The organism is Parafrankia irregularis (assembly GCF_001536285.1).
Classification (GTDB): domain Bacteria; phylum Actinomycetota; class Actinomycetes; order Frankiales; family Frankiaceae; genus Parafrankia; species Parafrankia irregularis.
Genome location: NZ_FAOZ01000010.1, coordinates 1 through 57,671 on the forward strand (window position 1 = coordinate 1; position 57,671 = coordinate 57,671).

Below are 57,671 nucleotides of genomic sequence, written 5' to 3' on the forward strand. Positions count from 1 at the left end.
AAACTCAGCTCTTCCGCCAGGCCCCGCGAGATCTCCTCCCGCTCCGCCATCGACAACCGCAACGGTGACCGCGGCTGTGGTGGCCGCGGCCGGACCCCACCCACCGCCAGCATCCACAACCGAGCCGCCGACGAACTCACTCCCGCTCTCCCCGCCGCCACCGTGATGCTGTCTCCCGCCCCATACGCATCCCAGAACTTTCCACGCACATCCCACCCCAACGGTCGCCGACCAGCCGGCATCCCACACCCCCATCCAGACAGGTGTGCAATGACCGACTGAGACCACCTCGTCGGAACGACCAAAATCCTTCATTCTTGCGACTCGCCAACCGGGCCACCGGGCTCTCGGAGGTCCGGCCGCGTTCGTGGAGTGCGAGCCTCCCCGGCCGCCGATCAGCGATCCTGATTGACGCCAATCCGTGGCAGGCTACGGACACAGCCACGTGCCGTTGCAGTATGGGAACGGTCAGGACGGCGAGCCCGCCACCTGCTCGGGCTCGGTGAACCGCTGCCAGTTCCACTGCACCACCGACTCGAAGGGGCCCGCGAACACCGGCTCGACACCGCCGTTCTTCCAGCGTGCCTCCAGCAGCGGGCGGACGGCGGCCCCGACCGTCGCCGGGTCGGCGTCGAGGTAGGCCACGGTGACCCGGTGCGTCTGGTCCACCTGGTGCGAGGTCTGGTAGCCGGGTGCGGTGCCGTACAGGTAGACCCCGGCCACCCCGGGCACGGACAGCAGGCCGTCCACCCCGGCCCCGCGGAACTCGCTGTCGTACTCCTCGGCACGCGCCGGGTCGAGTCGCTCCACGACGAGGTAGACCCCCAGGTTCGGGCGCCACGGGACGGCGTGGTCGGAGATGAGGGTGCGCTCCGCCGCACGTGGTTCGAGCAGCTTGTACGCCCCGAGCATCAGGAACGGGCTGGGCTCGATGAACTTTCCGGTCTCGTTCAGCTTCTTGTTGAGAGCCTGGAACTCGACGAGATTCTGCTCGACCGGATCGGACAGCAGGTAGGAAACGAGGTTCTCGGCGTCGACCAGATGATCTGCCTGGGCGGCCCGCTGGGCGCGGCAGGCCGCCGTGGAATGCCACCGCTGCGCGTTGACGATCCCCGGGACCGTGAACTGCTCCGGCATGTGCCTGGTCGCATGCCATTCGAGGTACTCAGCCTCGGGAACACTCTTGGGAAGTCCAGTCAGTGCGATGAATCCAACCTTGACTCGGTTCAACGGAACACCTTCCGGGGCGACTCTGTCGGATGTGGTCTGATGGCTCAGGTCAGTCTTTTCAGCTCGGGTAGCCGGTCGGGCAGGCACAGGACGCCGTCCGCTGCCAGGCTTTCCATTTCGGCCGGGGTCAGCCCGAGCCCGGTGAGGATCTCCACCGCCTGGGAGCCCACCGGCCCGGGGCTGGCGCCCACGACGGGCGGGGTCTCCGACAGCCACTGGCCGATGCCGGGCCGCGGGACGTCCGCGCCGTTCGGGCCGCGCTCGAAATAGACCACGCCGCGGCCGTGCAGATAGCCGACCGCGTCGTCGATGGGCACGTGGTGGTGCGCGCCGATGCCGGCGCCGACCAGCCGGCCGACCCAGTGCGCGGCCGGCTCGCCGGAGAACCGGGCGGCCAGCCGCGCGGCGAGTGCTCCGCCCGGGTCCCGCCAGGTCTCCACGTCCCCGCCCGGCTCCGCCGCGTCGTCCGGCTCGAGGACGTCGCCCGGCTCCGCGGTGGCCTCCAGGCCGACGGCACGCAGCAGCCCGTTGACGTCCCGTTGCCCGGCCGCGAGGAAGAACCAGCCGTCCTTCGCCTGGTAGAAGCGCGCCAGGGCGGTCGCGCCGTGTTCGTTGCGCAGCGCGTCCGGCCCGCCGCCGTCCGCCGACTGGGCCTCCGCCGCCAGATGGACCGCCTGGTGGAAGGTGGACCCCTGCACCAGGGACGCCCCGACCTGCTGGCCGGCGCCGTCACGCAGGCGGGCGAACAGGGCGACCGCCACCGCGTAGGCGCCGAGGATCCCGGTGTCCGCGTCGTTGACCGGGGTCGGCTGGTAGAGCGTCCAGCCGAAACGCGCGCCGTAGCGCCAGCTCATGCCGGTCGCCGCGTTGCACTGGTTCTCGTAGCCACGGCGGTGCGCCCACGGCCCGTGGTGGCCGTAGGCGGTGATGGAGCAGTGCACCAGGCCGGGGTTGAGCACGCTGGTTCGCGCGTGGTTGATGCCGTAGCGGGCCTGCGACTTCAGGGTGAAGTTGGTGACCAGCACGTCCGCGTCACGGATCAGGTCGGCCACGAGCCGGCCGCCCGGCCCGCTCCGCGCGTCCAGCAGGACCGTGCGCTTGCCGCGGTGGAGCTGGCCGACGATGCCGTCCGTCACCGCCGGCACCGGGTTACCGATCTTGATGACGTCCGCGCCGAAGTCGGCGAGCACCCGGGCCGCCGTCGGGCCGGCGACCGCCTGGCTGAGGTCGAGGACGGAGTGCCCCTCCAGCGGAAGATCCACTGGCCGCGGCCGCGGCGCACCGGTTCGCGGCGGCGACACCCCGGCCCCGGGCACGGCTGGCCCGTGGGCGACACGCTTCCCAGCCCAGTGCCATTCACGCAGCTCGCCGAGCACGGCATCGCGGTCCTGGTCGGGCAGGTGCCGGGGCCTCGGCGCGGCGGGGGCCCGGCCCAGGTCGAAACCGCGGCCCGGCAGCACCAGCGGCCCGGCGAGCGGATCGTCCAGGGTGACGACGGCTCCGGACAGGCGTGCGTGCTCGCTGGCGACCCACTGCGCGGGGGTTCGGACCATGGCCATCGGCGTCTCGGCCAAGGTCGCGACCTCGTCCCACCAGGCCGCCGGGCGGCTGCGGACCAGGTCGGCGAACATCGTCATCGCCCGCTCCCGGTGCTCCCGCGCGAAGCCGCGGGTGGCGACGTCGATCAGGCCCTGGCGCTCCCACTCCGGCGCGGCCCCGGCGGCGACGAGCAGCGGAATGACGAACTTCGCGTACGGCGACAGGTCGACCATGCCGCCGTCGGCGCACTCGTAGGTGAGGTCACGCAGCAGGTGGCCGTCGCCCATCAGCGGGTTCTCGTACACCCGCATGCCCAGCATCGTGCTGTAGGCCTCGGCGAACGCCTCCGCCAGCGGGACCGCGACCAGCTGCCCCCGGCCCGATTGTTCCCGGGCGATCAGCGCCATGACCACCGACACTGCGCCCATCAGCGCCCCGAAGTTGGATGCGGTGGTGATCGGGCTGAACAGCGGCGCGGCCGGGTCCTCGACCCGCACCCGCCGGCGGCCCGACGGATCCCAGTGCTCGCTCAGCGGCCGGTAGCCGGCCACCGCCGTCTGGATCACTCCCTCCCAGGCCGCGAGTGTGGCCTTCTCGTCATCGCCGGCGAAGCCGGGCAGCGAGCAGTAGACGAGCCGCTCGTTGGAGGCACGGGTGGCACCCGGGCCGAGGCCCAGGCGGTCCATCACCCCGGGCCGGAAGTTCTCGACGAGCACGTCGGCGCGGGCGACCAGGTCCAGCGCGACCGCCCGGTCGGACGTCCGCTTCAGGTCCAGCGTGATCCGCCGTTTGCTGCGGTTGACGTAGGCGTCGAGCGGACCGGGCTCGGCCGCGGTGCGCGGCGAGTCGACGTGCACGACGTCGGCGCCGGCCTCGGCCAGCAGCAGCGCGGCGACCGGGCCGGCGATCTGGTGGCCGAAGTCGACGACCCGGATGCCCTCGAGGCCGGCGGGGCCGGTCAGGCCGGGCACGTCAGTTGACCTCGCGGGTGCGGCCGGCCCAGTAGGGGGCACGCAGCCTGAACTTCTGCAGCTTCCCGGTCGCGGTGCGTTCGAGCGCCGGCCGAAGCTCCACGCTGGTCGGGCACTTGTAGTGCGCCATCCGGGAGCGACAGAACTCGATCAGCTCGGCGGGGGTGGCGCAGGCGTCGGGTCGCAGCACGACCAGGGCCTTGACCGTCTCCCCCCACTTCTCGTCCGGGACGCCGATCACCGCGGCCTCGGCGACGTCCGGGTGCTGGTAGAGGCAGTCCTCGACCTCGATCGAGGAGACGTTCTCACCGCCGGTGATGATGACGTCCTTCTTGCGGTCGGTGATCGCGAGCAGTGGGCCGTCGAACGTGCCCCCGTCGCCGGTGTGGAACCAGCCGTCCCGGATCGCCGCCGCGGTCTGCTCAGGCTGCTCCCAGTAACCGTCGAAGACATGGTTCGACCGGGCGAGGATCTCGCCGGAGGCATCGGTACGCAGCCGGACCCCCAGCGCAGGGGCGCCGGCCTGCGCCAGCAGCCGGGCACGCTCGGTGGTCGGCAGCTTCTCCCAGCCGCGCCGGGCCCGGTTGACGGTGAGCAGCGGCGCCGCCTCGGTCAGCCCGTAGATCTGGATGAACTCCCATCCGAGCTGTTCCTCCACCCGGGCGACCACCGCGCTGGGTGGCGGCGCCCCGGCGACCACGATCCGCACCCGGTCGCGGCCCGGGACCGGGCGGCCGGCGGCGACCCGCGCGGACGCGGCGTCGAGGATCGAGGCGACCACCGCCGGGGCGCCGCACATCAGCGTCACCCCGTCCCGCTCGACCCGGGTGAGGATGTCCTCCCCGTCGATCCTGCGGATCACGACGTGCGTGCCGCCCATGCCGGTCACCGCGTAGGGCATCCCCCAGCCGTTGACGTGGAACATCGGCAGGGTGTGCAGCAGGACGTCGTGCTCGGTGACGGTGGTGTGCCAGCCGAACGAGGCCGCGTTCAGCCAGCAGGTGCGGTGGGTGAGGCGGACGCCCTTCGGCCGGGCCGTGGTGCCGGACGTGTAGTTGATCGTGCAGACGGCGTCCTCGTCGAGCTCCCACTGCGCCCATGCGGCGGACGCGGCGGCATCGGTGGGGTCCGCCGGGGCGAACAGCTCCGCGTCGGACACCCCGTCCAGCACGAGCCGGTGGGCGACCTTCACATCGGCCAGCGCGTCGGCGTGGTCCGGGTCGACCAGAAGCAGCTCGGCGCCCGAGTGGCCGACGACGTAGGACACCTCCTCGGCACCCAGCCGGTAGTTCACCGGGACCAGTACCCGCCCGCTGCCCGAGACCCCGAAGAAGGCGGTCAGGAAGCGGCCCGAGTTGGGCGACACGATCGCCACCCGGCCGCCCACCGGCACCCCGAGCCGGGCCAGACCGGCCGCCACGCCACGGGCACGTGCCGCCAGCTCGGCATAGCTCAGCCGGCCCAGTGAACCCGCCTGGCCTGGCTCGTCGACCAGCGCCAGCGCACCCGGATACACCGTCTCAGCCCGGTCCAGAAAGTCTCTGACCGTGAGCGCGACCTTCATGGGCGTCCTCCCTCCACGCGACCGGGTTGACAGTACAGGTACTTCAACCTAGTGTAAATATGGCCATCCTGAATACAAGCTGTCACACTCTTGTGGATCTCTCCGTGAGAGGGCTTGGAGCATTCGGAAAAGGCTGGTTAATTCGCCCATCACGGCGTAGGAGTGATTCACGCGTCGTCGGCGGTTCAGTATTGGGTCGAGGGCAGGGGTTCTTCGTGGCAGAGCGGATTCCGCTGGTGGACTATCTGGTTCTGGGCGGCGAGCCGCAGCTGGTCGCCCAGGAGTGCGAGCAGTGTTCGGCACGCTTCTTCGACCGCCGCAACGCGTGCGCGTCGTGCGGCGCCGCGGCGTTCCGGGCCGTCACGGTCCCGCGAGAGGGAACCGTCCACACGTTCTCGATCGTGTCGATGGCTCCGCCCGGTGTCCCGGTGCCGTTCGTGGCGGCCGTCGTCGACTGCGGCGGAACCAGGGTGCGGGGCTGCCTCGTGAACGTCGAGCCGCGCCCGGAGAACGTGACGCTCGGCATGAAGGTGCGGCTGACCACCGTGCCCGTGGGCGCCGACAGCGCGGGGGTCGAGGCCGTCGGGTACGGCTTCGAACCGGTCTAGACAGCCCACGGGTCCCCTGAGCCACGGCACCGCCACCGCCACCGGCGCCGGGCTCGTCAAGAAGATCGAAAGGACCGCGCCATGGCCCAGGATGTCTGGATCCTCGGGATCTCGATGACCAGGTTCGGCAAGCACCCGGACAAGGACGGCATCGACCTCGCCGCCGAGGCCGCGGCAGCCGCGCTCGCCGACGCGGGCATCACCATGCGCGACGTCGGCGTGCTCGCCACCGGCAGCCTGACCGGTGGCAGCTCCAGCTTCGGCCAGCTGCTGCAGAAGCAGATCGGGCAGACGGGCATCCCGGTCTACAACGTCGCCAACGCCTGCGCCACCGGCGCGACCGCACTGCGGGTCGCCATCATGGCGATCAGGGCCGGCGAGACCGACGTCGGGATGGCCGTGGGTGTCGAGAAGCTAGCCGGCGCCGGCCTGCTCGGCGCGCCCGGGCAGGCATCGGCGGGCGACGGCACCTGGTCGCGCCGAGGCCGGTTCGGCGCCGTCGCGCCGCTGGAGGGCCGGGTCGGCACCGACAGCATGCCGGGAGTGTTCGCCCAGATCGGCCTGGAGTACGGGCACCGCTACGGGGGCGCGAGCTTCGAGCTGTTCGCGCGGATCGCCGAGAAGAACCACGCGCACTCGACCCTGAACCCGCTGGCCGCGTACAGCCGCCGCTTCACCCTCGACGAGATCATGAACGACGTCATGATCGCCTACCCGAACACCCGCCCGATGTGCTCGGCGAACTGTGACGGCGCCTCCGCGGCGGTCGTCGTCAGCGGCAGCCGGCTGCGCCGGATGTCCCCCGAGCAGCGCAGGCGCGCCGTGAAGGTCAGCGCGTCGGTGCTCACCAGCGACCCGTGGCAGGACGGCTGCCAGGTGCTCCCGGACGTCAACACCCTCACCCGCTCCGCCGCCGCCCAGGCCTACGAGCAGGCCGGCATCGGACCGCAGGAGCTGGACCTCGTCGAGCTGCACGACTGCTTCGCCACCGCCGAGCTGGTGCACTACGACAACCTGATGCTCTGCGCACCGGGCGAGGCGGTCGGCTTCTTCGAGTCGGGTGCCACCTGGCGCGACGGGCGGATCCCGGTGAACGTCAGCGGCGGCCTGCAGTCGAAGGGCCATCCCATCGCGGCCACCGGTATCGCCAACGTCTGGGAGATCTGCCATCACCTGCGCGGCGAGGCCGGCGACCGGCAGATCGCCGGTGCCCGCGTCGGGCTCGCCCATGTCATCGGGCTGGGCAGCGCCTGTGGCGTACACGTGCTGGAGAAAGCCGCCGCCTGATGCCGCCCGCCCAGGACGGGCCGGTGCCGCCCCCGGCACCCGTGCCCACGCCGCCACCACCGTCGGTGGCACCGGCGCCATCGCCAGCGCCACCGGGGGTCTCGACGGCGCCGCCGGCACTCGATGCGCCGGCACTCGATGCGCCGGCGCCATCCACGACCGGGAGCCTGCTCGTCATGGCGGCGGCCGCGGCGGCGTTCTCCATCGCGCAGACCGCCGTGGTGCCGGGGGTCGGCGTGCTGACCGACGCCCTGGGCACCACCGCGGCGAACGTCACGTGGGTGTTCAGCGCCTACCTGGTCGCGGCGGCGATCCTCACCCCCGTCATCGGCCGCCTGGGCGACATGTACGGCCGGCGGCGCCTCCTGGTCATCGCCCTAACCGTGTTCGCGGCGGGCAGTGTGCTGTCGGCGCTCGCGAGCGACATCTGGCTGCTGGTGGCGGCGAGGACGGTGCAGGGCGCCGGCGGCGGCATCTTCCCGCTCTGCTTCGGCATCATCGGCGAGGCCTTCCCCGAACGCCGCCGCCCGGGCGCTGTCGGGTTGATCGCCGCGATCGCCGGCATCGGCGCCGGCGCGGGCCTGCTCGCGGGTGGGCTGCTCCTCGATCACGCCAGCTGGCGTTGGATCTTCTGGCTCGGTGCGCTCATGTCCGCCGGCGCGGCGGCCGGCTCCCTGCGGCTGCCTCCGGACTCCGCGTCGTCCCGCTCCCCGGGCCGGGTGGATGTGCCCGGTGCGCTCCTGCTGTCCGCCGGGCTGACCGCCCCGCTCATCGCGCTGACGCAGACCTCCGTCTGGGGCTGGGGCAGTCCCCGGACTCTCGGGCTGATGGCGGCCGGGCTGGCCGTCCTCGCGCTGTTCGCGCTGTTCGAGCTGCGCACGGCCGATCCGCTCGTGGACATCCGGCTGCTGGTCCGGCCGATCGTCGCGGCCACGAACCTCGCCACCCTGTTGGTGGGCTGCTGCATGTTCGGCGCGTTCGTCCTGGTCCCGCAGATCGCGCAGGCACCGCGCTCGGCCGGCTACGGCTTCGGCCTGGACGCCACCGGAACAGGCCTGCTGCTGTTGCCCGCCTCCCTGGCGATGCTGATCACCGGTTCGTACGCGGGGCGGATCAGCGGGTGGCTCGGGCGGCGCGCTCCCCTGATGGCCGGGTTCCTCACCGCCGCCGGTGGCCTGGCCCTGCTCGCGGTGGACCACGGCGAGCGGGTGGTCGTCGCGGTGCTCACGACCGTGGTCTTCACCGGCGTCGGCCTCGGCATGTCGGTGGTTCCCACCATCATCATCGAGGACGTTCCGGCGCGGACCACAGGCCAGGCCACCGGGGTGAACGCGCTGGTGCGCTCGGTCGGCGCGGCGCTGGGCTCGCAGGTCGTCGCCGCCCTGCTCGCGTCGAGCACGAACGCGGGCCGCCCACTGCCCACCGACAGCGCGTTCACCCGGGCGTTCTGGATCGCCGCCGGTGCCGCCGTCTGCGCGTCCTGCGCCGCCGTGCTGATCCCCCGCGATGGCGGTCCTCAGGAAGAGCCGCGGCGTTCCAGGCTCAGACGCCCGCCGTGATGCTGATGGGTGACCCGGCGGGAACGTCGCGCAGTGTTGTCGGGTGCTCGACGTACCGACCGGCCGGTTCCGCGGAACCGCCCCGGTTCAGCGGAACCGCCCCGGTTCAGCGGAACGGCCCCGCAGCGGAACCGCCCCGTGCCGCCGCCCGATCCGACCGGCGGCGGCGCCGCGGGCACCGCGGGCAGGCCGGCCGGCGTCAGGGAGACCTACGAGCCGGGTCGGGAAGTTTTCGGGTGAGCAGGGTGGCCCGAACCCGGCCGCCGAGCTGGCCGGGCAGCTCGAGAAGCGGGATCCACCGGAAGTCGGATACCTCCTCCTCGTTCGGGGATGTGGCGACCGCCTGGTCCACCGCCACCAGGAATCGAAAATCGTAATGAGTGTGCTCGGGCTCCACTTTGATCGGATTCGCCGGTATCACGTGCGCGTGCAGGTCGACCGGCCGTTCGAGAACGGGGCTGACGCTCCCGCCGGAAATCCCCGCCTCCTCGGCAAGTTCCCGCATCGCCGTAGCCAGCAGTGAGTCGTCCTCCGGCTCGATGTGGCCACCGGGCAACAGCCAGCGCTCGAGCCGGCGATGCCGGATCTGCAGAACCCGCCGGTCGGGGGTGACCACGACCGCCCCACAGGTCACATGGCCGGGCGTGGTCGCCCTCGAGGCCAGCGGCGCCTCACTGCCACGCGCCGTCTCCAACAGCGCGGCGAACGCCTCCGTGTCCGTCGGGTACACGTCGAGATAGGCGCTGATCGTGTTGGCGATGTCGTCGTTGCTGACGGGCATCTCGTCCACTCCTGGTCGGCACATCACAGCAGGAACCAGGAGATGATTTCATGCCCGGCCGGCGACCCGTGAAAGCCCGGGAATCCGGCCGCGCACGTCGGTCAGATTCGCCAGGAAACGCTGCCGGGGGTGGCGTCGTCGAACCGGATGACATCGAAGTCCGTGGTGACGTCGAAGGCAAGCTGGACAGTTGTCGGATCATCGGAAAAAGGTTCCGAAGGTCCCGTTATCGCCGATTCCGTCCACAGCGGGGTCGCGATCGTGTTCTCCGGCCCCAGCGCGGAGAAGACATAGGGGTCGGGCCACACGTAGTTGCCACGCACCGCGACCGTCACGTCCACAAGCAGATACGTGCCGTTGTCGGGTGTCCGCTGGAACTCCTCGGTGGGCGCGGTGGACTGCCTGTGCACGTTGCCCACGGTCAGCTCGACGACGGTCGGCTGGTCGCAGCCCAGCACCTGATACCTGAGCACGACTGTCTCCCCCGCGGCGAGGACAGGGTCGTCCTCATCGGGTGAACGCCGTGCCGAGTCGGGTACCGCGCCGCCCGTTTCTCCATAGCAGGCATCCGATCCGGACACCTCCACACCCTGCATGTCCGAGCTTCCGAAAAGATCGTCCCCTGTGAGGTCGACCCCGCAGTAGAGCGTGAGTGCGCTCAGCGCGACGGCGGCAGCGCTCAGCACGGTGACGACGATGAGCAACCAGCCGTGCCAGCGGGCCGGGCCCGGCGCCGGTGGCTGTGGCGGATACCAGCCGTACGGCGGCCACGGGCCCGGCGGCGGTGCCGGTGAGGGCGACGCCGGTGACGCCGGCATCGCCGCGACCGGCCCCGGAGCTGGTGGTGCCGCAGGTGGCGGCGGTGGCGCCATGGGCGGTGTCGGCGGAACCGGTGACGGCGGAACCAGCGCCCACGGATTCACCGGGCCGCCGGAGCCGCCGGAACCCTCCGGACCTGCCTGTTCCCGGCGCTTCCCTGCATCCTCGCCTGAATCCCCGCGCTCGTCCGCCACGCCCCGCCCCTCGGCCTGGAACCCGGATTCCCCGGGCCCCGAAACTAGATCGCCGAGATTATCAGGATAGATCGGCACAGATCCGTCAAGGTGGCTGGTCCGCTAATCGGGCAAACTGAGTGTTCCGTTCGCCACGGGAATCCGAACGTACGTTGGGTGAATGGCTGAGCGTCAGACCACGCGACGGTTCCCCGCCCCGCACCGGGCGACCGTGCTGCGCACGGAGCGTCTAACCCCGCACATGGTGCGGGTCGTCCTCGGCGGCCCCGGGCTAGCGCGCTTCTCCGCCGGTGACTTCACCGATCACTACGTCAAGCTGCTCTTCCCGGTGCCCGGGGTGACCTACCCGGAGCCGTTCGACATCCAGGCCGTGCGGGCCGAGATGCCGCGCGAGCACTGGCCCCGGACCAGGACCTACACCGTGCGCGCCTGGGACCCGGGCCGCCGCGAGCTGACCATCGACTTCGTCTGGCACGGTGACCGGGGCATCGCCGGGCCCTGGGCCGCCACCGTCGCCCCCGGCGCGGAGATCCTGTTCAACGGCCCGGGCGGCGCCTACTCCCCCGGCGCGGACGCGGACTGGCATCTGCTGGCGGGCGACGAGAGCGCCCTGCCGGCGATCGCCGCCTCGCTGGCCCGGGTGCCGGCCGGCGTGCCGGTGCATGCGTTCGTCGAGGTCGCCGGCTCGCAGGACGAGCTGAGCCTGGACGTACCGGACGGTGTCGAGGTCCGGTGGCTGCACCGCGGGGAACGGCCGGTCGGTGCGCTGCTGGTCGAGGCGGTCACCGCGCTGGAGCTGCCGGCGGGGACGGGGCAGGTGTTCGTCCACGGTGAGGCGGGCACGGTGAAGGCGCTGCGGCGGCTGCTGCGCGTCGAGCGCGGACTGCCGCCGGAGTGGCTGTCGATCTCCGGCTACTGGCGGGCCGGGCACGACGAGGATGGCTGGCAGTCCGGCAAGCGGGAGTGGAACGCCCAGGCCGAGGCCGAGGAACAGATCGCGCTCGCCACGCGCTGACGGGTCAGCACAAGGCCAGCGGCTCGGAACAGGGCCAGCGGCTCAGAACAGGGTCAGCGGCTGCGCCGGGATCGGTTCGGGCAGGGCGTCCAGCTCCGGCAGCCGGGCCCGGACGTCGTCGTGGAAACGCCGCGCGAGTCCGGGCGCGTCGGCGTTGTCCGGAGTGTGGATGAACATCGTCGGCGACCGGCCCTCGCGCAGCCAGCCGACGACGACGTCGACCCAGGGCCGCCAGCCCGCGACCGTCTGTTCGGTGTCGTCACGGCCCAGATAGCGGACGATCGGCCGGTCGGTCAGCGCGACGGACCGCGACGGTACCCGTGGCTTCTTGCTCCAGGCGTCCCGCTCGGCGTCGCTGGTCGGCGGGCTGGCGAAGAACGCCGTGGTGTCGAAGGGGATCCACTCGGCGCCCGCGGTACGCAGCGCCGCTTCGAGCAGGCTGGCCGCCCGGGGGCTGGCGAAGAACTCCGGGTGGCGGACCTCCACGGCGTACCGGTGGCCGTCGGGGAGCCGGCTCAGGAAACGGGCGAGCAGCGGCACGTCGACGGGACCGAAGGCGCCCGGCAGTTGGATCCACACCGCGTGCGCGCGGGTGCCCAGGGGCTCGATCGCGTCCAGGAAGCCACCCAGGGCCTCGTCGACGTCGGTCAGGCAGCGGTCATGGGTGATGATCTTCGGTAGTTTGGCCAGGAACCGGAAGTCCTCGCCGGTCTGGCGCGCCCAGGTTGCCACGGTCTCCCTGGTCGGGGTGGCGTAGAAGGTCGTGTTCCCCTCGACCGCGTCGCACCAGCTGGCGTAGGCGCGCAGGCGCTCGTTCGGCGGCAGCGGATGGGCCAGGAAGCGCCCCTGCCAGGACCGGTGGCTCCACATCGCGCATCCCACGGCAAGACGCATCCGAGTGAATCCCTCCTTGACGTCCTCCCCGGCCTGAAGGCGCACTGTATCCACCCGATTCTGGCGCGGTGACGCGGCGCCGCGCGGCCCGCGCGGTTCCGCGGAACCGCGCGGGCCGCGGCGATCGGTCAGGCCGCCGGCACGGGCTTCGCGCCGCGACGGCTGTTGATGCCGAAGGTGGTGATCGCGGCCACCGCCGCGGCCCCGGCGCACAGGGCGAACAGCTGCTGGTAGCCGTCCAGTGACGGGAGCTCCGCGGAGCCGACGGCGACCGTCCGCGCCGCGAGGATGCTGCCGCCGATGGCGCTGGCGAGCGAGCTGCCGATCGACCGGAACAGGGCGTTCAGGCCGTTCGCCGCCGCGATCTCGGTCGGCGGCGTGAAGGCGTTGATGAGCGACGGCATGGCCGCGTAGCCGATGCCCGTCCCGATCCCGACCACGGCGTTGCAGGCGATGATCTGCCACAGCTCGTCGGTGAACACGATGCGGGTGCACCAGCCGACGGCCACGATGACGGCTCCCAGCGCGAGGGTCTGCGCCCCGCCGCGCAGTGCCACCAGCCGGGCCGCGACCGGCGCGAGGAACAGCATGCCCAGGCCGCTCGGCAGCATCACGAGGCCGCCGACGACCATGGACGAGCCGAAGCCGTACCCGGCCTGCTCCGGTGCCTGCACGAACGACGCCGTCCCGATCATCGAGGCGAAGAGCGCGAAACCGAACAGCATCGAGGCGACATTCGTCATCAGCAGCGGGCGGCGCAGAAACGCGACCATGTCGACCAGGGGATCGTTGATCCGTCGCTCGACCACGCCCAGCGCCACCAGCAGCACCACGCCGAGCAGCAGCAGGCCGATGACCCAGGGCGAGCCCCAGCCCCAGTTGGCGGTCTCGGCGAGCGGGAGCATCAGCGCGACCAGGCCGGCGCTCAGCAGCGCGGCGCCGACCAGGTCGACCCGGCCACCGGTGCGGCTGGGCGCCTCGGGGACGAAGGCCAGCACGGTGAGGAACGACAGGGCGCCACCGACCACCAGGATCCAGAACAGCACGTGGAAGTCCGCGTGCTCGGCGACCAGACCGGCCAGCGGCAGGCTCAGCGCGGCGCCGACGCCGAGCATCGAGCTGATCAGCGCGATGGCCGAGCCGACCCGTTCCTTCGGCAGCAGCGAGACCAGCAGGCTGATCCCGAGCGGGATCGCCGCCGTGGACAGGCCCTGGATGGCACGCCCGACGATCATCAGCGCGACGTTGCTGGTGACCGCGTCGATGAGTGAGCCGACGGCGAGCGTGCCCATCGCGATCAGCAGCATCCGGCGCTTGCCGAACATGTCACCGAGGCGCCCCATCACGGGGACGGCGACGGCGGCGACGAGCAGCGTCGAGGTGAGCAGCCACTCCACGTTGGTGTGGGTGGTGTTCAGCTCGGTCGGCAGGATCGCCAGCACCGGCACCAGGATCCCCTGGGACATGGACACCATGAGGGCCGCGAAGCCGACGACGGCGAGCTCGAGGGTCGCCCGGCCGGAGGTGGTGTGGGCACGGATCTCCACCTCGGCCCGCGCGGCGGTTGTGGCCTGGACGGTTGTGGCCCCGACGGTGGTCGCCGCCGGCGCGGACGCCTCTGTCATGCCTGGTCCTCACATCGATCAATAGCGGAAGAATTTCCTCCGTTTACGCTAGCACGAACGGAGGATGCACCTCCGGTTGGCCCCGGTGGCCGAGCTGGGAGCACGCTTGACAGCAGGCAGGAGGAGGATCAGGCCGATGCCATCGACAGAGCGGCCATCAACAGAGGGGCCATCAACAGAGCGGCCATCGACACCGCCGCACCGGCTGCGCGCCGACGCGCGCCGCAACCGCAGCGCCATCCTCGCCGCGGCCACCGCGGCGTTCACCGCGGACGGGCCCAACGTGCCCATGGAGGAGATCGCCCGCCTCGCCGGTGTCGGCGTCGGCACGCTCTACCGGCACTTCCCCGACCGGGAGACGCTGACGTTGGAGGTGGCGCGCGACAGCGTGAGCGAGATGCTGGACCACGCCCGCCGGGCCCAGGCCGAGGAGCCCACCGCCTGGGGCGCGCTCGTGCGCAGCCTCGGCGGCTTCCGCGCGCTGAGCCTCACGGTGCGCATGCCCGGGCTCTTCTCGGGGGCGACGGCCGCCGCGATCGAGGCCGACGAGACGATCAGGCGGATCCGCGCGGAGCTCATCGAGATCACGGACACGCTGGTCCGAGACGCACAGCGGGAGGGGGCGCTGCGCCCCGACGTCGGCGGCGGCGACGTCACCCACCTGTTCACCCTGCTGCTCCAGAGCACGAACGGATCACCCTGGCAGCCCGACGAGATCGCCTTCGAGCGAGCCCGCGGGATCATCCTCGACGGCCTGCGGGCCCGGCCCGACGCAGCCACCGGCGGCCCACCGCTGCCCGGCCGGCCACTGTCCACCGCCGACCTGGACCCCCGTACGGAATGACGGGGGCGTGGGAGCGTGTGGGCCACGACTCCCGCACGTTCGTTCGTGGCTGCTAGTCGACCTGTAGTGCGATGCGCAGGAGATCCTGCTCCGGGGGCAGTTGGGCGCCGGCGTCGATGCGCACCTGGTGCAGGGTGCCCGTCCACGGGAACGGCGGGCGGTAGCCGTCGCTCACCGGCAGCCCGCGGTCCTGCCCGAGATGGATCGACGCGCCGCCGTGCTGCCAGACGAACGGCAGGCTGTCGTCGACGTGGGCGGCGCCGACGACCTCCCCGTCGATCAGCGCCTCGATGTGCAGGCCGCCCGCCGGATCAGGCCGCAGCTCCAGCCCCGCCGTGTGCCGGCCGGGCGGCAGCGGCCGGCCCGCCGACACCGCGATCTCGCTGCTGGGCAGGGCCGCCACGGCGTGCAGGACGCCACCGACCACGTAGGCGGCGAAACCGCCGTTCCAGTCGCCGAGCGCGAACAGCACCCCGTTCGCCTCGTCGGCGGACGCCGGCACCTCGACGTCCGCGGTGATCCGGCCACCGCCGAACAGCAGCGGCAGCGCGTCGTCGGAGACCGGGCCGCCGGCCGGATCCAGCACCAGGCTCTGGCCGACCGGGTACTCCCGCGGCAGCAGGTCACCGAAGCGGCCGGCGATGCTGTCGACGATCGGCATCACCTTGTTGGCGCCCGCCTCGACGAACCACTGCCGTTCCAGGCCCCGCACGACGTCCGGATGCTTCTCGGCCAGGTCGTGCGCCTCGGAGAAGTCCTCGTCCAGCCGAAACAGCGACCACCGGTCGGTCTCGAAGTCGCGGCTGCCCTCCATCAGCTGCTCCTCCTCGATGACGCCCTGCGAGACGTGGTCGGTGGTCGCCTTCCAGCCGTCCGCGACGATCGAGCGCGATCCGAGCATCTCGAAGTACTGCGACGTTCGCGGGCTCGGCGCCGCCGGGTCGTCGAAGGTGGGCAGCAGGCTGGCGCCGTCCACCCGCTGCTGCGCCGCGCCGTCGACGGACTCGGGCAGCGGCACGCCACAGGCCTCGAGCACGGTCGGCATGATGTCGATGACGTGCGCGAACTGCCCGCGCACACCGGTGGCGGCACCACCGTCGCCAGCCCCGCCACCGGTGCCCGGCGTGATCCCGGCCGGCCAGTGGACGATCATCGGCACCCGGGTGCCACCGAGCCAGGTGTAACGCTTCCACAGCCGGAACGGTGTGTTGCCGGCCCAGGCCCAGCCCCAGGCGTAGTGCGGGTAGTGGCGCTGCCCGCCCCAGTCGTCGAGGCGGCCCAGGTTGTCGGCCAGATCGTCGACCACCCGGTGGGTGAAGCTGTGCTCGTTGGCGGTTCCCGACACCCCGCCCTCGGCGCTCGCGCCGTTGTCGGACATCACGAACAGCAGCGTGTTGTCCAGGACGCCGAGCTTCTCCAGCGTGTCGACGACCCGGCCGATCTGCGCGTCGGTGTGGCTCAGGAAACCGGCGTAGACCTCGTGCATCCGGGCGAAGACACGGCGCTCGTCGGCCGGCAGGTCAGCCCAGGCCCGCACCCAGGACGGGCGTTCGGTCAGCGTCGTCCCCGCGGGGACGACGCCGCTGGCGAGCTGCCGGGCGAAGACCTCCTCGCGCCAGCGGTCCCAGCCGTGGTCGAAGGCGCCGGCGTAGGCATCCGCCCAGGAACGCTCGACGTGATGCGGGGCATGCATCGCGCCGGGGGCGAAGTAGAGGAAGAACGGCTTTCCGGGCGCCGACTGCTGCTGGTTGACCACCATCCGGATCGCCTCGTCGGCGAGGTCCTCGGTGAGGTGGTAGCCGTCGGAGGGCCCGGCCGGCGGCTCGACGTAGGAGTTGTCGCGGACCAGCTCGGGCGCCCAGTGGTTGGCGTCGCCGCGCAGGAAGCCGTAGTAGCGCTCGAAACCCAGCCCGAGCGGCCACCTGTCGTACGGCCCGGCCGAACTGCGCTCACCACCGGGGACGAGGTGCCACTTCCCCACCGCCATCGTGTTGTAGCCGGCACCGCGCAGCAGCCGGGGAAGTGCGGCGGCCGAGCGCGGGATGCGGGCGGTGTAGCCGGGAGCTCTGGTCGCGAGGTCCGCGAGGAAGCCCATGCCCACCGCGTGGTGGTTGCGCCCGGTGAGCAGCGAGGCGCGGGTGGGCGAGCACAGCGCCGTGACGTGGAACCGGTTGTACCGCAGTCCCCCGGTGGCCAGCCGGTCGACGTTCGGCGTGGAGAACCCCGAACCGTAGCTCCCGAACTGCGCGAACCCCAGGTCGTCGAGCAGGATCACGACCACGTTCGGCGCACGATTCGCCACAGGAGTCCCCATTCCACGCAATGCCGACCAAGAATGTCGCAAAGACCGCGGCCGTCAGCACACCCCACGGCGGCCGACGCAGTCAAGCGTGGCCGTCCTGCGCGGTGAACCGGATTCCTCCCCGGCCTGAAGGCCGGGGCATCCTCCCGGAATCTCGTGATCGTGATCGTGATCGCCGCGCGCGACCGGACCCGTCCCGAGGCGGCGTTGCCCCGGCGCCACCGGGTCAGATCGTGACCGAACGCTCCCTCTCGTCGACGTCAAGGGCGGCGGCGATGCCGTCCCACAACTGCAGGCGCGCCCGCAGGGCGCGTCTCGTCACGGCTACGCACTCCGACCAGCGGGCGTCGTCCTCACCGCAGAGATCCGCCAGCATCTGCATTGCCATCGGCGTGTGCTGCTCGCCGTCGACCTCGATGTGCCGGGCGAGATAGTCGTGAAAGGTGCGCAGGCGGATCTCGTTGTTCGAGATCACCTGGGCGAACATGTCCGGAATCAGGTCCTCGCGCCCGAAGGCGAACGCCGCGGCCTGGCAGTGGACCGGCGTCTCGGTGATGATGCTCCAGGTCTCCTTCATGAAGCTCGAGGCGGGTGCCGGCACCTCGGCGAGCACCGCGGCCTCGGCGATCGGAACCCCCACCCTGACCGCCTCCAGCAGGCGATCGATCCCGTCGGTCCGCGCACCGGCCTCGATCATTCCGATCCGGTAGAGCTCGAAGTGACTTGTGTAACCGGCGTCGAGCTCGTCGCTCTCCTCCACGAGGACGATGTCGTTGATCAGCCGGCGGCTCGAGACGGGCCCGCTCGGAACCCAGGGAAGGTCGATGCAGGTAAGGGAGCGCTGCAGCGAGGTCAGCAACGACATGAAGTCCCAGACCGCATATACGTGGTGCTCCATGAAGATCTGAACGTCACGAAGAGTGCGAATACGCTGGTAAAGCGAGTGTGCCGTGACCTCGAGACGGCTCTGGTTGATCATCTCCCGTATGCTGTCGATGCTGGAGTGCTGTTTACCCCACGAGTAGCGTGACATCTGTCCCTCACTAGGTCGAACTGGCTGTGGCGGCGGCGGTGTCGTCGACGCGGCCGGGACGCGCCGGCCTGCGCGACCGTTGTCAGAGACGGCGGGCGACAAGCAGGTGGACGTCCAGCTCAAGCGGCCGGACGTCATCGAGCGCGAATCCCTCGTCGGCCAGCAGCTGGGCATAGCTTTCCCGGGAGCGCTCCCGTCCATGACCCATGACCGCGAGCATGTGCAGGTCGAACCCGGCGGCAAGCGACGGCGCGGCGCCGGCGGGGGGCAGCAGGCGCTCCACCACCAGCAGGGTGGCCCCCGGCCGCGCCGCCTCGTGTATGCGCCCGAGGATCCGCCGGCAGTCCGCGTCGTCGAAGCCATGGAGGATCCGGGAGAGAACGTAGGCGTCTCCCCCCTTCGGCGCCTGCGCGAAGAAGTCACCGGAGACGGTCTGAGCGCGATTCCCGAAGGGCTGGAGGTTCCGCTCGGTGGCCGCGCTGGCCACCACGTGCTGCGCGTCGTAGAGAACTCCCCGCAACGACTCGTCCGACCGCAGGATCTCGGCGAGCAGACCGCCGGTACCGCCCGCGACGTCCACCACCGTGGTCTGCGCGGGAAAAGCGTGGGCCGCCGGTACACGTGCGAAGAAGGAGGCGCCACCGGCCATCGTGGCGTCGTAGCGAGACGCCGTCTCCGAATGCGCGGGAAGGTAGTCGAAAAGGCTCCTGCCAAAGACTTTCTCGAAGCCTGAGATGCCGGTGGTGAGCGCGTTCAGCAGCTCACCCCAGGCAGCGTAGAACTCGCTGCCGTAGAGAACTGTCAACGCGTTCAGCGAATCCGCGGTGTCCGATCGCAGCAGCTCTCCGACCGGCGTCAGGGAGTAGCCGCCCGCGGGATCGTACGTCAACACGTCGAGGTCGACGAGGAAACGTAGGAGACGAGTGACCGGATCGACCTGGAGGGCAAGTTCGGCTGCCAGGTCAGCCGCGTTCCGGGGCCCGCCGGCCAGTCGGTCCGCGATACCGAGTGCCGCGGCCGCGTGTATCGCCTGGGTTCGCCAGTACCCGGTTGCCAGCTCGATCAGGGTACGGGCACTGGTGGAGTCTGTCGTCACCGGAGCTCCTGGGTTAGCAGGTGGTTTTCCGTCATTTCCGTTCGGCGACCAGCCGACTGAGGACCGAGCGCTGGATCTTCGCGGTCGACGTTCGTGGAAGCTGGTGGAAGGGCAGCTCCACGGGCTCCGCCATGTCCGGGAGCCCGTCGATCGCCCGCGCCCAGCGGGCCCGGTCCAGCGGTCCGTCATCACGCGTGCACACGACCGGGACGGGCTCGCCCTCGGGACCGGCGACGATCACGATCTCCCGCAGCTCGGTGAGGCGGCCCATGAGGATGTCCTCGGCCTGCAGGTTGCTGGGCATCGACGCGATCTGGTCGACCTCGCGGTCGATCAGGTAGAGCAGACCTCGCCGGCTTCGGTAGCCCATGTCACCGAGCCGCCACCAGCCGTCGCGGAGCTGGCTCGCGAAACGCTCGTCCTCGCCGAGGTAGGTCAGCGCGCGGCCGCGGCTGCGCACCTCGAGGTGGCCCGCCTCACCCGGCCGGACCCGCCGCCCGTCCGCGCCGACGACCCTCAGCCTGATGAAGCCGGGCAGTGTGAGCCCGACGCAGCGCCCGTCCGCCTGGGCGGCTCCGCGACGGGTGAACCATCGGCCGGCCACAGGTCCCGTCTCGGACTGCCCGTAGAACGCGAGCATCAGCGGCCGCCGGTGTTTCGAGGCGGACAGGAGCCTGGCGACGGTCCGCGGATGAATCGCGTCGAACGTAGCGGCATAGTATTTGATGCTCGACAGGGGCTGGCCGGGCGCGTCGACCAGATCCTCCCAGTCGATGAAGGCGTTGGGATGGGTTTCGATGAATCCAGGACGGGTCCGGACGAGCAGTGGCCCGACGGTCTCGGGAGCCGAGTCCGAGGCGATCACCAGCGGATTTCCGTAACGCAGGAAGACGCCGAGAGCATGGTAGAAGCGAGAATGCACGAAGGTCAGACAGAAAGCCACCTTGAGGCGTTTCCTGACCGGCGAGGCGATCGCCAGCTGCGGAATCAGCCGATGCCAGAGCGCCCCGGCACAGTGCACCACCAGCTTGGGAACACCGGTGGTTCCCGAACTGTGCGTGATGAGCGCCGGCTCCTTCGGATGCAGCAGCACCGGATCCCGCGGCGGCGAGCCCGCATACCCGCCCAGGCGGACCACCGGCGACGGCGCGCCGCTATGATCGTGAAGCGGGTGGTCGACGGCCCCGTTGCGGACGGCCCCGTCGTCGAGGACGACCTCGCCGTCGACGGCGTGCCCGTCGTCGACCAGGACGCTGCCCCGGACCACAAGCTCCTGCGCCGCGAGCGGGCCGGCGAGCGTCTCCGTGTCGGTCAGCAACCACGGCCGGTCCAGCCGACGGATCAGCTCGGTCGCGATGTCTCCGGGCAGAGCCGGTGCGAGCAGGGCGGGAACCGCGCCGATCCGGGCCGCCGCGCAGGCGAGGAGCGCGATGTCGAAGTTGTTCTGCTTGTAGATCGCCACCCGCTCGGCGGGCCGGATGCCGATCGCCCAGAGGCGCGCCGCCAGGTCCGCGACCAGGGTGGCGAGATCGCCGACAGTCGCCTGCGGAGCGTCTGGCGCGCAGCCCAGGGGCTGGTCGAGGCTCACGGAAACAGCGGGATGTGCGTCAGCGGCCTGATCGAACATGCGGCCTATGTAGAAGGCACGCACTCCTGTGTTGAGATCGGCGGACACGTCGCGTTCATCTCCTGAAGATCGCTCAGCGGAGGCCGGCCGGATCTGGACCGAGCCACGTCGTCGAGGCGGGCGTCGCGGTGGGATGCGGGACTTCTGGACGGCCGGCCGGGCTGGAGCCCGGGCTGGCGGGCGGGTTCTCGGCGGCGAAGAGGCCACTGCGCAGCTGGAAACGGCGAAGCTTTCCCGAGGCGGTGCGTGGGAGGGCGGGCACAAGATGGACGGTCCGGGGAACCTTGAACGGCGCGAGGCGTTCCCGCGCGAAACCCACCAGATCCTGTTCGAGCCGGCTGCCGGACTCCTCCGGCCGGCGCGGCACCACATAGGCCCGCAGCCGGGTCGCGCCGGTCTCGTCGGGAACCGCGGCCACGGCGACCTCGGAAACAAGCGGATGTGCGCCGAGAACCCCCTCGATCTCCAGCGGTGACACCGTGATCCCGCCGACCATCTCGAGATCGTCAAGCCGCCCGAGATGTACGAAGGTGCCGTCCGGGTTACGCATCCCGCGGTCGTTGGTCGCAAGCCAGCCTCCGCGAAGGGCCGCCGCGGTCTGCTCCGGCCGGTTGAGGTAGCCGATCATGAGGGTCGGCCCGGTGACCCACAGCTCACCGACGGTCCCGTGGGGGCACGGCCGGCCCTCGGGATCACGCACCTGAACCGTGAAGCCGGGCACCGCACGCCCGACCGTGCCCGCAACGTTGGCGTCGACGCCGTTCGCCACGAAGGCGCACCCCACCTCCGTCTGCCCGAGCTGCTCCAGGACCGGGGCGCCCAGCAGGTCGGACGTGCGCCCACCGAGTTCCAGGCTCAGCCGTTCGCCGGCGGACACCGCCGCCCGGACCGAGCCGAATGAGGCGGGTTCCGCCGAACGCCCCAGGCCCGCGAACGCCGACGGGACCGCGTACAGCAGGGTCACCCCGTGTCGACTGACAAGCTCCTCGACGGCCTCCGGGCCGGGACGTTCTCGCAGGAGCACAACCGACCCACCCGAATACAGCGGGAAAACCAGGGAGTTGCAGAGGCCATAGCCGAAATAGAGCTTCGACACGGACAGCGTCACATCGGTCGGCCCGGAACGCAGCAGCGCCTCGCCGATGCTCTGATGGTAGAAGCGGGGGTTCCCCTGCCGGAACATCGCCCCTTTCGGGGATCCCGTCGTCCCGGACGTGTAGGTGAGATAGAGAGGCTCGTCGGTACGCACGACCGGCCCGGCCTCGGCCTGATGTGCCTCGGCCAGCAGCTGATCACCACTGCGCACCACGGTGGCCGTGAACCGGGAGCAGATCTCCTCGTCCGCGACGACGATTCCCGCGGCGCAGTCGTCGGCCATGAATCCGTGGTCGTGCGCGGTCAACAATGGGTTCACCGGGACGGCGGTCGCTCCGCACCGCACGGTTCCGAGGAAGGTCGCCACCCAGGCGGGCCCGTCGGACAGCGCGATCAGCACCCTGCGGCCGGGCCCGGCGCCATGCCGGACCAGCACCTGACCGACTCGCGCGGCCAGGTCGTGTAACTCCCCGTAGGTGATCACCTGGTCCTCGAACAGGAGGGCCGGTCGGTCCGTCCAGCCCCGGGACCGCGCCAGGTCCGCCAACTCCGCGGCCAGGTTCCTGGGCGGCCGCCCGTTCATCGCGGGGCTCCGGAGAACGCGCGCTGCCCGGAGACGGCCCGGCCGGCCGCCGGACTGGCCACCGCGCGGACGGTCGTCGCCGCCTTGAGCAGCATCTCGTCCAGTTCCTCGCCGGGATCGGAGTCCAGGACGATCGCGCCCCCGCTGCCGACATGCCAGACGTCGTCCACCAGAACCGCGGTGCGGATGACGATGCTCAGGTCCGCTGTCCCGTCGCAGCCAAGAAAGCCCAGCGCCCCTGAGTAGATACCACGGGCGTCGGTTTCGAGCGTGTCGATGATCTCCATTGTCCGCAGCTTCGGGGCACCCGTCATGGAGCCCCCCGGAAAACAGGCCCGCACACAGTCGATCACACTTCGGCCGGTTCGCAGCCGTCCGCGCACGGTCGATACCAGCTGATGCACGGTCGCATAGGTCTCGGTCGCCATGAGGCGCGGCACGTGCACGCTGCCGATCTCGCAGACCCGACCGAGGTCGTTGCGCAGGAGGTCGACAATCATGAGGTTCTCGGCCCGGGTCTTGGGGCTCGTCCGCAGTTCGTGACACAGCTGGAGGTCATGCGCGGCGTCCTTTCCCCGCGGCGCCGTCCCCTTGATCGGCTTGCTTTCGACCCAGCGATTTCTGTCGATACGCAGAAACCTCTCCGGTGAGGAGCTGGCGACCTCGACCCCGGCAAGCCGGAGATAGGCCCCGTAGGGCGCCGGGTTCCATCGCCGAAGCGCGAGATACGCCGCCAGCCCGTCGTCCACGGCCGGCAGGCGCACCATGTTGGTAAGGCAGATCTCGTAGCTCTCCCCAGCCACGAGCTTCGCCTGACAATGATCGATGTCGGCAAGGTATCGGGCTCGGTCACGGCTCAGGTAACCATTGACCAGCGCCCGGTCGAGAGGCGGCGGATTCGACGTCCCGGCCGGCCTGGGAAGAACCTCCCCGGAATCACTGAGCAGTGCCAGGCGCGCGGCGGTCGACTCGATCCAGTCCGACGTGCCGTCCGCCTCCAGGGCCAGCAGGTAGGTGGTTTTCTCCTCGTGGTCGATGGCGATCATCCGGTCGACGAACATCCAGGCCGCGTCGGGCGCGCCCGAACGATGCGCGTTCGTCGCCCCGAGATCCGCCTTGAGTTCATAACCGAAGTAGCCGACATACCCGCACCGCAGGTCGAAGGGCAGGTCGGGGCCTTCGATCCGCCGCTCGGCCAACGCCTCCTCGAGATAGTCGAAGATTGTTCCGGGTACCAGGCTGACCTCGCCCCGAGAACGTACCGAAACGTGCGGATCACCTACCTGGTAGGACACCACTTCACCCAGCGGGCCACCGGCGTCGCCCAGGAAGGAGAATCTGGCGAGCCCTTCGGGGCGATAGGAGCTGTCGAGCCAGAACGCGTCGGGCGACTCCCCGTACAGTTCACGGAATGCCGCCGGCGCGTCGGCCGCACCGGGCAGCGTGCGGACGTTCAGCCGATGAAGCCGGCCGGTCCGGGACGCGGACACGGGACCGGGCTGCGCCCTCCCGTCGTCCTCACGGCGCCGCGGAAGCACCCTGGTCCTGCCGGTCGGCCGGACCGCTCCCCGCCCGCCAGCACTTCGACCCGGCCGTGCGAGCTGCTCTGTCAGGGCACGAAAGTTCGCCAACAGCTGTCTTCCGTGCTCTGTCGCGACCGACTCCGGGTGGAACTGGACGCCCCACAGAGGCCGGGAACGGTGCTCGACAGCCATGATCACATCGTCCTCGGCCCAGGCGACGGCGCGCAGGCCCACGGGCAACGGGTCCGCGAGGGCCAGGGAGTGATAGCGCACCGCGAGAAAGGTGCTCGGAATGTTCTGGAAGAGCCCCGTTCCGTCATGGCGGACCGAGCTGAGAAATCCGTGCCTTGGTTTCGGCGCCGGCTGGACCCGAGCTCCCTCATACGCCCCGATGCCCTGGTGGCCCAGGCAGACACCCAGCACGGGCACCTCGGCCTGCGCGATGACCTGTGCCGAGATCCCGAAATCCCGGTCGACATCCGGACGTCCCGGACCGGGCGAAATGATCACATTGTCGTAGACGTCCAGCCGACCGAGCTCTTCGAGCGAGGTGTCATTGGTGATGACCGCCGGCTCCACGCCGTTCACCTCGGCTACGAGCTGGAACAGGTTATATGTGTACGAATCGAAGTTGTCGATCAGCAGGGTTCGCACCGGATTCCCCTAGCTCTGGACGTGAAGATGCCTGCGTCGAATCACGCGGACCATGCGGCCGGCAGCCCGGACTGGCCCACGATTTCCCGGCGGAAGCCGGCGGGCATGGGCCAGGATCACGAAAAGAAGGACATGCCACACGCAGGACTTCCACCCCGGAGGATCCGTGGATCCAAGGAGAAGCCAGATGCCGTGGCCGACGAAAACGCAGGCGAGTGGATATCTCGCGGAAGGCGTTCGCCCAAATGCAACCCGGGCGAAGCTTATAGCCCGGGTTCCCTGGATGCAACAGCGTTCGCGAATGTCACCCGAAATGCCAGGTCAGCGGCCACGACCGTACCGATGTCGTGCATGTGCGCCGCCAGGACCCGCAGCCGGCCCAACCCACCGGGGGACGTGAGACAGATCACCCCACCCACCATCAACGGCGGCGAACCAACGCTGATGCCCTGCTGGGGGCACCTGTTCTTCCATTTCTGCCGGACCGGCCGGTGCGACGCCCGCTTTCACCCGGCGGTTGACATGCTCCGGACTCGCTCTCGTAATGTCATGGCGCCGCTCTGAGGACTTCGGGCGGGCTGCGACATTCCGCGGAGAGGAAGATCATGACGACCCCTGCCCGGAAGAAGGAGCAGTACCCGGTGCTCGTCGTCGGTGCTGGGCCGGTTGGCCTGGCGACCGCCCTGGCTTTACGTTCGTTTGGTGCTCCGGTGATCCTGCTCGAAGCTCGGGAGGCGGACGCCACCCGGCCGGGCAGCCGCGCGCTGTATGTGCACGGTGAATCGCTGCGGTTGCTTGGCCTGGCCGACCCCCGCCTCGCAGCCGACCTCAGCGAGCACGGGATCCTCTGGACCGCGCGGCGCACGCTGTTCCGGGGCCGGGAGGTATATGCCAAGCAGTACCCGCGGCCTCGAGCCGGTCGTCCTGTCCCCTACACCAGCCTTCGCCAGGTGGACACCGAGGGCTTTCTGCGCGCGGCGTGCGCACGGGCTGGCGTCGACATCCGGTGGGGCTCGCCCGTGATCCGGCTCGACGCCGCCGACGACGAGGTCACGGTCGAGGTCGAGAGTGGCCGGTCCTTCACCACCCGCTATCTCATCGGTGCGGACGGCCCCCGCTCCACGATCAGGCGGCTCGCCGGCATCGGCATGCAGGGCGAGAGATCCGAGGGCTTCCATGTCACGGTGGACATCGCGGACACCGGGCCCGACGCGTTGCCACCCGAGCGGACCTTCCACTACGAGCATCCCGGGACCGATGGCCGGCATCTGATGCACGTGCCGTTCCCGAACGGCTTCCAGCTCGATCTGCAGTGCCGTGGTTCCGACCGGGCCGAGGACTTCGACTCACCGGAGGCGCTCGCGCGCTGGCTACCGAAGGTGGTCGACGGCAGATATCTCGAGTCGGTGCTGTGGACGGCGACCTACCGGTTCCAGCGGGTCGTGGCCGACTCGTTCGTCGACCCACATGGCCGGATCCTGCTCGTGGGCGAGGCGGCCCACCTGTTCCCACCGCTCGGCGCACGCGGCATGAACAGCGGTTTCGCGGACGGAGACGAGGCGGCGCGGGCCGTCGTCCTGGCCCTCGCCGCGAGGTCAGCCGGCCAGGCGGACGAGGCGGTGCGCCGGTTCGCGACGACCAGGCGGGCCGCCGCGCTGCGCAACAGCCAGGCCGCCGGCACCGCGCTCGTCCACCTGCAGGCGACCCGGCCGATCCTGCGGACCCGGCAGCGGACCGCCGCGGCACTGGCGCCATGGATACCGTCCTGTGGCACATGGCTGGAACGGGCGGTGTACGGTCCACGCCGTCCGGCCACCGACACCGCGCTGGCAGGCAGGTACTGAGTGTCCAGCGACCCGGGCCATGCCCCACCGTGGACGCACGGCGCGTCCGAGGCCGGCCCTCGCGCCGGCCGGCCGGCCACGACGACACCGGAGGGCCTGTACCTGTGGTCGGCCTCCGGCCTGCGCCGAAGCACCGAGGAGGCTGGCGCCAAGCTGCTCGCCGCGGACTCCTGGCTGGTCTCGGAGGGGCGAGCCCGAACCCTGGACCGCCACAGGGAAAGGTTCCTCGCGGCCTGCCGGGCCAGTCGCCGGGGCACCGCCGAGGCGGACGAGGACATCGCCTTCTTCTGGACCGCCGCCATCACGCAGATCCCCCGCGGGGGCAGTTGGTTCCCGCGGATCGAACTGGTGGACCTGGCAGGACACCGGCGGCTGCAGGTCCGTATCCGCCCGGCACCGCCGCTCGGCACCGGGGTGCGGGTATGGGGTGCGCCCGTCCCTGACCCGCGCACCCGGCCGCGGGTCAAGGGCCCGGACCTCGACCGGCTGGCAGACCTCCGGCGAACGGCCGGCGTCCACGGGGCGGACGAGGTTGCGCTGACCACCAGGAGCGGCCTGATCGTCGAGGCGACCACCAGCAGTATCTGCTGGTGGGAGGACGACGCTCTCTGCGTTCCCGACCTCCGCTTTCGCGTGTTGCCGGGGATAACCATCGGCCTGGTCCTCGAAAGAGCCCGCCGGATCGGCCTCGAGATCCGGCCGAGCCGCCGGCGCGTCGAGGAGCTCGCCGGCCGGGAGGTGTGGCTGCTCAATGCGCTGCACGGAATCCGGCCAGTGACCTCCTGGGTCGGCACCACGCTCGAGGCCGGACCCGCCGTCAGAAGCGAGCAATGGCAGCGATGGCTTACCAGCCTGGTACAGGCCCTGCCAACGTAGCCGGGTGCAGGACGCATGCGGTGACCCGACACGGAAAGGAGATGCAAGGCCGGCGGATGGTCCAAAGAGCAGTGCCGCGGATGGTCCATCAAGATAGACCATCCGAAAAAGCGGGTGTAGTGTGACCATCACCAGGAGGTGATAATCTCGATCCTGCCAGCTCTACGCCCGGCAACCCAGCACCACCCAGGCGTGGAAGTCAAGGAAAATCGCAGGCAACAGCCATCTTCTTTCTCTCGCCGGCCCCATTCACGGCATATTTTTTCTCCTCCGGATTCGGCTGGCGCTGTGCGGCCGATCGGCACCGTCCTGCCAACGGCCCACGTTTCAGGAGACTCCGATTCCCGATCACCCTGAGAAGCGAACCGTCAAGGTCTGCATTATTGGCGCCGGTCCTGCCGGGCTACTTCTTGCTCGCCTTCTTGAACAGTGCGGCATTGCCTCCGTGGTTCTGGAGCGGCGCAGCCGGGAACACGTTGAGAAGCGTGTGCGGGCCGGCCTTCTCGAATGGTCCACCGTCGAGGCCTTCCGAGCGGCCGGTGTGGCGCACCGCCTGGACCGCCACGGCATGGTGCATGACGGAATGGAGCTTCGCCATGATGGCGCGGCCTTCCGCCTCGCCTTCTCCGAGCTCACCGGCGTCCCGATGGTCGTCTACGGCCAGCAGGAGATCGTCAAGGATCTGATCGGAGCCCGGCTGGAGTCCCAGGGCGAGATCCACTTCGGTGTCACCGATGTGCGGATCTGCCAGGTGGGCGTCGACGGCTCCCTGGTCCAGTGCACCCTGGACGGAATCCCGGTCGAGATCTCCTGTGAGTTCCTTGCCGGCTGCGACGGCCATCACGGGGTGTCCCGGGCGGCGATCCCCGCACAGCGGCGCAGCTCACACCAGTGGGCCTACCCTTTCGCCTGGCTCGGTGTCCTCGCCAAGGCCCCGCCGCTCTCCCCGGAACTGATCTATGCCGTGACCGACCGGGGCTTCGCCCTGCAGAGCATGCGCTCGCCGGACGTGAGCCGCCTCTACCTCCAGGTACCGCCGAACGAGCCGATCCACCTGCGCAGCGACGAGGAGATCTGGCACGAGCTGGATCTACGCCTTACCGGCGGAACGGGCAAGCTGCCGACCGGGACCATCACGGAACGGGTGCTGGTCGGGCTGCGCGCCCATGTGGAGGAGCACATGCAGTACCGGACTCTGTTCCTCCTGGGCGACGCCGCGCACATCGTGCCGCCGAGCGCCGCGAAGGGGCTGAACATGGCCGTCGCGGATGCCCGCCTGCTCGCCGAGGGACTGGACCACTGGTATCGCTCAGGGCGCCGCGACCTGCTCGACGGCTACCAGAGCCACTCACTGCGGCGTGCGTGGCATGGGCAGGAGTTCTCCGAGTTCATGACTTCGCTGCTGCACGTCTCGCCCGGAGAGAGCGCGGCCCAGCGCCGGATGAGGCGGGCTCGGCTCGATCTCCTGCGCCGGTCGAGCACGGCCGCGACTGCTTTCGCCGAACAGTACGTCGGGCTTTCCCGGCCGTAGGGCTTGGCCGGCCGTAGGGAAAGCGCCGCCGCTGTACCGCTCGGGCCACCGGGGGCTATCCGGGAACAAGGTCCACGAACTCCGCGATTCCACGCGTGAAGGAATGACTGGGTGGCCGGCCGTAGGCGAGTACAACGGCGTCGTCCGCCTGCTCGCCGGCGATCCGGTAGCTGTCCAGATTGCCGATACCGAGGCCGCGCCGGGCCGCGGACCGCTGCAGCCATCCGGCCTGCACGCCGGCCGGAAGCTCGATAACCGCATGCAGGCCGGCGGCAATTCCGCGAACCGTCGCCCCGGGCACCCGCTCCGCCACCATACCGACCATGTGGTCGCGCCGTTGCCGGTAGGCGACTCGCCGTTTACGCAGGTGCGTCGCGAACGCACCGGATCGCAGCATCGATGCGAGCACTTTCTGGTCGAAGCTTCCGGAGGCGGCATCACTGAGATACTTCGCCTCGCACACCGGGGAGATGAGATGGGGTGGGAGCACCAGCCAGCCGAGCCGGATTCCGGGTGCCAGCGTCTTGCTCACGCTGCCGATATACGCGACCCGGTCGGGGTCCTCGCCCTGCATCGCGCCCAGCGGCCCGCCGTCGTAGAGGAACTCCCCGTCGTAGTCGTCTTCTATGATCAGGCCGTTGGTCCGCCGCGCCCAGGCGAACGCCTCCGCCCGGCGGTCCGGATGCAGTCTCACTCCCAGCGGGAACTGATGGGACGGAGTGAGCACGACCGCCTGCGCCGAGGATGTCCACAGCCGCCGGGTGTCCGCACCCAGTGCGTCCACCGGCAGCGACACCACGTTCAGGCTCGCGCCGGCCACGCGATGATGATCGGCCAGTCCGGGGTCCTCCAGGGCCACCGTCCGGGTGCCCGCATCACGCAGAACCCTGCATATCAGGTCAAGCCCCTGCCGAAATCCGGCACAGATGACGATGTTCTCGGTGTCGACGGCGAGATTTCTCGACCGCCGGAGGTGATCAGCAACCGCACTGCGCAGCTCCGGGACGCCCTGTGGGTCCTGATATCCGAGGAAGGACGCCGGTGAGGTGCGGAGAATCTCGCGCAGCGCATTCTGCCACTCGCTCCGCGGGAAGGAGGTCAGATCGGGCTCTCCCGGACGGAAGTCCCAGCGAAGGGCACTCGCTTCCTTTTCCGACCGCGGACCGATGTTTTTCGGCTCCGCTCCGCCGGTGGCGAGGTCCGCGACCCGTGATCCACCGCCCCGGCTGCTCACCAGGAATCCCTCGCTCACCAGCTGCGTATACGCCGTGCTGATCGTTCCACGGGAGACACCGAGCTCCGCGGCGAGGATGCGACTCGACGGCAGGCGCGCGCCGGGGCGGAGACGACCGGCCCGGATGGCGTCACGAAGGCCGGCCTCCAACGCGGCTCTGCGACCAAGCTTCGGGTCGAGATCGACCAGGAAGCTGTACGGACCGGGTTTGACCCAGGAAATGGTCACGAGTTTGGACCTTAGCATGAGGCTGGACACCGATATGGTTTCGTCGTGGAGAATAAGGATGGAGACGAGTGCCAGGCGTCACATCGGGCACCTCCGCTGGCCGGTATCGAGCCGACAGGCGGTATAGAGCCGCTGGCAGTGCCCATGGCCATGGGCAACATGGCCATGGGCAACGGGGATACCACTTCGGCTCGCCGCCCCTCGGCCCGATGGTCCCTCTCCGACCATCGCATCCTTGTTCTCGCGATCACCGCCGGAGCGGTCGCGGCAAATCTTTACTATGGTCAAACTCTTCTGGTCGACATGGCGCAGGGACTCGACGTCGGCGAGTCCACCATCGGTGCGATCGTGGCATCCACCCAGCTGAGCTATGCGGTCGGTCTGGTGCTGCTGGTTCCGTTGGGGGATGTCGCCGACCGGCGGCGGCTGGTTTCGATCCTGCTCGCCGCGACAATGGTCGTCCTCGCCGGCGTTGCCACCGCCCCCAACGCGGCCGTGCTGCTCGTCGCCAGCATCATGCTCGGGCTGGTGAACGTCACACCGCAGATCGCGCTCCCGCTGGCGGTCCACCTGAGCAGGCCAGCCGACCGCGGGCGCGTCGCAGGCCAGATCATGACCGGACTGCTCACCGGAATCCTGCTCTCCAGAACGGTCGCCGGAATCATCGGCGGGCAGTTCGGCTGGCGCACGATGTACGGGTGCGCGGCGGTCTGGACCGCGGTTCTTCTGGTCGCCTGTCGCCGCGCTCTGCCCATATCACCAAAGACCACTGACTGGGCCTACCGGGACCTGGTCGCGAACACGTTCCTCCTCGCGGTTCGGACGCGTGGCCTTCGGCGTCCGATGCTCTACGGATTCCTGGCCTTCGCGGTCCTCACCGGCTTCTGGACCACACTTCCCGCCCGGCTGTCCGGCGCTCCGTTCGAACGCGGGCCCACGACGGTGGGGCTTATCGCGCTGATCGGGGTCGGCGGTGCCCTGGTAGCGCCACGAGCCGGCCGTATCGCGGATATGGGCCGCGGGCGCCTGGTGACCCTCTGCGGGCTCCTGATGATCGCGTCATCCTTCTGTGTTCTCGCCGCCGGCCGCTCGAGCCTGGTGGTACTGGCTCTCGGGGTCGTTCTGCTCGACGTCGGTTACAGCGCGGCCAACAGCGCCAACCAGCAGCGAATATTCGCCAGTGCCGGAGAGACCGCCGCCCGTCTCAACACCATCTACGTCGTGACGCTCTTCGCCGGCGGCACGCTCGGTACCAATGCGGCTCTCGCGATCTGGCAGCAATGGGGCTGGACCGGGGTGTGCCTGTTCGGCGGGCTGCTGGCCTCCGCCGGCGCCGCGGCGGCAACGACCGATTTCGATTTTCGTGGCCGACGTGTCCGGGGCGACGGGCCGACTCCGTCCGAGATGCCGACGCGACGTGAACAGTCCGTCAACTGACAAGAACTGACAAGAAATGGGTGATAGCACGATGCGTGTTTTTGTGGTCGGTGCCACCGGTGCCGCGGGCAGGCCGCTGGTGGACGCTCTCCTGGCGGCGGGCCACGAGATCACAGCGATGTCTCCGGGCCCACGACTGGACCAGCTTCCTCCCGCCGTGGGACGGCTGCGCGCGGGACTGCTGGACACGGATCTGGAAGACGTTCTGCCGTCTCGGCTCGCAGGTCATGACGCGGTCGTCAACCTCGCCACGGCGGTGCCAGCGGATGATGACGACCCACGGGGGTGGGATCTCGACTCGAGCATCCGCGAGACGGGTTCCCCGCGGTTGGCCAGGCTGGTCGCCCAGGTCGGCGTCCCGGTGCTGGTCCAGCTCAGCATCAGCATGATCTACCCGGTGCGCGGCGCCGAATGGATCGATGAGTCGGTCCCCATCGACTCCGACCCCGAACGGGCCGCTCTCGTGGGTCCGACCGCGGCGATGGAGGAAGCCGTCATCGAACTTCCCCGGACATGCTCCTGGACGATTCTGCGGGCCGCGCGTTTCGTCGGGCCGGCAACCATTCAGGATCGGCAGCGAGAGCTGCTGCGGGCGGGAAAACTCCCGATTCCCGGGGATGGCAGCACTTTCGTCTCCCATGTACACGTCGCGGATGTCGCGGACGCCGTGCTCGCGGTGCTCGACCGACGGCCGTCGGGCGAAATCCTCAACCTCGCCGCCGAGCCGATGACCTACGAGTCGTATCTGACCCGGCTCGCCCGGATCGACGGCGCCCCGCAACCAGCCGTCGACGCTGACCTCGAACCGGATCTGGACAACCAGCGGATCGACAGCGGCCGGGCACAGCGCCTTCTCGGCTGGACCGCACGGCGGGGGAACTGGCCGGAGGCGATCGCGGGCTGACCCGCGCGGCTGGGGCGTGCCGGGCTCAGCCGGGCCTGACGCCGAGGCTGGCGACGTCGTAGGCGGCGTTGCGGCCGGTCAGCACATCGCACGCAGCGAGCCGATGCGGTCAGGCATGGCCGTCCTCCGCCAGTTCTGGCCGGAAGACGGTCACCTGACCCCCGCCCGTGGCCTTCGCGTGGTACATGGCGAGATCGGCCCGGTGGAGGAGGGCCTCCGCCGAAACCGTCCCCGCATCCTCCTCCACCGTGACCAGACCGACGCTGGCGTCGACGCGGCACGGGCAGCTCCGCAGTTGGATCGGAGCGCGCACCGCGCGGGTCAGACGGCGCCCGACCGCCTCCGGATCCCGCGAGTCCGATTCGAGCAGGATCGCGAACTCATCCCCGCCGAGCCGGGCAACCGAGTCGTCCGGCCTGACCTGCCCGGCCAGCCGCGCGGCGACGACGCACAGCAGTTCGTCGCCGGCCGCGTGCCCGAACCTGTCGTTGACACCTTTGAATCCATCCAGATCGCAGAAGAGGAGCGAGACCCGGTGCGGCCGGAGGCGGCGGTCGGCCAGCGCGCGATTGAGGCGGGCGACGAAGAGCGCGCGGTTCGCGAGCCCGGTCAGCGGGTCATGGAACGCGAGGTGGTGCAGCTCGTGCTGCTTCCCCTCGAGCTGGGTCAGCAGGTGTGCGTTGTCAGCCATCGTGGTCATCTGGCGGAGCACGGCGAGCAGGAGCAGGCCCAGCAGCCCCCACAGGGTCAGATCACGATCGAGGCTTCCGCTCACGGGCTGGAGATGGAAGACGGCGAACGCGCCGCCGACCAGCAGCGGGATGTACGGCAGCACCCCGTGCCACCAGCGGTGACGTGCCGGCGAACGCGCGGCCGCCGTCCCGTCGGCCGAACCTGCCCCCACGGCCGCGCGGCCGTCCACCCGGACGGCGGCGGCGGTCTCGACGGCGGCGGTCTCCCAGCGGTCTGGCGGCAGGCGCCCGGTGGCCGGCACAGGCCCGCCGGGGCGGAGCAGGGCAGCGAGCGCGAGAAGCAGACCACTGCCCCCGAAGCCGAGATCCAGCACCCGCGGGACGTCGGCAAGCCCACGGACACCGGCATACATGTGCGACATGACGGACAGACAGAAGAGCATGATCCCGGATCCGACCAGCACCAGGCCGAGCGGCGACCGCGGCCTGCGGAACGCCGCGGTCAGGATGACCAGGACGATGAGCAGGGTCGCGACAGCCGCGACGGCCAGGGTCCCGGGCAGGCCCGGCGACACGGGCGAGTCCAGCGCCCGGTTCAGGATCAGCACCCAGCAGAGCAACGCCACCGCACCGACGACGATCAGGCCATCCAGAACAGTGATCACGTGCAGCCGCCGGTTCGCCCCGTCGACCCGAGCGCGGGTCGCGTGGTCGTAGGGCTCGGACGGAAAGCACAGCAGGGCCGCCAGGCCGCACACCGTCGGCGTCAGGGCGAGCAGTGCCAGCGGGGTCATACTGGGCAACGCGGGACCGCCGTTGATGACGTCCCGCGCGATCGCCCCTCCCGCCAGCGCGTTCGCCATGATCATCGCGGCGATGAGTAATCGCCAGGCTCGTTCCGCCCCGTGGTTGCGCAGACCAGCCCACACGCAGGTTCCCACCGCCACCGCCGAGAAGATCGGGCTCGTGAGGCGCGCGAACGCGAGCTCGGTGCGGCCCTCCAGGACCAGCAGCGGGAGCGCGGAACCAAGCAGGAGCAGCAGGATCACGCCGGCGGCCCGGCGGAACGGACGGTCGGTCTGATCCCACAGGCGGATCACCCATCCCGTGCGGTGCGGTCGCGCCGACGGAGCCCGCCCGGCGCCCCGGGCAGCCGTGGGAACGACGGACTCGTCCAGGCCGCCGGGAGACTCCTCGGTCCGCTCCGGGACGTGGCCCCGCATGGCCCCACCACCGCCCATGCCGCTGAGATTGCGTCGAACCGAGCGTGTCAACACACGCGGGACATCGCAACTACAGGCCGGCGACCACAGCCCGCTGCCGTCGTCAGCCGGGCCTGACGCCGAGGTTCGCGACGTCGTACGAGGCGTTGAACCCAAGATTCAGATAGACGTTCGTCAGCCGCTCGCTGAAGAGGACCTGGGCGCGGCGGTGGACCAGCGGCACGAGGGCCGCGGTCTGCTGCACCAGCTGGTCCACCCTGGCCCAGCTGTCCGCCGCCGCCTCGGGATGCTCGGGATCGCTCCTCGCCGCCGCGACGTCGAGGGCGTCGTTGACCGCCCGGTCGTCGAGCTCCGAGATGTTGAAGTTGCCCTGCTGACGGATCTGCCGGCCGTCGACGATCTGGTGGAAGAAGGCATAGCCGCTCGGCCAGTCCGGGCCCCAGTTGGTCAGCGCGAGCCCGATCCCGGAGGCGCGCACCCGGTCCGGCGCGCCCAGCGTGTCGTAGAAGTCCCCGGTCGCATAGGTCTTCAGCGTCACCTTGATGCCGATCTTTCCCAGGTCGTCCTGGATCGACTCGGCCGCCTTGACGTCAGCGGCGCGGTCAGGCACGGAGAGGGTGGTGGCGAAGCCGTCCGGGTGGCCGCAGGCCGTGAGCTCGTCGCGCGCCCTGTCCAGATCACCGCGCAGGCCGTCGCTCGGGAAGGCGCTGGAGCCGGTGTAGCCGGCGAGGGCCGGCGGCAGCAGGCCCGCGGCCCCGGTGCCCCCGAACGCGTCATAGCCGCGGAGGCTGGACTGCCGCGCCCGGTCGACCGCCCAGGCCACCGCACGCCGGCAGTGTTCGTTGTCGAACGGCCGCTGCGTGGTCACGACGGCCAGGTAGTTCAGGTAGGGCAGCACGGTGACCTCGCTGCGCGCCTTCAGGTCCGGGTGCGCGGCGATCGCAGCGGCGGTCGATGCTCCGACCGAGCCCCCGGAGATGTCGGCGTCGTAGGCACCACTGATCAGATCGGCGTCGATCTCGTCGGTGGGGACGTCGAACGCGACCGTGATCTGGTCAGGCAGAGCCGCCCGGTTCGGGTCGGTGGCCGCCACCCACCTCGGATTGCGCACGAAGCTGATCGACTTGGCCGCCGTGTACGACTCGACCTGGTAGGGCCCACTGGAGACCAGCCGCGTCGCGTCGTAGCCGGAGCCGGCCTCGCTGGTGACAACGTCGGCCCTGGCGGGAATCGGCGCCGTCTGCGGCAGCGTGAGCAGGTAGGGGAAGTCGTCGAACGGCTCACGCAGGTGGAAGACCAGGGTGGTCTCGTCGGGCGTGTCGATCGAGGTGAACTCCGCCAGAGGCTCGTCGCGCGGCCCCGCGAACTCGGCGGGCAGCTGGCGGAGCACCTCGCTGAAGTACCCCGGCGCACCCCGGATGACCAGCGCCTGGTCATAGCCACGGGCGATCGCGTACTTCACGTCCGCCGCCCGGATAACGGAGCCGTCCTGGAACATCAGGCCGGCACGGATCCGGACCTTCCAGGTGACACCGTCGACCCGCTCGGGCATGGCCGCCGCCAGGTCCGGCACCAGCTCGGTGCCGGCCGTCCCGGCCTCGGCCCGGTAGGTGAGCAGCGTTCGGGAGACCAGCCGCTGCATCGACCAGCAGGGGGCCAGGTAGGTCAGGCCCGGATCCCAGGAGTCACAGTCGCCGCCGCTCGCGACCAGCTTCAGGGTTCCGCCGCTTTTCCCCGACGGCTGCCACGGCGAAGGCGCCGCCGTGGCCGTCGCCGCCTCGTCCCCGGCGAGCCGCCGCCCGGAGGAGTCGTCCGGCCAGCTGAACAGCAGTCCGAGCCCTGTACCCACGACGACGATGACCGCGGTCGCCAGCGCGACCGCCCGGCGGCGATCGAGGCGGCCGAGACCGCGCGATCCCCGGTACGGCGGGCCGATCGCGATCCCGGAACCACGTGAACCGGGCACGGCACCCGCCGGCGGGACCGGTGGCGTCCAGGCGGGTACGCCCGGTGGTGGCGGCGGGGTCGGCGCGGTCGACGCAGTCAGCGGCGGCTGGGCAGGCGGCGGCTGGGCAGGCGGCGGCGAAGCCGGCCACTGCGCGGCTGTCGGCGGGAACGCCGTCGGTGGGAGTGCTGGGGGCGGGGCCGCTCGTGCGGCATCGACGACCTCGTCGTCGAGGCGGACGGGGATACCGCAGTCCGCCAGCCAGCCCGGCCCGAAGGTCTGCGCCGCCGCCGCGGCCAGATCGAGCGCGAACGCGCGGGCGGACGGGTGCCGCTGCGCCGGGTCCTTCGCCAGCGCGCGCAGCACGACACCCGCCACCGGTGCCGGGGCCTCGACCAGCGGCGCGGGACGTCCCGCCAGATGCCAGTGCACCAGCGCGCCGGGGGTGGTCACCGGGCCCGACGGCCGGTGCCGCTCGAACAGCTCGTACAGCGTCACGCCGAGCGCGTACAGATCGGTGGCCGGGCCGAGCCCGCCCTCGCCGAACTGCTCCGGCGCCATGTAGGGCAGGGTCCCGACCAGCCCGGACGTCACCGAGGTCGATTCGGTGACGATCTTGGCGATGCCGAAGTCGGCGACCTTCACCAGCGAGCTGCCGGTGAACAGGATGTTCGCCGGTTTGATGTCGCGGTGCAGCACGCCGACCTGGTGCGCGGCACCGAGCGCCTCGGCCACGCACAGGCCGACCGCGCACGCCTGCCGCGGGCTGGTGGCGCGCAGCCGCTGGGAGAGGCTGCCGCCGGTGAGCTGCTCCATCACGATGATCCGCAGGTCGTCGTGTTCGAGGTAGTCGTAGATCGCGACGACGTGCGGGTGGTCGAGCCGCGCGAGCACCCGGGCCTCGGCCGCGAACCTCCGGCGCACCTCGACGTCGGCGTCGCTGTCGGTGCCGCCGTCGACGTCCAGGATCTTGATGGCGACGCTGCGCCCCAGCTGGCGGTGCCGGCCGGACAGCACGACACCGAACCCGCCCTGCCCGAGCGGCCCCCCGATCTCGTAGCCGGGCAGGGCCCGCTCGACGCTTTCGCGACGAGGTGGGCGCATATTGCCTTATTCTGCGCCCTTTCCTGCCAGCGGTGTGGCCGGCGGGGTCACGGCCCCGAAACCGCCGAGGCAGAACGCCCAGACCCGGGCGGCGACCTCGGCGGCGGATTCCTTGCGCGTCGCGAACGCGTAGTGATGGAAGACCGCCCTGACCAGCAGGTTGACCAGCTCACCGGTCTGCGCGGTGTCGATCGGGCCGATGAGGCCGACGGCCTGGGCGGCCTCCAGCTCACCAGCCACGAGATCGGCGAACGGGCGGGTCGCGTGGTCGACCTCGTCCGGGTAGAGCTGGTACAGCCGCCAGTGCTCGGCGGTGATGAACCGCGCACCGCGCTGCGCGCCGTCCTCGCTGCCGAGCGAGTGCAGGGCGGCCTCCATGTACCTCCGCAGGCGGGCGAGCGGGTCCGGCTCGCCGGCCGCGGACTCCTGGTAGTGCACCACCTGCCCGCTGATGACGTCCTCGATGACGGCGAGCATGAGCTGGTCCTTGCCGGGGAAATGCCGGTAGAACGTCTGCATCGCGATACCGGCCTCCTTCACGAGGTCCTGCGTCGTGAAGGAGGAACCCCGGCTGGCGATCAGCCGCTTCGCGGCATCGACGATCACCGTCATCTGCTGCACGCTGCGCGACCGGGACCGCTGGACCAGCGGCGACCGGTCCGCGGCACGATCGGCCCAGGACACCCCTCCGACGGTACCGGGGGTTACGCGGGCGTCAGCACCACCACGGGTATCGGTCTCGCTGTCCTGGCCTGGTAGGCGTCGTAGTTCGGCCAGACCCCGGTCATGATCTTCCACAGTCGAGGCTTCTCCTCGTCGGAGGCCGTCCGCGCGACCACCGACAGATGTTCGGCACGGACCTGGATATTCGCCGCCGCCTGATCGGTGAGGTTCAGATACCACTGCGGGGCGGCGGGCGCGCCGCCTTTCGAGGCCACCACAAGGTAGTCCGCCCCGTCCCGCCCGAAGATCAGCGCGGATGTGCGCGGCTGGCCGGATCGGCGGCCGACGGTGGTGAGCAACAGGGTGGGCACGCCGTTCCACTCGTACCCCACCTCCCCGCCGGTCTCGCGATAGCGCGCCACATGCTCCGCGCCGACGAGAGCCAGATCCGGCGGCCGGTAGCCGGCTTCACTCATCAGGAACCTCCGAAGACGACGGGGATCTCGGTCGCGCCGCGCTCGTACATGCCGATCAGGCGCGGCGGGGCGGCCAGCGGGTCGAGGCGCAGGTTCGGCAGCCGGTCGAGCAGCGCGCCGATACCGACGCTGATCTCGGCCCGGGCGACGTGCATGCCCAGGCAGATATGCGGCCCGCCGCCGAAGCCGAGGGAGCGCTTCATGGGGCGGAAGATGTCGAACTCGTCGGGGTGCTCCCAGCGGGCCGGGTCGCGGTTCGCCGCGCCCAGGCACAGGTGCACCAGGGCACCGCGCGGGATCCGCTGCCCGGCGAGCTCGACGTCCCGGGTGGCGAAACGGGAGAACATCGGGTCGGTGGGCGACCAGCGCAACGACTCCTCCACGGCCGGACGCAGCAGGGAGCGGTCCGCGCGGACGGCGCCGAGAAGTTCCGGCCGGTTCAGCAGGGCGGTCAGGGTGATGCCCATCTGCTTCCAGGTGGTACCGGAGCCGGCGAGCAGCAGCAGGACGGCGAACGTGTAGATCTCGGTGTCGGACAGGCGGTGCCGCGCCCCGTCCTCGTCGGTGATCTCCGCCGCGACCAGGGTGCTGATGAGATCGTCCTGGGGCTGCTCGCGCCGCGCCGCGACGATCGGGGCGAGCGCGCGAATCACCTGCGGCGGGTCGGTGAGCACCTCGCGGATGTGCAGCGCCTCCTCGACGGGCACCCCGAAGCTGCTGGTGATCGTCAGTACCGGGATCGCCGCGCAGAAGTCGACGTTCAGCTCCGCTGAGCCGTTGTCGGCGAACCGGTCGATGAGCGCGTGCACCGTCTCCTCGATCCAGTTCGTGATCCACCAGCCGGCACGGGCCGGGACGAACGACGGTTGGACGAGGGCACGGTACCGGCGGTGCTGGGCGCCGCCCATCGACAGCATGCTGCTGGCGGTGCCGATCCCCCCTCCGGTCGGGTCGACGGCTTCCGGCGACGAGGCGAAGGTCTCGCTGTCGCGGAAGACCCGGTCGCACTCGTCGAACGAGAAGACCGAGAAATGCGGTCGGTCCGGGTAGGGCAGGCCCTGGAACATCGCCGGGCGGGAGTACCCGGTCAGCTCGTGGACGGTGCCCTCGTGCACCGGCCCCCGCTCCCGCAGCTCCCGCCAGACCGGGTTGGGGTCCTCCTCGTAGTCGCCGCCGCTGCGCACGTTGTAGCTGCTGCGCAGGTCGAACAGCGTGCGGATGCGGTCGGGGTCGAGCACCTGGCCCATGTCACTCACCGCGGGCACCTCAGTCACCTCGCCACGTATCCGCCGTCGATCGGGACGAGCACCCCGGTGATGTTGGCGGCCCGGTCGGACACCAGGAAGGCCGCGGCCTCGGCGCAGTCCTCGGCGGTGATCGGACGTCCCAGGGGATGCGTGGCCCCGACCTGGCGAGCAGCGGCGGCCGTGGTCTGGGCGTCGCCGCCGAGACCACCGGCGGCCATGAAGCCGGTGTAGGGCATGCCGGCCGGGCAGATGGCGTTCGCCCGGATCCCGAACGGCGCGCCCTCGATGGCGACGGCCCGCGTGAGCTGGTGCACCCCGCCCTTGGTCGCGCCGTACACCGAGCCGCCCCAGCCGACGAGGCCGGCGACCGAGCCGGTGTTGAGGATGACCCCGCCGCCGCCCTGGCTCTTGAACCGGATCACGGCGTGCCTGCACCCGAGGAAGACCCCGCGCAGGTTGACCGCCACCAGGCGCTCGAAGTCCTCGACCGTGTGGTCCTCCAGCCTGGCCCCGAGCCGCGGGGTCGGGATCCCGGCGTTGTTGAACACGACGTCGAGCGCACCGAACCTCTCCGCAGCGAGGTCAAGGGCGCGGACGACGTCCTCCTCCACGGAGACGTCGCAGCGCACCGGCTCGGCGCGGCCGTCGGCACCGGCCTTCTCGATCTCGCGAACGGTCTCCTCGGCGCCGTCGAGGCTGATGTCGGCGCACACCACGCGGGCACCCTCGGCAGCGAAGCGCAGGGCGGATGCCCGCCCCACCCCCGAGCCCGCGCCGGTGACCACGGCGACCTTCCCGTCGAGCAGCAGGCCCGTCACGACGTCCCTCCGTCCTTGCGCTCAGGTCCCACTCAGACCCCGCTCAGGACGGGCGGGGCCGCCGGGGTGAAGCGGTAGAGCCGCTCGGCGTTGCCCCGCAGGATCTTGTACTGGGTCTCGGCCGGCAGATGGCTGATGATGTTCCTGACCGTCTGGATGCAGTTGGGCCAGGTGGAGTCGGAGTGCGGATAGTCCGTCTCGCACATGATGTTGTCCTCGCCGATCTCGGCGATGCTGGCGATACCGTGGTGGTCCTCGATGAAGCAGCCGAAGACGTGGTCCCGGAACGTCGCCCGGACGTCGAACGTGTCCAGGTCGATGGCGCCGGCGGCGCCGTGGTCGTTCCAGCGCGCGCCCTTCTTCACCCAGTGCCGCTGCTTGTCGAGCACCTGCTCGGCGCGCTCCAGGTAGTACGGCATCCAGCCGATCTCCCCCTCGGACAGCGCGATCTTCAGTTTCGGGTGACGCTGGAACATCCCGGAGAACAGCCAGGACAGCATCGCGCCGGACGTGCGCATGGCACCCCAGGTCAGGTTCGCCATGAACGGCGCGTCCGGGGCGATCTTCGGCACCTGCGACGACGAGCCGACATGCATCGACACGACCATCTCCAGGTCGTTGGCCGCGGCCATCACCGGCTCCCAGTACCCGGACGGGTCATGGATCGTCGGCAGGCCGAGCGGGGCCGGGTTCTCGGAGAACGCGAACGTCGTCGCGCCCTTCGCGGCGCAGCGCTCCAGCTCCTTCACGGCCAGGGCCGGGTCCCACAGCGGGATGAGGACGAGCGGGATGTACCGGCCGGGGGCCGCGCCGCACCATTCCTCGAGCATCCAGTCGTTGTAGGCCTTCAGGCAGACCAGCCCGAACTCCCGGTCGGACGCCTCCATGAACAGCTGGCCGCAGAAGCGGGTGATGGTCGGGAAGCACAGCGAGGCCAGGATGCCGGCCCGGTCCATGTCCTTGATCCGCTCGGCGGCGTCGTAGCAGCCCGGGCGCATCTCGCTGTACCGCAGCGGCTCCGGGGAGAACTCCTCCTTTTCCTTCCCGGCCACCGCGGACAGGCCCGAGCTGGGGAACTTCTTGCCGTCGTACACCCAGAAGTCCATGCCGGTCTCGTCGAACTCCATGTGCGGAGCACGGTCGCGGTCCTTCGCCGGTACGCGGTCAAGCCACAGACCGGGCGGTTCGAGCACGTGGTCGTCGACCGAGATCAGCCAGTCGAGCGAGAGGGTGTCTGTCAAGACTGCTCCTTGATCGCGAGGTGCTTGACCTCCTGGAAGGCGCGGATTCCGTCCGGCCCGCGCTCGCGGCCGAGGCCGCTGTGCTTGTAGCCACCGCTCGGGGCGTAGGCGCTGAACATTCCGCCGACGTTGACGTTGACCGCACCGGTGCGCAGCCGGCGGGCCACGGCGGTCGCCGCGGTCAGGTCGGCGCCGTAGACCTGGCCGGACAGGCCGTAGTCGCTGTCGTTGGCGATGCGCACGGCGTCGTCCAGGTCGCGGTAGCCGAGGATGCTGAGCACCGGCCCGAAGATCTCCTCGCGGGCCGCGGGGTTGGTGTTGTCGGGCAGGTCGAGCACGGTGGGCTCGAAGTAGTAGCCGCGGTCCAGCCCGGCCGGGCGGCCGCCGCCGAAGGCGACCTTGCCTCCGTGCAGCTGGGCGTCGGCGACGAACCGCTCGCAGCGTTCCCTCGCCGCGGCGTTGATGAGCGGCCCCATCCGGGCCGCCGGGTCGCTGGGCGGGCCGACGGTGATGGCCGCGTAGGCCCGCGACACCGCCTCGACGACCTCGTCCTTGCGGTCCGCGGGGACGAGCATGCGGGTCGCGGCGACGCAGGCCTGCCCGGCCGTCGCCGCGACCACCGCCGCGGCGCCCGCCGCGGCCCGGCCGACCGCGTCCGGCAGGTAGATCTGCGCGGACTTGCCGCCGAGCTCCAGGGCGACCCGCTTCACCGTCGGCGCCGCCTGGGCGAGGATGCGCCGGCCGACCGCGGTGGAGCCGGTGAAGGAGACCATGTCGACGGCGGGGTGGCTGGTGAGCAGCTCCGCACCGCCGGCGCCGCCTTCCACCACCACGCTCAGCGCGCCCGCCGGCAGCCCGGCCGCCTGGGCCGCCGCGCCGAACAGCAGCGACGAGACCGGGGTGAGGGGGCTGGGCCGCAGGATCACCGAGTTGCCCGCCATCAGCGCCGGGATCAGCTTCTGGAAGGCCATGATGATCGCGCCGTTGTACGGCGTGATGGCGCTGACGACACCGACCGGCTCGTGCCGGCGGATGCTCAGGACCCCGCCCGCGCGCACCAGTTCGTCGACGGGTACCGGGTTGGTGTCCTCGTGTGGCATCGACAGGTAGAGGTCGATGGTGCCGCGGGCCAGCGCGACCCCGGCGCCGAACTGCGCGCGCTCGGCGAAGGAGACGGGCTGGCCGGCCTCGGCGACCATGGTGGCGATCAGCGCGTCGCGGCGGGCCACCACATGGTCGACCAGGGCGTGCAGCACCTGGGCCCGCTCGGCCGGCGGGACGTCCGCCCACTCCCCCGCGTCGAAGCAGCGCCGAGCCTCGACGACGGCGCGCTCGATCTCGGCCAGCGGCGCGACGGCGACGTCGGTGACGTGCGACTCGTCCGCCGGATTCTCGACGGCGAGCGTCTCGTCACCGTCCACCCAGCTGCCGGCGATGTAGGAGCATCGCTCGGCGATGAGGTCGGGCACTGGCTGTCTCACCTTCTCGGCTCGGCCGTGTAGACGACGGCGCCGCCGTAGTGGGGGGAGGAGTGGCATGCGAGGCCGACGGCCGCGCCGACACGCTGGCGGTCGCCGGCCCGTCCGGAGAGCTGCAGGTAGCACTCGAGCATCTGCGGGATGCCGTGCATCCGGCCGTTGCCGAGCGCGCCGCCGCCGGAGAGCACCGGCAGGGCGTCGGGGCGGTCGCTGTCGATCCGCCCGTCCTGGACGAAGCGGTGCGCCTCGCCGCGCGGGCAGAAGCCGAGGGCCTCCAGCCAGAAGTAGACGAACGGGGAGAACCCGTCGTACAGCTGCGGCAGGTCGACCTCGCCCGGACCGACACCGCTGCTCTCCCACAGCCGCCGGGCGGTCTCGGCACCGACGTCCATGATGTCGTCGAGCGGCCAGTGCAGCGGCAGTCGCCGGGTCGCCGGCAGCCCGCTGGCGTAGCCGGCGACGTACACCGGCCGGTGCGGCAGGTCGGCGGCCCGTTCGGCCGAGGTGAGGACGAACGCCGCCACCCCGTCGACGGGGATGTCGCAGTCATACCGGCAGACCGGGTCGCTGATCATCGGCGCGGCCAGGTACTCGGCCGCGGTCAGCGGGCGCTTGTACCAGTAGGACCAGGGGATGCGGGCGCCGTTCTTCCGCGCCTCGACCAGGACGGCCGCCATCGCCTCGCGCCGCGCCCCGTACCGCTGGAGGTACTCGGTGTAGGGCAGGCCGATCATCGCCAGCGGGCCGAAGAAGCCCTGCGGGGCGGTCCACTGCGCCGGGCCGGCGGCGCGTTCCATGGTGTTGGCGTGGTACTTCCCGGGCGGGTTGTGCAGCGCCCGGTAGACCAGCACGTTGTCGGCGGCGCCGCTCGCGACGGCGTTGACCGCCATCCCGACCATGCCCGGGATCTGCCCGATCCCGTGGAAGCCGGCGACGTACCGCGGCGCGTCGCCGCCCCCGCGCCCGCCCCCGGTCCCGCCGCCGCGGAGCCGCTCGGCCAGCCAGGTCGCCGGCACCGAGCTGACACCGTCCTGGACGTCGTGCGACCCCGCGGTGGGGAACAGCGCGGAGGTGATCACGCCGTCGATGTCCGCGCAGGTGAGCCCGGCGTCGGCTACCGCGGCGCGGGCGGTCTCCAGCGTGATCGCCCCGAGGGGACGTCCGGCGTGGCGCTGGGTGGCGCTCTGCGCGTACCCGACGACGGCGACCTTGCCGCGGGCGGTGAACCCCCGGCCGGTCACGGCTCCTCCCCCGGCCGCGCGGCGGCGGTGAGGGTGAAGGCGGGGATGGCGACCCCCGGTGCCACGTCCTCGAAGCCGACCCGGACCGGGGCGCCGAGACGCAGCGGCGCCACGGTGCTGTCGAGAGCGACCCTGTCGAGAGCGGCACTGCCGAGGGCGGCACTGCCGAGAGCGGTACTGCCGGGAGCGACGCCGTCGAGAGCGGCGGGGCCGTCCAGCAGGCGGCCGATCATGCGCAGCTCGGGCTGCTCGGCGAGCTCGACGTCCACCAGCACGAACGGCACCTCGGCCGCGAACCCCGGCAGGCCCGACTGGCGGATCACCGTCCACGAACGGACCGTGCCGCGGCCGCTGACCGGCTCGAAGGCGTAGTCCGGGTCGGTGCTGCCGCAGTGCGGGCAGGCCTGGTCGGGCGGCAGCGCGAACGACCCGCAGCGGGCGCAGCGGGCGATCGCCAGCACATGGCCGGCCGCCGCGGCCCAGTAGGGCGCGGAGATCTCGTCGGGAACCGGTAAGGGGCGGGCGGTCACGGGATCACTCCCGCCTCGGCGAGCTCACCGATCTGCTCCCAGGTGTAGCCGAGCTCCAGCAGCACCGACTCGGTGTGCTCACCATGCTCGGGGGCCCGGCGCAGCTCGGGCGGGCGCTCGTCGATCTGCACCGGGCCGCTCGGCAGCCGGTAGGACGCGCCGGCGTCCGCGCCCGCCTCCCCGAGACGGACCTCGCCGAGATAGTCGTTGGCGAGCACCTGTGGGTCGGTGAGCAGCTCCTCGACGGCCTGCACCGGCGCCCAGGGCGCGTCGATCCCGGCGAGCAGGTCCTTCCACTCGGCGAAGGTCCGGTCGGCGAAGATCGCCGCGATCGTGGCGACGCAGGCCTCCCGGTTCGCCGCGCGGGCGGCCAGGTCGGCGAAGCGGGGGTCGGTGACGAGGTCGTCCCGGCCGACGAGGCGGCAGAAGTCGGCCCAGTAGCGGTCCGGTTCCAGGAACACGAGCTGGATGTGCCGGCCGTCCTTGGTGCGGTAGGGACCGACGAGCGGATTGCGGTACGCGGCGGCGCCGGACGCGGCTCGCGGCGTCTGGCCGGCGAGGGCGGAGAGCACGTCGGAGGACAGCGTCCACATGGCGGTGGCGAGCAGCGAGACGTCCACGACGGAGCCGCGGCCGGTGCGCTCACGCCGTAACAGCGCCGCGGCGATCCCGAACGCGAGCGCCGTCGCCCCGTTGCGGTCCCCCATGGCGCCCCGCTGGCTGATCGGGACGTCCTGCCCGGGCGGGGTGAGGACGTGGGCGAGCCCGCCCTGCGCCCAGAAGGCGGACGAGTCGTAGCCGGGCCGGTCGGCACCGGGGCCGCGGGCGCCGAAGCCGTGCCCGCGGGCGTAGACGAGCTTCGGGTACCGGGCGGTCAGCGTCTCGGCGTCGAGCCCGAGGCGGCGTAGCGCGCCCGGCCGGAAGTTGGTGAGGAAGACGTCGGCGGTGGCCAGCAGCTGGTCGAGCACACGGCGGCCCGGCTCGGTGCGCAGGTCGAGGGCGAGGGAGCGTTTGCCCCGGTTGGCCAGGGCGATGGAGAGGTTCACCCCGCCGGCGCCGTCGGTGCCGATGCCCTGGGTCGCCAGGCCCCGGTAGGGGTCTCCCTCCGGGCGTTCGACCCGGACGACGTCGGCGCCCCAGTCGGCCAGCAGCGCGCCGGCGACCGGCACGAACACCCACTGGGCCAGTTCGATCACGCGGATACCGCCGAACGCGGGATCGTCCACGCCGGCACCTCCCTCGGCCACTCGACAGGCAAGCAAGCTTGTGGTGCGTGAATGTAGAACGTCACTCTCACATTTGTGAAGACGTTGACTTCTCGAAATGTGCGTGTAAGCATCCACCGCCAAGCCGGCAGATCAGCTCGGCCCGGCCGGCTGACCGAGCGTCCAGGCAGGTCAGCCCACCCGATTTCGAACCGCCACGAGCCGCTGTGGACCGCCCGCGGCGCGGCGGGACCACCCACCCACGACAGACCCGGGGCAGGTTGCACATGCGCAGAAGTGGCAGGACAACCAGGCAGCGCGAACTACCGGCGTTATCCACCTCACCGGTCCCACCCGCCTTACCGGAGCCGACGGCCGCACCGTCGCTCCCTGCTCACCCGGGCCTCTCGGGCCTCTCGGACCTCTCGGACCTCTCGGACCGCCCGGACCGCGCGGTTCGCGGCCGTTCGGCCGCCCGAGCCCGGCTGGCGCTGACGGCGTCCGCGGTCGCCGTGCTGCTGGCGGTGACCGCCTGCGGCGACGACGCGGACGACGGCCAGGGCGCCGCGCCGGGCGCCGCAACGACGAGTGGGGCGAGCACCGCCGACGCGCTCGGGCCGGCGGCGCCGGCCAGCGGTGAGCCGGTGCGGATCGGGCTGGTCACGGGGCGCGGCGCGTCCGGTGACCTCAACATCGAGAAGGACGTCGCCGAAGCGACCGTCAGGTACCTCAACGAGCACCGTTCCGGCATCGCCGGCCGGCCCGTCGAGCTGGTCCTCTGCGAGACGCTGGCCGACCCGGGCAAGGGCGCCGACTGCGGCAACCGGATGGTCGAGGAGAACGTCGCCGCGGTCGTCGTCGGCTCCACACCCGTGCTGGAGAGCGTCTGGCAGCCGATCAACCAGGCCGGGCTGCCCGCGGTCTTCTTCGGCGCGAGCGGCAAGCGCATCCTCGGCGACACCTTGGCCACGTTCGCGCTCACCGATCCGACGTTCCCCGTGTCCGGCGTGCCGATCGCGCTGGCCAAGGAGCACAGGACCACCAAGGTCACGGCCGTCGTGATCGACGTGCCGTCCTCCCGGGCGAGCTACCAGGAGGCCGTGGCCGTCTACAAGGCCGCCGGCATCGACCTGACGATCGTCCCCGTTCCGCTGGGCACCGCCGACATGACGCCGCAGATGCGCAAGCTCGCCGGCGACGACCCGGGCGTCGTGCACATCCACGGCAACGACTCGTTCTGCATCTCGGCGCTGAACGGCCTGCGCGCCGTCGGCTACGACGGCCCGATCTCGATGATCGGCCAGTGCGTCACCGACGCCACCCGCAAGGCGGTGCCCGAAAGCTACCTGGAGGGCGTGTCCGTCGCCGCCAACAGCCCGATCGGCACCGACAACCCGTCGACCCGGCTCTACAAGGCGGTCGTGACCACCTACGGCAAGGACATCGACCCCGGCAAGCCGTCCGGCGTGAACATCTTCACGACCCTGGCCGGGTTCCAGGCGAGCCTCGCGGACCTGACCGGCGACGTCACGCCGACGTCCATCATCACGGCGCTGAAGGCGATGCCGGCGACGGAGCTGCCCGGCGGCGGCGGCCTGAAGATCCGGTGCAACGGCCACGCCGTCGCCGGCTCACCGGCGGTGTGCGGCCGCGGCGGCCTGCTGACCACCCTCGACGACGCGGGCGAGCCGACGGAGTACAAGCTCGTCGGCGCGACGCCGATCGAGGACTGACCCGAACCGGCATCGGGAGTTCCCCATGGACCATGTCGCTTCGCTTCTGCTCGGGCTCGGCAACGGCGGCGTCTTCGCGGCGCTCGCGCTCGCGCTGGTGCTCACCTACCGCAGCTCGGGGGTCATCAACTTCGCCACCGGGTCGGTGGCCCTCTACGTCGCCTACACCTATGGCTCGCTGCGTGAGGGCGAGCTGCTGATACCGGTGCCGGGGCTGCCGAAGACCGTGGACGTCGGCGGGAGCCTCGGGCTGGTTCCCGCCGCCGCGATCGCACTGGTCGTCGGGGCGCTGCTCGGCGCCCTGCTGTACCTGCTGGTGTTCCGGCCGCTGCGGGAGGCCCCGCCGCTGGCCCGGGCGGTCGCCTCGCTGGGGGTGCTCGTCGTCGTCGAGTCCGTGATGGCGATCAGGATCGGCGGTGAGCCGGTCAGCGTCGAGGCGATCTTCCCCGAGGACCGCTGGACGCTCGGCTCGCTGACCGTGCTCTCCGACCGGCTCTACCTCGCCCTCGCCGTCGTCGCCATCGCGCTCGCACTGACCGCGGTCTTCCGGGCTACCAGGCTCGGCCTGCTCACCCGGGCGGTGGCCCAGTCGCAGACCGGCGCGTACGTCAGCGGGGCCTCCCCGGACCGGGTCGCGCTGGCCAACTGGATGATCAGTGGCACCGTGGCCGGCGCCGCGGGGATCCTCATCGCCCCGCTCAGCCCACTCACCCCGTCCAACTACACGCTGTTCGTGGTACCGGCGCTGGCCGCCGCGGTCGTCGGGGGCTTCCAGCACCTGTTCCCGACGGTCGCGGCCGGCCTCGCGATCGGGATGGTGCAGTCGGAGGCGCTCTCGCTGTCCGCCGACCACTCCTGGCTGCCCGAATCGGGGCTGGCGGAGCTGGTACCCCTTCTTGTGATCATGGTGGCGCTGCTGGCCAGCCGGCGGGGCCTGCCAGTCCGCGGGTCGCTGGTGCGCCAACCGCTCGGGCACGCGCCACGCCCGCGGTCGCTGGCCCTGCCCACCCTCACCGGCACCGGCCTGGGTGTGCTCGCGCTGCTGCTCACCGACGGCACCTGGCGCAGCGCGGTGATCGGCACGTTTATCGGCGCGGTCATCGGGCTGTCCGTCGTCGTGGTCACCGGCTTCGCCGGGCAGGTGTCGCTGGCGCAGCTGGCCCTCGCCGGCTGCGCCGCGTTCACACTGTCCGGCCTCACCAGCGGCTGGGGCGTCCCCTTCCCCATCGCGCCGCTGCTGGCCGCCCTGGTCGCGACAGCCGTCGGGGTGCTCGTCGGCCTGCCCGCACTGCGGCTGCGCGGGCTGACCCTCGGCATCGTCACCCTCGCCCTCGCCTACGCGATCGAGGCGGTCTGGTTCCGCAACTCCGACTTCGTCAGCTCGGACGGCGCCACCGTGGAGCAGCCGACACTGTTCGGGCTCGACCTGGGCATCGGCAGTGGCCACGCCTTCCCCCGGCTGCCGTTCGGGCTGATGTGCCTGGCGGTGCTGGTCGCCGTGGCGTGGGGCGTGGCGCGGCTACGGATGAGCGCGCTGGGCTCGGCGATGCTGGCGGTGCGCGCGAACGAGCGCTCGGCCGCCGGGATCGGGATCGACGTCGTCCGGGTCAAGGTGGTGAGCTTCGCGCTGGCGTCGTTCATCGCCGGCCTGGGCGGAAGCCTGCTCGCCTATCGCCGCGGTGTCGTGACCTTCGACTCGTTCAGCGCGATCGCCGGCCTGACCCTGCTGTCGACGGCCTACCTGGCCGGTGTCACCTCCGTCTACGGCGGGATTCTCGCCGGGGTGATGGGCGGCAGCGGAGTCGCGTTCGTCGCCATGGACCGCTGGGTCGACCTCGGCGACTGGTTCCCGGTGCTGTCCGGCCTGGGCGTGATCGGGGTGCTGATCGGCCATCCGGAAGGACTGGCCAGCGGCGGGCACCAGCTCGCCGGGCGGCTGCGCACGCTCGTCGGACGGGTCGGCCCACCCGGGCTCGGGGCCGCGAGGCACGCCGAACCCGGCTCCGCCGAACCCGGCTCCGCGGAGCCGATCGGAACGGCCGGGATGACGGCGGCACCAGTACCGTCGCCGCCGGCGGCCACCCGGACCGCGACACTGCGGGTCGACCATCTCACCGTGCGATACGGCGGTGTGCTGGCCGTCGACGACGTCTCGCTGCGCGTCGAGCCAGGGCAGATCGTCGGTCTCATCGGGCCGAACGGCGCCGGCAAGACCAGCGTGATCGACGCGATCACCGGATTCGCGCGGGCGACCGGGACGGCACACCTCGACGACGTCCGGATCGACACGCTGCCGACGCACCGGCGGGTCCGCCATGGCCTGGCGCGCACGTTCCAGGCGCTGGAGCTGTACGACGACCTCACCGTCGAGGAGAACGTCGGCGCCGCGCTGTCGGGTGTCCCCGGGCACGAGCGCAGGCATGCGCTGGAACGCGCTCTGCACCTGGTCGGCATCGCGGACCGGGCCGACCGGCCGGCGAGCGCGCTCAGCCACGGCGAGCGGCAGCTCGTGTCGATCGCCCGCGCCTGCGCCGCCGACACCCGGGTGCTGCTGCTCGACGAGCCCGCTGCCGGCCTCGACACGACGGAGACGGCCTGGCTCGGCGAGCGCATTCGGGCGATCAGTGCCTCCGGAGTCGGTGTGCTGCTCGTCGACCACGACGTCAGCCTGGTGCTGGGAATCTGTGACCACGTCTACGTCCTCGACTTCGGCAGGCTGATCGCGGACGGGGATCCCGAGCGGATCCGGGCCGACCGGGCGGTCATGGACGCCTACCTCGGCGCCGCGCAGCCGACCGCCGGACCCGCCGCGCAGCCGACCGCCGAGCCCGGCGCCGAACCCGCGGCCGAACCGGCTGCCGAGCCCGCCCCGGTGGTGACCTGATGACGTCACCCCGGCTCACCTGCGCCGGCCTCACCGGCGGGCATGGCACCGCCACCGCGTTCCGCGACGTCGACCTGGCCGTGGAGGCCGGCTCCGTGCTGGCGCTGCTCGGGCCGAACGGAGCCGGCAAGACCACGCTGCTGCTCACCCTCGCCGGCCTGCTGCCGAGCCAGGCCGGCGCCGTCACCCTCGACGGCACCCGGCTCCCCGGGGGCCGGCCGACGGCGGCGAACCGCGCGGGGCTCGTCCTCGTCCCGGACAACCGGTGCCTGTTCACGACGCTGACCGTCGAGGAGAACATCCGGGTCGCGGCGCGCCGCGGCGGGCCGAAGCCGGCGGCGATGCTCGAGATCTTCCCCGACCTCGAGAAACGCTGGTCCCTGCCCGCGGGGGCGTTGTCCGGCGGCGAACAGCAGATGCTGGCACTCGCCCGCGCGCTGGTGCAGCAGCCCCGGGTGCTCCTCGTGGACGAGCTGAGCATGGGCCTCGCCCCGCTCGTCGTCGAGGCCCTGTTCGCGACCGTGCGCCGGATAGCCGGCGAGCACGGCTGCGCGGTGGTGCTCGTCGAGCAGCACATCGGCCTGGCCCTCGGTGCGGCCGACTCCGCCGCGGTGCTGCGCGGGGGCGCGGTCGTCCTGCACGGATCGGCCGACGACCTCTCCGCCGAGCCCGAACGCTTCGAACGCGCCTACTTCGGCACAGCCGGATCCACGCCCGGATCCGCACCCGGAACCGCGCCCGGATCCGCACCCACATCCACGCCCAGGGAGAACGGCTAGTGGACACCGAAACCAGCAACGCGCGCCGCATCCGGGACCTCGCCGCGGCCCACCCGGACGAGGTGGCCCTACGTCACATCGCCCTCGACGGGACGAAGTCGGCGGCGACGTGGGCCGAGCTCGACCGCCGGTCGAGCCAGCTCGCCGGCGCGCTGGCGGATCGCGGGCTCACGGTCGGCGACCGGCTCGGCATCGGGCTGCGCAACTCGCCGCAGTTCGTGCTGAGCGTGCTGGCCGCCTGGAAGCTCGGCGCGGTCCCGGTCCCGGTGCGCTGGGACGTCCCGGAGTGGGAGCTGACCCGGCTGCGGGCCGTGATCGACCCACAGGTCTTCCTCGGCGACGCCGACCTCGGCTGGATCGACGCCACCGAGGGCACGCCCGTCCCCGACCTGCCCGACGCCGTCTCGCCACAGATCAACGGCATCTGCAGCAGCGGCTCGACGGGCACCCCGAAGGTCATTCTCACCAACCGTCCGTCGCGCTACGACGAACGGCTGACCACGCCGTTCATCACCGCGTGGAACCCGGTGCCGCGCCCGCAGACGATCCTCGTCCTCGCGCCGATGTACCACGCGAACGGCCTGACGACGCTCTACAACCTTCTTGCCGGCGACCGGCTGGTCGTCATGGAGAAGTTCGACGCGGCCCGGGTCGTGGAGGTGATCGAGGCCTGCCGGGTCACCACGTTCACCGCCACGCCGACGATGCTGCAGCGCATCGCCGACCTGCCCGACATCGAGCAGCGGGACCTGACCAGCCTGGTGTGGGTCCTGCAGGGAGCGGCCCCGATGCCGCCGTCGCTGGTACACCGCTGGGCGAAGCTGATCGGCCCGGAGCGGCTCGTGATGGCCTACGGGATGACCGAGGGCCTCGGCCTCACCGCGCTGCGCGCCGACGAGTGGATGGCACACGAGGGCAGCGTCGGACGCCCGTTCCGCGACACCGAGGTGCAGGTGCTCGACGACGACGGCCAGTCGCTGCCCGCCGGTGAGCCCGGGCTGATCTACCTGCGCTCCCGGATGTCGGCCGGCTACCGCTACCTGGGGGACGCACCCGCGCTGCGGGCCACCGCCGAGGGCTTCAGCACCGCCGGCGATGTCGGATACCTCGACGCCGACGGATACCTGTACGTGCTCGACCGGCGCGTCGACATGATCGTCTCCGGTGGCGCCAACGTCTTCCCCGCCGAGGTGGAGGCCGCCCTCATCGAGCACCCGGAGGTCGCGGACGTCGTCGTCATCGGCCTGCGGGATCCCGAATGGGGCCGGCGGGTCCACGCGATCGTCGAACCGGCGGATCCCGCACATCCGCCGGTGGCGAGTGAGATTGTCGGATACGCAAAGAGCAGGCTGGCGCCCTACAAGGTCCCGAAGACCGTCGAGTTCGTCGACGCGATTCCTCGCAGCGCGGCGACGAAGGTCAACCGCGGCGCGCTCGTCGCCGCCCGGGAGGCCTGACCGGGAACGGACGCACGGACACGGAACAGAGACCAGGCAACGGAACAGGGACCAGGCAACAGCAGCCGCAGTCAACGCAAGCCCGAGCCAGGAGGATCGAATGCCAGTAAGCAAGCCGAGCGAGTTACCGAAGGGCGGCGGCGGCCGCTGGCCGGCCAGCGGCGTCGGTTTCAGGTCGGTGCAGTGGGGTGACATGGAGGTCGGCTACACCTCCACCGGACCGGTCGACTGCACACCCGGCTATCAGGGCCTGCCGGGCGGGGTGTGCCCGTGCCCGCACTACGGCTATGTCTTCTCCGGCCGGCTGCGGGCCATCTACCCGGGCACGAACTGGCCGGACGAGATCGCCACCGCCGGTGACGTCTACTTCTTCCCCGCCGGGCACTCACTGGTCTACGAGGAGCCGAGCGAGGTTCTCGAACTCAACCCGGCGGCCGCGCTGCAGCAGGTCATGGCGCACTTCGAGTCCCTGGCCGGCACCGGCCGCCTCGAGGTCGAGGGCGACTGAGGAGGCGGCATGTCCGACGTCCGCGTGCCCGAGCAGCTGGACGAGGTGCTCTCCCCGGAATGGCTGACGGCGGCGCTCGGCCGCCGTTTCCCCGGCATCGAGGTCACCGCCGTCACCCGCGGCCCGACAGTCAGCCGGATCTCGACGAACGTCCGGTTCGCCATCACCTGCGCGGGTGGTGTCCCCGAGGGGCTGTCGCCCGACCTGTGCGTCAAGGGCTACTTCTCCGAGCGCACCCTGCCGGCGCGCCACGCCGGCATCCCGGAGACGCTGTTCTACCGCGACCTCGCCGAGCGGACGGGCGTGCGCACGCTGCGCGGCGTCTACGCCGAGGTCGACGGCGCGACCGGCGCCAACATCCTGATCACCCAGGACGTGATCTCCGACGGGGGTGCCTTCCTCGACGGCCGGCACCCCTACACCCCGGACCAGGCGGCCGAAAGCCTGGAACAGCTTGCCCGGCTGCACACCGCGACCTGGGGTGATCCGCGGCTGGCCGGCGCCGGCTGGCTGAGCTCGCGGATGGGGCCGCGCAGCGACGAGGGGTGGCGGGGCAAGATCGAGGCGAACTACACCAGCGACACCGGTGCGGGCGTTCCCGAGCAGGTGCGCGACGTCGGACGGATCATGGCCGCCTACGGCGCTCTGGCCGCGGTGGTCGCCGACACCACGCCGTGGACGATCGTGCACGGCGACCCGCATGTCGGCAACATCTTCCTGGACGGCGCCGGCCGCCCGTCGCTGCTGGACTGGCAGCTCGTGCAGCGGGCGCCCTGGTATCTCGACACCGGTTACCACATCGCCTCCGCCCTCACCGTCGCCGATCGCCGCCGCCACGAGGACGACCTGCTGCGGCACTATCTCGACGTGTTGGGCGCCGGCCTGCGGACGACGGGGGTCGAGCCACCATCCTGGGACGAGGCTCGGCTGGGGGTACGCCGCAGTGTGCTCCACGGCTGTTATCTGTGGAGCATCACCTCCATGGTCGACCCGGCGGTGACCCGCGTGCTGTTGGAGAGGCTCGGCACCGCGGTCGCCGACCTCGATTCCCTGACCTCGGTGGGAAGCTGACAGGTCGCCGGCCGGAACATTTCCCGACCGGCACGGACCGGCGGCACGGATTTCGGTTCGTGCCGCCGGTCTGTTTTCCCTTCCTCGTCTTTCCCTTCCTCGTCCGGACCTTCCCCCTGGGCTCGGCACAAACGCCCCAGGGTGTTCCTGGGCCTGTCAGTACACGCAGTCGGTGGGGGCCTCCGGGGCCGGTGCCGCGGAGCCGGCCGGCTGCGTGGCGGCTGCCGAGTTTCCCGAGGCGGACGGGCCATCCGGGCTCGCCGAACCGGTCGCGCCGGTGCCGCCCGCGAGAGCCTGGCCCCCCGGGGCCTGGGCGGGCGCCGGCAGGTCGGCGAGGCCCTTGTAGGTCGATCCCACGATGACCTGGACGCCGCCGTCGAGATCGTCGTCGGCCATCAGCCTCGCCGTGGGGATCTGGCTCAACAGCTTGCGCGCGGTGGCCTCGGTGCCGGCGCCGTACCGGATCCAGGTGGCCTTGTAGTTGTTGTAGGCGGCGTTGCCGCCGCTGTCGGCGCTGATGCCGCGGGTGCCGAGATCTCGGACGACCTTCGCGACGACCCCGGCGGTGCCGCTGCCGTTGAGCACCGAGATCGGTACATCGCCACCGCCGGCCGCGTCGTCGCCTTCACCGGCGCCGGCGAAGGGTCCGAAGACCGCGTCGAGATCCGACTGGTTGTAGAGCTGTGCGGCTCCGAGCCGCTTGGTGAACTCCCCGTTGGCCTCGTCTATGGCGCCTTCTGCCTTGGTCGGGGCGTGCGTGGGCAGGGTCTGCAGGCCGAGGGAGCCGTTCGAGACCCCCTGCAGGCGGCTGGCGAGCTGGGTCACGTCTTTCGTACTGGTCCCCTCGCCGTAGGTCAGGGCGTTGCCCACAGCGGACAGCAGGCCGCTGACCCTGGTCGGGCTGGTGAGCACGCCGTCCTCCCTGACTTTTGCGAGAATCCGGCTCAGGAAGTACTGCTGGCGTTTGGTCCGGCCGATGTCATAGCCGGGAAGCCCATAGCGCTGGCGGACGAAGGCCAGCGCCTGGTCGCCGCTGATCTGGATGTGCCCGGGACCACCCCTGAACCCACTCATTGGATCGTTCGTGTTTGAGCTGGTGACCCATTTCCCTTCGTACTTGAACCGTTCCGAGACATTCCTTTCGGTGATGCAGACGTCCACACCGCCGATCACCTCGGTAATGGCTTTGAAGCCGGCCAGGTTGACCGAGATGTAGTGGTCGATCCGCACCCTGGTCAGCGCTTCGACCAGCTTTATCAGCAGGGTGACGCCGCCGTTGGCGATGGCGGAGTTGAACTTCTCCTCGCTCGGCGGATGGATCTTGCCGGCGGAGTCGGTGTACGCGGGCATGACCACGAGGGTGTCCCGCGGGAAGGAGATCAGCGTGACTTTGCCGTCCTCGCCGAGGTGGGCGAGGATCGTGGTGTCCGAACGCATGCCCCCGAGGCCCGGTCGGTCGTCGGTGCCCACCAGCAGGAAGTTCTTCGCGCCCTCGCGGGCGGCCGGGCGGTTCGCACCGAGGTCGCCGATCGCGGCCCGGTGGGTGCGGGCGTCGAAATAGGTCAACGCACCCCAGCCGCCCACCGCGCCCATCACGATCACGGCCGAGGTCAACGCCGCTACCGCCACCGTCAGGCGGCGGGCGACTGTCTGTCGCGGTCGGCCGCCACGCAGGTCGAATGGCATTTTCCTGCCGTCGTCCGCCACCCGCGTACCGCCTCTCACCCGAACCTTCGGCGGCAGGACCGCCGACAGGCTCATGGAAACCGGCCCCCGCGATACACAGGCGGCAAAAGCCGCAGGCCACACGATCACGGCGGATAAGGGCAGAATTATAGACTCCGCGACAAAGACCCGCCGATGCGGTCGACCACTGGCCAGAACCCACGGTCAGCCGAGTAGGCGCAATACGAACGAATTCAGGCGCCAGGATCCTCCGCTCGCCTCGGCGACCATGGAGGAGCAGCGCCGGCAACCGAGGCCGGCCAGCCTCCGAGGGAGGCCCGGCCGGTGGGCGGCTCATCACGCCGCACCGACCCCGGGTCCGACCCCGGACCCCACTTCGGACCGGCCCAGTCCGGTTGGTACCGCACCGACCTCATCCAGCAGTTCGGGATCTCCCTGGTCGTCAGAGCATCCAGCAGAATCCTGAGACACGGCGGATCCGGACCACTGGCATGGGCCTGGCGGAGCAGCGCCGATGGAATGCGAACCCCACCCGCACGGCCAACCATCGAGGACCCCCGCCACCGCGCGGCACCGCCAATTCCTCTCAAGAGAGGCAAAAGGGGCAGGCTAACCTGGCAACCCGCAAGAATTGAGGATTTCGGTCGTTGGAACGACCAAACCCTTACTTCTTGCGACTCACCAGGTCGGCGTCAGGACGCCAATCCGCGGCAGGCTCGCCATCAGAGAAAACCAGATGTTCCTCGTCGGCGAGTCGCGGCTCGCCAACTCGAGGTCGAGGTGACCGTACTGC

Annotated in this window: 42 protein-coding genes; 16 read left to right on the forward strand and 26 right to left on the reverse strand. The window is 71.0% G+C overall.

Annotated elements, in window-relative coordinates; translation table 11 throughout:
• Positions 1 to 468: 468 nt before the first annotated feature.
• Genes AWX74_RS17450 through AWX74_RS17460 form a run of 3 tightly spaced genes read right to left on the reverse strand, consistent with a single transcriptional unit; the run spans position 469 to position 5,304 of the window.
• A complete protein-coding gene (locus AWX74_RS17450) occupies positions 469 to 1,230 on the reverse strand; it encodes a hypothetical protein (RefSeq protein WP_131799488.1) in 762 nt (253 codons plus the stop codon).
• 44 nt (positions 1,231 to 1,274) lie between these two features.
• Positions 1,275 to 3,740, reverse strand: a complete 2,466-nt coding sequence (locus AWX74_RS17455) for a CoA transferase (RefSeq protein WP_091277945.1) — start codon at positions 3,738 to 3,740, stop codon at positions 1,275 to 1,277.
• 1 nt (position 3,741) lies between these two features.
• Positions 3,742 to 5,304 carry an AMP-binding protein gene (locus tag AWX74_RS17460; protein ID WP_091277947.1) on the reverse strand — a complete coding sequence of 521 codons (1,563 nt, stop codon included), beginning with the start codon at positions 5,302 to 5,304 and terminating at the stop codon, positions 3,742 to 3,744.
• A 215-nt stretch (positions 5,305 to 5,519) separates the two neighbouring features.
• On the opposite strand from AWX74_RS17460, the gene AWX74_RS17465 reads away from it, so the two are divergent.
• From AWX74_RS17465 to AWX74_RS17475, 3 genes are all read left to right on the forward strand, one after another.
• Positions 5,520 to 5,912 (forward strand): Zn-ribbon domain-containing OB-fold protein, encoded by a 393-nt coding sequence (locus AWX74_RS17465; protein WP_006539174.1) that lies wholly within the window; start codon positions 5,520 to 5,522, stop codon positions 5,910 to 5,912.
• 81 nt (positions 5,913 to 5,993) lie between these two features.
• On the forward strand, positions 5,994 to 7,199 hold the full coding sequence (locus AWX74_RS17470; protein WP_091277949.1) for a thiolase family protein: 1,206 nt from the start codon (positions 5,994 to 5,996) through the stop codon (positions 7,197 to 7,199).
• Between the two features lie 176 nt (positions 7,200 to 7,375).
• On the forward strand, positions 7,376 to 8,758 hold the full coding sequence (locus AWX74_RS17475) for an MFS transporter (protein ID WP_226931337.1): 1,383 nt from the start codon (positions 7,376 to 7,378) through the stop codon (positions 8,756 to 8,758).
• Positions 8,759 to 8,957: 199 nt separating this feature from the next.
• On the opposite strand, the gene AWX74_RS17480 is transcribed toward AWX74_RS17475, so the two are convergent.
• On the reverse strand, positions 8,958 to 9,539 hold the full coding sequence (locus AWX74_RS17480; RefSeq protein ID WP_091278200.1) for an NUDIX hydrolase: 582 nt from the start codon (positions 9,537 to 9,539) through the stop codon (positions 8,958 to 8,960).
• Positions 9,540 to 9,640: 101 nt separating this feature from the next.
• Positions 9,641 to 10,357 (reverse strand): hypothetical protein, encoded by a 717-nt coding sequence (locus tag AWX74_RS17485; RefSeq protein WP_165615668.1) that lies wholly within the window; start codon positions 10,355 to 10,357, stop codon positions 9,641 to 9,643.
• A 355-nt stretch (positions 10,358 to 10,712) separates the two neighbouring features.
• Between AWX74_RS17485 and AWX74_RS17495 the strand changes: the two genes are divergently transcribed.
• Positions 10,713 to 11,567 carry a siderophore-interacting protein gene (locus tag AWX74_RS17495; RefSeq protein ID WP_091277959.1) on the forward strand — a complete coding sequence of 285 codons (855 nt, stop codon included), beginning with the start codon at positions 10,713 to 10,715 and terminating at the stop codon, positions 11,565 to 11,567.
• Between the two features lie 42 nt (positions 11,568 to 11,609).
• Here AWX74_RS17495 and AWX74_RS17500 read toward each other — a convergent pair whose 3' ends face one another.
• Positions 11,610 to 12,461, reverse strand: a complete 852-nt coding sequence (locus AWX74_RS17500) for a DUF72 domain-containing protein (RefSeq protein ID WP_091278202.1) — start codon at positions 12,459 to 12,461, stop codon at positions 11,610 to 11,612.
• Positions 12,462 to 12,589: 128 nt separating this feature from the next.
• Positions 12,590 to 14,086: an MFS transporter gene (locus tag AWX74_RS17505; RefSeq protein WP_091277960.1), complete on the reverse strand. Its 1,497-nt coding sequence runs from the start codon at positions 14,084 to 14,086 to the stop codon at positions 12,590 to 12,592.
• A gap of 136 nt (positions 14,087 to 14,222) precedes the next feature.
• Between AWX74_RS17505 and AWX74_RS17510 the strand changes: the two genes are divergently transcribed.
• Complete coding sequence (locus tag AWX74_RS17510; RefSeq protein ID WP_091277962.1) at positions 14,223 to 14,930, forward strand: TetR/AcrR family transcriptional regulator; 708 nt, start codon at positions 14,223 to 14,225, stop codon at positions 14,928 to 14,930.
• Positions 14,931 to 14,982: 52 nt separating this feature from the next.
• Here AWX74_RS17510 and AWX74_RS17515 read toward each other — a convergent pair whose 3' ends face one another.
• The 6 genes from AWX74_RS17515 to pabB form a co-directional block, all read right to left on the reverse strand.
• The gene (locus AWX74_RS17515; RefSeq protein ID WP_242666287.1) at positions 14,983 to 17,232 is read right to left on the reverse strand and encodes an arylsulfatase; all 2,250 of its coding nucleotides are present in this window, start codon (positions 17,230 to 17,232) and stop codon (positions 14,983 to 14,985) included.
• 226 nt (positions 17,233 to 17,458) lie between these two features.
• Positions 17,459 to 18,265, reverse strand: coding sequence for a DUF3050 domain-containing protein (locus tag AWX74_RS17520; protein ID WP_091277967.1), 807 nt, complete (start codon positions 18,263 to 18,265; stop codon positions 17,459 to 17,461).
• Between the two features lie 82 nt (positions 18,266 to 18,347).
• Positions 18,348 to 19,361, reverse strand: coding sequence for a methyltransferase (locus AWX74_RS17525; RefSeq protein ID WP_091277970.1), 1,014 nt, complete (start codon positions 19,359 to 19,361; stop codon positions 18,348 to 18,350).
• A gap of 31 nt (positions 19,362 to 19,392) precedes the next feature.
• Positions 19,393 to 21,036 carry a class I adenylate-forming enzyme family protein gene (locus AWX74_RS17530; RefSeq protein WP_193209855.1) on the reverse strand — a complete coding sequence of 548 codons (1,644 nt, stop codon included), beginning with the start codon at positions 21,034 to 21,036 and terminating at the stop codon, positions 19,393 to 19,395.
• A gap of 25 nt (positions 21,037 to 21,061) precedes the next feature.
• Positions 21,062 to 22,666 (reverse strand): AMP-binding protein, encoded by a 1,605-nt coding sequence (locus tag AWX74_RS17535; RefSeq protein WP_091277972.1) that lies wholly within the window; start codon positions 22,664 to 22,666, stop codon positions 21,062 to 21,064.
• Positions 22,663 to 24,843 (reverse strand): aminodeoxychorismate synthase component I, encoded by a 2,181-nt coding sequence (gene pabB / locus AWX74_RS17540; RefSeq protein WP_091277974.1) that lies wholly within the window; start codon positions 24,841 to 24,843, stop codon positions 22,663 to 22,665. Before pabB ends, AWX74_RS17535 begins: the two co-directional genes overlap by 4 nt.
• Before the next feature lie 605 nt (positions 24,844 to 25,448).
• Between pabB and AWX74_RS17545 the strand changes: the two genes are divergently transcribed.
• The 3 genes from AWX74_RS17545 (at position 25,449) to AWX74_RS17555 (ending at position 29,094) form a co-directional block, all read left to right on the forward strand.
• Complete coding sequence (locus tag AWX74_RS17545) at positions 25,449 to 26,687, forward strand: FAD-dependent monooxygenase (protein WP_091277977.1); 1,239 nt, start codon at positions 25,449 to 25,451, stop codon at positions 26,685 to 26,687.
• Positions 26,688 to 27,563 (forward strand): aminotransferase class IV, encoded by an 876-nt coding sequence (locus AWX74_RS17550; protein WP_091277978.1) that lies wholly within the window; start codon positions 26,688 to 26,690, stop codon positions 27,561 to 27,563. It abuts the gene before it with no gap.
• Positions 27,564 to 27,942: 379 nt separating this feature from the next.
• Positions 27,943 to 29,094: a 4-hydroxybenzoate 3-monooxygenase gene (locus AWX74_RS17555; protein WP_278184638.1), complete on the forward strand. Its 1,152-nt coding sequence runs from the start codon at positions 27,943 to 27,945 to the stop codon at positions 29,092 to 29,094.
• A gap of 55 nt (positions 29,095 to 29,149) precedes the next feature.
• On the opposite strand, the gene pdxR is transcribed toward AWX74_RS17555, so the two are convergent.
• A complete protein-coding gene (pdxR, locus tag AWX74_RS17560) occupies positions 29,150 to 30,556 on the reverse strand; it encodes a MocR-like pyridoxine biosynthesis transcription factor PdxR (RefSeq protein WP_165615669.1) in 1,407 nt (468 codons plus the stop codon).
• A 165-nt stretch (positions 30,557 to 30,721) separates the two neighbouring features.
• Here pdxR and AWX74_RS17565 point away from each other — a divergent pair, with 165 nt between their 5' ends.
• Together AWX74_RS17565 and AWX74_RS17570 are read left to right on the forward strand one after the other, a co-directional pair.
• Positions 30,722 to 31,993: an MFS transporter gene (locus tag AWX74_RS17565; RefSeq protein ID WP_226933083.1), complete on the forward strand. Its 1,272-nt coding sequence runs from the start codon at positions 30,722 to 30,724 to the stop codon at positions 31,991 to 31,993.
• A gap of 31 nt (positions 31,994 to 32,024) precedes the next feature.
• A complete protein-coding gene (locus AWX74_RS17570; RefSeq protein WP_165615671.1) occupies positions 32,025 to 32,897 on the forward strand; it encodes an NAD-dependent epimerase/dehydratase family protein in 873 nt (290 codons plus the stop codon).
• A 109-nt stretch (positions 32,898 to 33,006) separates the two neighbouring features.
• Here the strand turns inward: AWX74_RS17570 and AWX74_RS17575 are convergent, their stop codons facing one another.
• The 11 genes from AWX74_RS17575 to AWX74_RS17625 all read right to left on the reverse strand — a co-directional run bounded on the left by AWX74_RS17575 (position 33,007) and on the right by AWX74_RS17625 (position 46,781).
• A complete protein-coding gene (locus tag AWX74_RS17575) occupies positions 33,007 to 34,812 on the reverse strand; it encodes a GGDEF domain-containing protein (RefSeq protein ID WP_091277988.1) in 1,806 nt (601 codons plus the stop codon).
• A gap of 103 nt (positions 34,813 to 34,915) precedes the next feature.
• Entirely contained in the window at positions 34,916 to 37,861 is a 2,946-nt protein-coding gene (locus AWX74_RS17580) for an ABC transporter substrate-binding protein (RefSeq protein ID WP_091277990.1), read from the reverse strand.
• A gap of 6 nt (positions 37,862 to 37,867) precedes the next feature.
• Positions 37,868 to 38,473 carry a TetR/AcrR family transcriptional regulator gene (locus tag AWX74_RS17585; protein ID WP_091278206.1) on the reverse strand — a complete coding sequence of 202 codons (606 nt, stop codon included), beginning with the start codon at positions 38,471 to 38,473 and terminating at the stop codon, positions 37,868 to 37,870.
• A 92-nt stretch (positions 38,474 to 38,565) separates the two neighbouring features.
• Positions 38,566 to 39,000 carry a nitroreductase family deazaflavin-dependent oxidoreductase gene (locus tag AWX74_RS17590; protein ID WP_091277992.1) on the reverse strand — a complete coding sequence of 145 codons (435 nt, stop codon included), beginning with the start codon at positions 38,998 to 39,000 and terminating at the stop codon, positions 38,566 to 38,568.
• Positions 39,000 to 40,247, reverse strand: coding sequence for a cytochrome P450 (locus tag AWX74_RS17595; RefSeq protein ID WP_091278208.1), 1,248 nt, complete (start codon positions 40,245 to 40,247; stop codon positions 39,000 to 39,002). Before AWX74_RS17595 ends, AWX74_RS17590 begins: the two co-directional genes overlap by 1 nt.
• A 23-nt stretch (positions 40,248 to 40,270) precedes the next feature.
• A complete protein-coding gene (locus AWX74_RS17600) occupies positions 40,271 to 41,065 on the reverse strand; it encodes an SDR family NAD(P)-dependent oxidoreductase (RefSeq protein WP_091277994.1) in 795 nt (264 codons plus the stop codon).
• 32 nt (positions 41,066 to 41,097) lie between these two features.
• Positions 41,098 to 42,306 (reverse strand): amidohydrolase family protein, encoded by a 1,209-nt coding sequence (locus AWX74_RS17605; RefSeq protein ID WP_091277996.1) that lies wholly within the window; start codon positions 42,304 to 42,306, stop codon positions 41,098 to 41,100.
• Positions 42,303 to 43,775: an aldehyde dehydrogenase family protein gene (locus AWX74_RS17610; protein ID WP_091277998.1), complete on the reverse strand. Its 1,473-nt coding sequence runs from the start codon at positions 43,773 to 43,775 to the stop codon at positions 42,303 to 42,305. The genes AWX74_RS17605 and AWX74_RS17610 overlap by 4 nt, the downstream gene beginning before the upstream one ends.
• An 8-nt stretch (positions 43,776 to 43,783) precedes the next feature.
• Positions 43,784 to 45,025, reverse strand: coding sequence for a thiolase family protein (locus AWX74_RS17615; RefSeq protein ID WP_091278000.1), 1,242 nt, complete (start codon positions 45,023 to 45,025; stop codon positions 43,784 to 43,786).
• Positions 45,022 to 45,555, reverse strand: coding sequence for a Zn-ribbon domain-containing OB-fold protein (locus tag AWX74_RS17620; RefSeq protein ID WP_091278001.1), 534 nt, complete (start codon positions 45,553 to 45,555; stop codon positions 45,022 to 45,024). The genes AWX74_RS17615 and AWX74_RS17620 overlap by 4 nt, the downstream gene beginning before the upstream one ends.
• Positions 45,552 to 46,781, reverse strand: a complete 1,230-nt coding sequence (locus tag AWX74_RS17625) for a CaiB/BaiF CoA transferase family protein (RefSeq protein ID WP_091278003.1) — start codon at positions 46,779 to 46,781, stop codon at positions 45,552 to 45,554. Before AWX74_RS17625 ends, AWX74_RS17620 begins: the two co-directional genes overlap by 4 nt.
• A gap of 266 nt (positions 46,782 to 47,047) precedes the next feature.
• On the opposite strand from AWX74_RS17625, the gene AWX74_RS17630 reads away from it, so the two are divergent.
• The 6 genes from AWX74_RS17630 (at position 47,048) to AWX74_RS17655 (ending at position 55,192) form a co-directional block, all read left to right on the forward strand.
• Positions 47,048 to 48,493 (forward strand): ABC transporter substrate-binding protein, encoded by a 1,446-nt coding sequence (locus tag AWX74_RS17630; RefSeq protein ID WP_091278005.1) that lies wholly within the window; start codon positions 47,048 to 47,050, stop codon positions 48,491 to 48,493.
• Positions 48,494 to 48,518: 25 nt separating this feature from the next.
• Entirely contained in the window at positions 48,519 to 51,377 is a 2,859-nt protein-coding gene (locus tag AWX74_RS17635) for a branched-chain amino acid ABC transporter permease/ATP-binding protein (protein WP_091278007.1), read from the forward strand.
• A complete protein-coding gene (locus tag AWX74_RS17640; RefSeq protein ID WP_091278009.1) occupies positions 51,377 to 52,156 on the forward strand; it encodes an ABC transporter ATP-binding protein in 780 nt (259 codons plus the stop codon). The genes AWX74_RS17635 and AWX74_RS17640 overlap by 1 nt, the downstream gene beginning before the upstream one ends.
• Positions 52,156 to 53,613, forward strand: coding sequence for a class I adenylate-forming enzyme family protein (locus AWX74_RS17645; RefSeq protein ID WP_091278011.1), 1,458 nt, complete (start codon positions 52,156 to 52,158; stop codon positions 53,611 to 53,613). Before AWX74_RS17640 ends, AWX74_RS17645 begins: the two co-directional genes overlap by 1 nt.
• Before the next feature lie 100 nt (positions 53,614 to 53,713).
• Complete coding sequence (locus AWX74_RS17650; protein WP_091278013.1) at positions 53,714 to 54,121, forward strand: cupin domain-containing protein; 408 nt, start codon at positions 53,714 to 53,716, stop codon at positions 54,119 to 54,121.
• Between the two features lie 9 nt (positions 54,122 to 54,130).
• A complete protein-coding gene (locus AWX74_RS17655; RefSeq protein WP_091278015.1) occupies positions 54,131 to 55,192 on the forward strand; it encodes a phosphotransferase in 1,062 nt (353 codons plus the stop codon).
• 156 nt (positions 55,193 to 55,348) lie between these two features.
• Here the strand turns inward: AWX74_RS17655 and AWX74_RS17660 are convergent, their stop codons facing one another.
• A complete protein-coding gene (locus AWX74_RS17660) occupies positions 55,349 to 56,917 on the reverse strand; it encodes an LCP family glycopolymer transferase (RefSeq protein WP_242666288.1) in 1,569 nt (522 codons plus the stop codon).
• Between the last annotated feature and the right edge of the window lie 754 nt (positions 56,918 to 57,671).

Excerpts from the sequence above, each read along its gene's own strand:
- AWX74_RS17575 (WP_091277988.1), bottom strand. The coding sequence starts at position 34,812 with ATGCGGGGCCACGTCCCGGAGCGGACCGAGGAGTCTCCCGGCGGCCTG.
- AWX74_RS17485 (WP_165615668.1), bottom strand. The coding sequence starts at position 10,357 with ATGCCGGCGTCACCGGCGTCGCCCTCACCGGCACCGCCGCCGGGCCCG.
- AWX74_RS17480 (WP_091278200.1), bottom strand. The coding sequence starts at position 9,539 with ATGCCCGTCAGCAACGACGACATCGCCAACACGATCAGCGCCTATCTC.
- AWX74_RS17535 (WP_091277972.1), bottom strand. The coding sequence starts at position 22,666 with ATGAACGGGCGGCCGCCCAGGAACCTGGCCGCGGAGTTGGCGGACCTG.
- AWX74_RS17640 (WP_091278009.1), top strand. The coding sequence starts at position 51,377 with ATGACGTCACCCCGGCTCACCTGCGCCGGCCTCACCGGCGGGCATGGC.
- AWX74_RS17655 (WP_091278015.1), top strand. The coding sequence starts at position 54,131 with ATGTCCGACGTCCGCGTGCCCGAGCAGCTGGACGAGGTGCTCTCCCCG.
- AWX74_RS17500 (WP_091278202.1), bottom strand. The coding sequence starts at position 12,461 with ATGCGTCTTGCCGTGGGATGCGCGATGTGGAGCCACCGGTCCTGGCAG.
- AWX74_RS17520 (WP_091277967.1), bottom strand. The coding sequence starts at position 18,265 with ATGTCACGCTACTCGTGGGGTAAACAGCACTCCAGCATCGACAGCATA.
- AWX74_RS17630 (WP_091278005.1), top strand. The coding sequence starts at position 47,048 with ATGCGCAGAAGTGGCAGGACAACCAGGCAGCGCGAACTACCGGCGTTA.
- AWX74_RS17570 (WP_165615671.1), top strand. The coding sequence starts at position 32,025 with ATGCGTGTTTTTGTGGTCGGTGCCACCGGTGCCGCGGGCAGGCCGCTG.
- AWX74_RS17635 (WP_091278007.1), top strand. The coding sequence starts at position 48,519 with ATGGACCATGTCGCTTCGCTTCTGCTCGGGCTCGGCAACGGCGGCGTC.
- AWX74_RS17470 (WP_091277949.1), top strand. The coding sequence starts at position 5,994 with ATGGCCCAGGATGTCTGGATCCTCGGGATCTCGATGACCAGGTTCGGC.
- AWX74_RS17545 (WP_091277977.1), top strand. The coding sequence starts at position 25,449 with ATGACGACCCCTGCCCGGAAGAAGGAGCAGTACCCGGTGCTCGTCGTC.
- AWX74_RS17505 (WP_091277960.1), bottom strand. The coding sequence starts at position 14,086 with ATGACAGAGGCGTCCGCGCCGGCGGCGACCACCGTCGGGGCCACAACC.
- AWX74_RS17495 (WP_091277959.1), top strand. The coding sequence starts at position 10,713 with ATGGCTGAGCGTCAGACCACGCGACGGTTCCCCGCCCCGCACCGGGCG.
- AWX74_RS17585 (WP_091278206.1), bottom strand. The coding sequence starts at position 38,473 with ATGACGGTGATCGTCGATGCCGCGAAGCGGCTGATCGCCAGCCGGGGT.
- AWX74_RS17595 (WP_091278208.1), bottom strand. The coding sequence starts at position 40,247 with ATGGGCCAGGTGCTCGACCCCGACCGCATCCGCACGCTGTTCGACCTG.
- AWX74_RS17590 (WP_091277992.1), bottom strand. The coding sequence starts at position 39,000 with ATGAGTGAAGCCGGCTACCGGCCGCCGGATCTGGCTCTCGTCGGCGCG.
- AWX74_RS17460 (WP_091277947.1), bottom strand. The coding sequence starts at position 5,304 with ATGAAGGTCGCGCTCACGGTCAGAGACTTTCTGGACCGGGCTGAGACG.
- AWX74_RS17580 (WP_091277990.1), bottom strand. The coding sequence starts at position 37,861 with ATGCGCCCACCTCGTCGCGAAAGCGTCGAGCGGGCCCTGCCCGGCTAC.
- AWX74_RS17650 (WP_091278013.1), top strand. The coding sequence starts at position 53,714 with ATGCCAGTAAGCAAGCCGAGCGAGTTACCGAAGGGCGGCGGCGGCCGC.
- AWX74_RS17565 (WP_226933083.1), top strand. The coding sequence starts at position 30,722 with ATGGGCAACGGGGATACCACTTCGGCTCGCCGCCCCTCGGCCCGATGG.
- AWX74_RS17510 (WP_091277962.1), top strand. The coding sequence starts at position 14,223 with ATGCCATCGACAGAGCGGCCATCAACAGAGGGGCCATCAACAGAGCGG.
- AWX74_RS17475 (WP_226931337.1), top strand. The coding sequence starts at position 7,376 with ATGGCGGCGGCCGCGGCGGCGTTCTCCATCGCGCAGACCGCCGTGGTG.